Here is a 57,671-nt window from a genome sequence, read left to right on the forward strand (position 1 = left end):
GCAGCCTATGAATTATTTATGGAAAAGCGTTTCGGTAAAACAGTCGATCGTCGGAGAGCAAAAAACGGCGATAACGAATACATGGCATGGGATATGACTCTCGGTTGGATCGTCTGGCAGCAACGAGCTGGTATCCGTTTTTCAACAATGTCACAGCAAGAGGTGAAATAATGGAGCCATACAGCCTCACACTCGATGAGGCCTGTCAGTTTCTTAAAATATCCTGATCTACCATCGCCGTCATAGAGCGTATTTTTATTACCTGATTTGCAGGTTCGATTCCCTATTCGGAGATAGCACTCATGCAACACGAACTACAGCCTGATTCACTGGTTGATTTGAAATTCATCATGGCTGATACTGGCTTTGGTAAAACCTTCATCTATGACCGGATTAAGTCAGGCGACCTGCCAAAAGCCAAAGTTATCCACGGGCGAGCAAGATGGTTATATCGTGACCATTGTGAATTCAAAAATAAGCTCTTAAGCCGCGCCAATGGGTAAAATAGCGGGTAAAATATTTCTCACATCTAAAAAACACCATTCCAATCAATCCCCTGCTGCTTCAAGTAGATGTCTGCAGGGGACACCATTTATCATCCCCCTCGCAATAACCCACTTACAATCAGTGAGTTATCTTATAATCCTTAGTATAGTCAACCAGTACTTCGATATGTGAACGCAAATCATCATGCATTCGTGAACTTAACTGGAAACCTCCCCCATTCGATGTCAAAATGACTACCCCAATAAGTTGCCAATAATCAGGCTAATCAATACGGGTCAGTCTTGCTGGTCAGTGATCATAAAAATGTCACCTCATATTATACACAGCAAATAATTGTGTCGATTAAACATGCTACCTTCAGCATAACCGTTCCTGAAAAATTATTATATTCAGTAATCTGAATAAATTACTGGCCTGCTATTTTTCTTAGCAACCATATTTAGCAGCAAGCCAGCAAATCTGAATGATTACAGATGCTGGCCTGCTGAATCTCCCTTCTGGAAATCGTCAGAATCTAGTGATTACTTACTTTGTTCTGGTTTCTCTTCATTCTTATTGTGCACTTCCACTTTGGGTAATTTATTAAAAACCAGATTTTCTTTTTCAACCAGAGTCATGACTTCTTTGGTGATATCAGCTGACTCGTTATGCGCAAGCACAACACCTGAAGACAATACGGCAATATTTTTAGGATTGTCTTTTCTCCATGTGCCTATGGCATTATCTATCGCACGGGATAACACCATTTTTGCGCTATTTTCCTCAATAACATATTGTCGTTCCAGTTTTTGTCTGGCATCAAGAAGCAGCGCCTCTTTATTCGCGTTATCTGCGAATGCTTTTTGCGCATCCTCATATCCTTTTTCAAGAATACTCTTAACCTCATTCAGATGCTTTCTGGCCATGTCTCCGGCGGTAGACTGATTATAAATAGCATCGATATTAACAACTGCAATTTCTTTTGACTTTTTCATATAAAAAACACCAGTAAGTACAATCAGCAACAGCAGCACTACTGCATTAACAACAGAAAATTTCATTACAGAACTCATTATGACAACCCTGAGGTGGCAGGAGGTCCCCTCCTGCCACTGTGTGATTAGAATATATATTTAATACCCAGCATTGCCTGGGCATCACTGTACCCTTTATCGCCAGCCTGAACACCAACATTGCCCCAGACATTCAGGTTATCTGACAATTTACCCTGAACACCCGTTTTGACTTCAGCAATATTTGTAGCTCCGTCCTGACTGAGTGCCGTATTATCCATTTTGACACCCCAGCTCCGTGTATTATGGATCCAGTTAACTTCCACAAATGGCTCAAACTGATGCGCCTTATTATCATCAGACGCACTCTTACCTTTCAGGTAAGTTCTGACGCCCAGACGACTCTGGATATTACCGTCTCCGCTGAGCTGAACTTTCGTGCCATTCTTCTCCGTATGCTCACTGGCTCTTACATTCATCCACGTGATCTGGGACTGCGGCTGAATATACCAGTCATAGTGGCTACCCTGGCTACCGATAAATTCGCCGGCTTTAAAGGTATAACCCGCTTCCACTGAACCGGTAAATCCACGGGATTTCCAGGACTCCGCAGCCAGTTTTTCACCATTAACGGTATTATTAAACCATCCGTACTGGATCCAGGTATCGACATAAGCCCCGTTGTCATTACCGTCATTCTGCTGCCACGTTCCGTATAAACCGGTGCTGTATCCATTGATCGCACCTTTAGATTTATATCCCGAAAGCGAGGATGTCGTGGAATTCTTCTCATTTCCATAACCGGCCATAATCCCCAGTTGCAGACGGTCCTGACCGTCAGTCCATTGCGCAATGCTGCCACCCAGTTGCACAACATAACGGTTACTTTGCGTATTCAGCTGTGAACTGCTGTCCTTCCAGCGATTATGACCGCCGATATGACGCATCCACATACTTGTTGCTTTCTTCTCACCAGTAAACACATCGGTATAGTAAGTTTCCCCCTCACGATCGTGCATTCTGATGTTGAACAGCGTGTTGGCTGCCGCTATGTTCGCAATATAAGAGCCCGCTTCCGGACGATAGACCTTCTGTACAGGTTTATCCGGCGTGGGGTGTGGCTGCGGTTGTGGCTGCGGCTGCGGTTGTGGTTGTGGTTCTGGCGGCAATTCAGAACGCAGATACCAGTTACCGTCAGTACCACCCGCATTACCTTTATGCAGGAAATATTCCCATGCCCCTGCCACCGCACGGTTCTGCAGTCTGAAGTTACCGTCAGACTGCCCACCGACATGCACAATCTCAATGCCGTCAGCGGTCTGAGCCCCCTGGCCCCGGACATTATTCACCACCACGCCGGTATCACCGGAGGTGTTACCCGTGACAATCAGTTTGTCAGTGGCAGAAGTATCATCCCCCAGCACGGTATTGATAATTAACGTACCGCCACCAGTGTAATCGCCATTTACGGTCAGGGTATTTCCTGTCTTACCACCGGCCAGACGAATGACGCCAGTATTGGTCAGTGAGCCAACGGTAAAATTGCTCGCCTCTGCCGTTTCATAACCTGAGAGAGCATTTAGTGATGCCAGTGTTCCCTGGTTATTAACCTGACCCGAAACGGACCCCAGCCCACTCAGTGTGCCGCCATTAAGAACATGAATGTTTTTGGAGCCTGACAACGTCGCACCAGCGGCACGGGTGACTGAATCATCACCGACAATCAGAACGCCATTCTCAACCGTGGTATCACCGGTATAAGTCAGCTCATGATTAATAATCAGATTACCCGCCCCCTGTTTCACCAGAGCGCCGGAGCCAGTAATATCATTCTTCAGTAACCAGTTTCCACTGGCGGTAAGCCAGGTGACACCATCACTGTCAATCAGCCCGGTGCCCAGGTGTTTTTCATCTGAAGCCCGCAGAGCAGCATCTTTCTGCACACGGAATTCACCGCTGAAATTACTGTTATCCCCGGAAAGCGTCAGATCAGTGGTGTTCAATATACCCACTGAACCTTCTCCGGAAAGCGATTTACTCAGGTTACTGCTGACTCCGCTACCGTCGGCGATATCAATCGCCAGGCGATCACTAAGGCTTTCAAAGCTGATGGAACCCTGGCTTCCCAGCCCCTGTGCGCCGTTCATTTCAACCAGCGCCCCCTGGGTAAGGCTGGCATTACCGGTAAACCCGATATTGGTGCCATGTACCGTCAGGTCGCTGCCCGTGACAGCCAGCGTTCCCTCACCGGACAGCACGTTGTTTTCAATGACGCCACCATTATCATCGCCCGGCTGACGCTGCGTGCCGCTGACCGTTAGCACACTACCGCTATCAAGCTGAATGTGCGATCCCGTTTCTGTCTGCAGTACACCGACAGTCTGGCTGTATCCGTTTGTTCTGAAGACGGCATTGCTGGCGACGTTCAGATTACCTGTTGCGCCAAGAACATTGTCATTTGCCATCTGTAATGTGCCGCTGCGCACCAGCGTATCCCCGGTATAGTTATTACCGCCGTTAGACAGTGTGACAACCTGCCCCGCAGCTTCGATGGCCAGATCCCCTGCCCCCGTTAACTGTGCGCCAAGATCTGTCTGCAGTCCTTGGGCATTCGCTCTCGGTGTCAGCACCAGCGCTTTATCACCGGTTCCCTGTAAATCCAGCGACTTCAGCCCATAGCCTATGTACAGTCCGTCACCTTTAATCCCGTCGGAGCTTCCCAGCAGCTTATAGTCATAATTTCCCTGAGCTACAACTTCACCGCCCTGAGTGACATCAAACGTCTGACTGTGAGAAATAGCCTGCCCGTTTTCATCCACCAGTTGCAGTTGCCCGCCAGTACCGGTGACGGTACCCGCTGCATTCACCAGTGTGACCAGGGTCTGCGCATCATCCTGCTCCAGCAAATTCTTACGGGTATCAACAGCCGGAATATCATTAATCACTTCATCTGGCATGGTGACCTGAATTGTGCCTTTCCCCCGAATATCCAGCGTACCTGCAGCAGAGGTTTCAATACTGTTGCTGGCAATGGTATCGCCCGGCATAACGGAACCAAAAATCAGCGTTCCGCCATTGAACCCAAGACCGCCAATCTGCTGAACACCGGAGCCAACCGTTGTGATATTCCCGCTTTCAGACATCAGCATTGCATGGGTTAACCCGCTCGTATTCAGCCCTTCCAGAGCAAAGCTACTGGTACCCAGCTTCAGAGTTCCGGCAAATTGATCCCCGACGTTATGGCTGAATTCAAAAGCAGATGTGTCGGCATCAAGACGGGCAGACAGTGTTCCTTTGCCTGTTAACAGTGGATCAAAGGTAAAGTTGCCTGCAACTGCAGGAATAATGGCCAGTTCGCTGCCCGATTCAATATCGACGGACCCCGGGCCGGTCCCCCCATCGGTCAGCACAAGAGCTTCCTTCAGAGTGACAAGTGAACTGTTCTTCAGCCCGACATGTTCAAAATTCTGTAGTTTTACAACAGAATCCAGCGTATGAATGGCGTTATCAAAAATCAGGGAATCAGAATCTCCCTGCCCGCCATCCAGCAGGTTCCAGGTTGCCCCTTCGCCTTTAATGGTGAAGGTGTTCTTCCCGGTACCGGCAGTAACCTGATCAACATGAGCCTTACCATTGAGTGTTACATTATTATTGCCATTTCCTGCAGTCACTTCTCCTGTCAGTGTGCTGCCATCATCAAATAAAAATGTATTGTTACCCTCTTTTGCACTGACGGTTCCGGTAATACTGCCTTTATTGGTGAATGTGTTATCACCGCCGTTCAGAGCCACAACCCCCTGAATTTCAGCACCGCTGTCATTCAGTACGGTGGTATTCACTGCGTCATCAAACGCCATTGCAGTCCCGGTGGCGGACGCAGCTTTAATCTGACCTTTATTGGTAAAGGACTGTGCTTTTGAAGCATCCACTACGGCATGACTCAGAGAAGCAGAGATGAGATTACCGCTCTGAACCACTTCACTGGCCGCATTGTTAATCACCAGAGCGGAACCGCCATCGGCCTGTGTAACATTGACACTTGCACCACTCTTCACGACAGCACCATCTTTAGTGTTGGCAAAAATACCCGTGCCGCCCGTGCCTTTCAGATTAATGACTAATCCAGCGGAGTCAGACATATCCAGGTTATTATCGGTTTCACTTCCGTCAGCTTTCTGGAACGCCAGTGCAATTCCACTGCCGTCTACATTAATAGTGCCGCTGTTGGTCTTGGCCAGAGAAGCAGAAGTCCGCACACCAATGCCATCAGCCACATTAATTTCAGTCGTATTGGTTAACTGAATGCCTTCAATTTCTGCACGGTTCTCAATCCCGTGACCGACCGCACCTGCAGCATTAACATTGATTTTCGCACCATCAATAACCAGCCCCACAGCCCCTGTATCCAGCAGGATGCCATGCGCATTTTTCTGACCTTCGATCGTTCCCAGGCCACTCCCTGCCAGGTTCAGTGACGCGCCCGCCCCCAGCTTAATGGCAGCCTCACCATCCACAGCGACGATATCCCCTCCCGTGCTGGTAATCTGAGCGTGTTCACCTTCAACAAATAATGCAACGCCATTGACCGCTATACGGCTTCCTGTATTTTCAAAACGACCATTATCAACCCAGACGCCGATATTATCTGTACCGGTAGTGAAATCAATGTTGCCGCTGTTAATCAACAGTCCCTGATTACGCGTAATAAAGCCCTTGGCATTATTCAGCGGCGAAGAGATATCTGCCTCATTGGTAATAACCGAGCCAGTATTCGTTTGTGTAATACTGCCATCCAGAGCGTATTCATTTCCGTCAACTTCCGCGACAACAGCGCCATCCCCTACAAGGTTAACTGATGCCCCCTGTTTCAGCGTCGCTGTCGCACCACCAGTTACATATAATCCCTGAGCCTGAGCCCCCAGGATCTGGAAATCACTGCCAGCATCAGCCAGGACATTGCTCCCTTTCCCTGTGGCCCAGATACCACGGCTGCCTGTCCCGGAGGTTTTCATCAGCAGAGAGCCGGCCTGTTTTGCCCCATCTTCAATACGGAAAAGTACAGAACGTTCCCCACTAGCATCCAGCAGAGTTCCCGCTGCAATATTCGTCTTAATGGTTGCACCATCTCCGATAATACGAAAAGCAATCTGATCGGTAATACCAGAGCCGTCAGCAGCAAAGTTCGGTACTGCCGAACCATCAAGGTTAACAGTCCCTTTATTGCTGGCCTCAACGCCAATCGCCCCCTGTCCCTGCAAAGATATAGTACCCGCGGTCATATTAACCGTTGTTGTTGTACCAGATGCTTTTATACCCGTTGTACGGTTAGCATTATCTCCCCCCTTGAGAACGAGATTTCCCGAGTTATTAATCGTTGTAACATCTTGTGTGGCATTAGCAATTAGTCCCACACCACCATCCTGAACTGTAATATTTCCGCTGTTGGTACCAACAGCCCCCTCCTCAACCCGGACGCCCACTGTATTCTTTCCAGTAAAGATGATATTACCGGTATTATTTAGAGTGGCCCCATTACGGGCGATATACCCGGTCACTTTATCCTGGGTGGAACTTAACTGAGCCCCCGCCGTTAATAGTGTGGTCTTGTCCTTCGGATTAATGAGTTTGCCGGAAATATCATAGCCATTGCCATCCGCAATACCGGCTATCGCACTGGCATTATCCATATTGATAATGGCATTACTTTCAATTGTGCCCTGCGCTCCCCCTTCAATTAAAGTCGCTGTAGCCCCCTCACCCGTCAGGTTGATGGTCATTCCTCCAGACGTTACTGTCGAGGCCACACCGCCATCCGATTTTCCCGTGGCAATAAGTGCATAAGAGTTCTTACCAGACGCCGTAAGTGCAGAAGAAGCATCTGCAGTTCCCTGGAATGTCGCACCGCTGGCAATACGGAATAATGTTGAGTTTTCAGTGGACACATCCATAACACCGCTTCCGGTATTATGAATGGCAGAGTCCTTTCCATAGACATAAAAGCCTATCTGATCGCTGCTGCCAAATAGCACTGCACCATTGCCTGACAGGGTCAGACTGCCGCCATCTTTAGCAAAAACCCCCACAGCCCCCGTACCGGCAAGACTGATTTTTCCGGATACATTAACATTGCTTCCGGCACCTTCCACCCAGGCACCATAGTTACGGAAACCACTACTGATACCCTTGCCGCCAACATTTATCGTACCGTCAGATTTCAACTGTCCTGCATTGATTACCTGTAGCCCGGTGCTGTTCAGACCATTAACATTGATAATCCCGGAGTTTTTCATCCCGGAGCTATTATTTGCCAGCATGCCAACATTCAGTGCAGGTGCATCACTGTCATGACCGTCAATAGTGATATTCCCTTTATTTACCACATCAACAGTCCCGGCATCCTTTGCCAGGATTCCGTAGTTCCCCTGAGCCCCCCTGCCCAAAAAAATAGTACCTTCATTAACGACTTTGTTTGCACCATTTTGTACTTCAATCGCAACAGAACCCACAGCCGAATGAGTCGCAGTTTTATCCTCCGCAATACCTACATTGATGCTCCCGAAGGCCGAGTTAATAAAAGAGCCTCCAGCTCCAACATTTACACCTCGTGTTTTGCCATTATTATCATTAGTTGATGCATCGGCAGTAATATTTATTGTGCCTTTATTTGTTGCCATGCCCCCATTACTAACAACAATTGCGGTGTTAATCCCCTCTGGAGCGAAAGCATTTTTAAATGGGCGAATATTAATAACACCATTATTAATGGCTGAAGAACCATTACTACCGGCAACCATCCCCTCTGCCTGGAGAGCATATTTATCATTATTATCCCAAACAAAAAGTGTACCATCGTTAACAATGGTACTGTCTTGATAGGCAATCATTTCAGTACCAATGGCATCAATGACCCCTTCATTAACACCGGTCCCACCATTAGTTGCAACGATCCCTCCTCCATTCCCATAGGCAGGAAGAACTCCAGTTAATTTACCCGTTTTACCTAATATTGCTCGTGCGTTATTGGTTGCATGGAGAACAGCAAGCAGCCCTACATTTTCTTTGTAAGGAGTTGAGTCTATGCGTCCCCCAGCGGTCATATCCACATTGTAATTATGCTTAGTGACAATAAGGGCCTTATTAAATTCAGCATCATACTGCTTATAAGATAGCGTTTTGTCCTCTAGTGACTTTATCAAATATTGATTATATTGCTTTAAATCATCAAGAGAGTTAATATGGTGTACTTTTCCCGCCCAATCAGTAATTGTTCCAGCATATTTCATTGAGTCAATGATTTTTTGAGTAACGCCGCCCCCCTGCATGGTTGCACCAGGCTGAAAATAAAAATCATTGACCGAGTTCCATACAACAGAGGAACCTTCTCCATCAGCTACAGCAAGCTGTGTATTTTTAAAAAAATTACCGATTGCTGGTGAACCCACATCCAAAATAGCTGTACCGCCATTATTGGCTGTTACAAAACGTGTCGCATTGAAAAAATCCGCAGTGCCACTAAAACCAGGAATGGTTTCATTTCCCCCAGTCCCCGCATCGCGTTGTGAGAAAGAGTCAGTATCAAACACTTGAAGTGTTTGAGAAGCGCCAGTAACCTCATCCTTCACTGTAATGGTTTTTGTTTTTTCTCCGGTATTGACGTAAATCAATCCGGATAAATTATCTCCAGTGGTGTAGCCATTTAAAATTGCCTGTTCTACAGTCATCCAGATAAGACCTGACCCACCAGACTGGACGACATTTGGACCAGTGATGTATTCGGTTTTACCACTTACTGTTGCAGCCCCAACACCCGAGTTATTCGTACCCGGACGCCAGTCTGGTGACAATATGACATCTGCCATTGCGTTATTGCAATTAATTGCAATAGCGCCCCCCAGAACCATTGCTGATAAAGCAATTCCTAGGCGAGTTGATTTACATTTTTTTCTACAACTCGTCAATTCTGAAACAACATCCCATTTTTGGGTTGTATGGTTCCAAATGACTTTATATATTTTATTCATAACACTAATACTCTTGAACGTACATTATAATTGAATATTTTCACTAATAAGGGAACGCGGAATATTTATAAATTGATGTAAACGTTTTACCCCGAGTTTATCCATAGCTCTACGACGATGCGTCCACACAGTCTTACTGGATATACCCAAGGTGTTCGAGATCCATGCAATATCTTTTCCTTCCTTGGTATATATAAAGATACTTTTCTCCCTCGGGGATAATTGTCGTTCTAAAAAAGAAACTTTATGATTCGCGCGAATATTTTTTTTGCACCTCCAGCCATTGATAAATTTATCTATATAGAAACAAAATTGCTCTGCTGTTAATTTCCACGGTATGAAAGGTATGCCTTTATTACTAACTACACCATTATCCCCCCATGCCAGGCACGGAATATTGACAGGCTGGCTTTTTAGCCATTGGTGAATGAAATACAGTGAGCGTATACAGGTAGTAGAATCATTATCAGGGAATACAGGTAACAACAACGATTGCTCATCCCGAAAGCAAGATGTGCCAAAATCACGAATCAGAGAAGAATAGTCGTCCACAGCGATGACTTTCACGTACGAAAAACCCCGCCAACACATACTCTTAATTGCTTGAATTATAAAAATATTTTTTGTCGTCGTAATCAAAACCATGCAATCAATTTCCTGTTATCCCCTTTCCCAATTTCCTTTTGCTTTGCACACCGGGGGGAGACAAACCTTGAGGCACAGGTTTACAAAATGACCCATTTTGACAACATCAATTTAATTAACTATAAATAGCACAAAACGCAGGTAAAAAACCTACGTATTTATTTTAATTCAGAATATAATTTTGATTGGTATTTACATTTTGGCTTTATACGCCAGAGATTAAAAAGAAGACAAATCTACCTCTTTATGTGTAGATTGACGCCACACATTGATCTAAATCAGTAATTTTAATGTTTTTTATAGAAAAAAATGTTTTTCTATACGAGAATTTCTAAACAAAGATTGGGTTTACATTTTGGGTCAAAATGTTGCTTTTTTGCGTCACCTCTCCCCCACATTTTTTCAAATCGCATTGAATTAGAAGCAGTATAAATTACCGTATGCCTGATATTACGATGCCCGAGATAGTCCTGAATAAGACGGGTATCCACACCATTATCTGCTAGTGAATAACCACATGCATGGCGTAACATATGTGGATGAACTTTAATATTTAAACCTGCATTTTTACCCGCAGCAGAAACTATGTTATAAAATCGTTGTCTCGATAATGGTTTTCCTGTTCGGGAAACAAATAACCACGGGTTATCATTGAAATGTTTAACATTTATTGAATTCCTTTCATTCAGCCAGTTTGTTATTGCAATCACCTCTTCCTTTTGAAGTGGATGGACTGTACTGAATCCATTTTTTATCCGTTGAATATATATTTTTTCTGTAGTTAGTTCTAAATCCGACAACTGCAGAGATAAGAGCTCACTAACACGCAGACCATGAAAATAAGCCAATAAAATCATGCAAACATCGCGTGAAGAGCAACTCTTTTGTTTTACAGATTGAAGTAGTAAATTAATTTCATGATGCGTTAAAAATTTTCTGTTTTGCATAAATCACCTCTATTTATATAAAATAGCCATGTCAACTATGATGAAAGAATTAAACTTAGTCAATAATATAATTCATATAGTTGCTGTATGATTATAGATTAATTTATTAAAATTCACCTAATCTAATTAATCGCTTGTAAACGCATACAAACAACCTTCGTTATGTAACTATCGTTCAAAACCCTCCTGTAAATATACAGAGTCCTATAAGATGATTATAAAAAAGTCCTACACCCCGAAATAGCATTCCCTCATAAAATTAAGCTCAACATCGGCATATTTAAAAAGTATCCAATGCAATTACTATTTTATCTAAAATTAACATTGTATCTTGTATATATTACATCCATGAATGTATGAATTTTTTTATTTAAAAATTAATGCACTATAACAAAAAACATCACCGAGTGTTAAAACTAACACAATAATTAACCAAAATAATATGACTGTTTATTTTTCATCCGTAAACAAAAAGGTACAAATATTTTCACCACAAAAAAACCACCAGCATGGCATTGAATTATTATTCACAATACGCAACTTTTTGTGCTTATTTATGCTCACTGGTTAACTAATAATAATCTATACCCACTGAGCAACTATCTCTCTGGCGGGGTATTGATGAATATCCATTTAGTGGCATAATTTAAACCCCAGCTCATTATTTGCTTATAAAAAACAAGCAATAATACCAGGCTCTGGTATTTATAGTTTATTTTTTAACTTAATTAGTATAACCGATAGTATTATGCGCAAATTTATTACTCATAGTGAATGGTTGTTATTTTTTGAAGCCATCAACGGTTCAAAAAATGAAATTAGAGATAAAGCCATGTTACAAATGGCATATGTACATGGCCTTAGGGTAAGCGAGCTTATTGCACTAAAGATTAGCGACATTGACTTTTCAGAGTCAGCAATATATATCAAGCGTTTAAAAAATGGATTATCCACAGTACATCCCCTGCAAAAAGAAACTGTTCTGTTATTAAAAAAATGGCTAGCACTACGTGATAACATAGTAAAAAAACCTTTTGAAGACTCTTTATTTCTTTCTTGTCAAGGAAATAAAATCTCGAGACAATATGTGTATAAGATGTGTAAGAAATATAGTCACAATATGAATATTAACATTCATCCTCACATGCTTAGGCATGGTTGTGGGTATGCTTTAGCTAATCAAGGGTTAGACACCAGACTAATACAAGATTATTTAGGGCACAGAAATATACATCATACGGTATTATATACAGCCAGTAATGCAGCAAGATTTAAACGAGTATGGGAGGGTGATGTGTTAGATATAAAGAAGATATAACCCCTGTTCTAAAGGCCTCAATTCATTGAGGCCTTTAGCCCCTCATTTTTATGACATACAACTGATAATCATAATGGATCCTCAATATTAATCAAAATGAGAAACAAATCACCTTTTTATTAAAAAATTAATTTTTTTAAAGTCACAAACCAACACACATAATATTTAATAAAAATGCCACCAGCAAATATATTGCCACTTATCTTTTCTCTGGTAATCATAGTTTACTATGAATTATCGCTCTCCAATATTCGACGCCAAGAAGATGTGGTTATTTTATTTATCATTTTCGTAACTATTGACAAAACAATTCCCATATAAAAATCGCAATTTATAAAGCCAACATACACTTATAGTGCATAATAAGGTTATTTAGGAACCAGATGATTTAATGTATTATAAGGTATAACATTCATATTGACTTACCTGTTCTCTTAACCAGGTAATAAACGCTTCAATTTTTGGCCACTGCCTGCCCGGTAATGTGGTGATGTAATAATGCTGATGGCATTTCACCGTCATATCGCCAAACGGTGCAACGAGCTCACCACTGGCAAGCCTTTTTTGTACCAGGCGTTTTCTTCCCATCGCCACCCCAACATGATTCATTGCGGCGATAACAGCTAAATCAGAACGATCAAAGCCAATTCCTGAAGATGTCGGCAAATTAACCGCATAATGTTGCGCCCAACTATGCCATTCATCCGTTCCGGAGTCGTTGCTCCATGCCTGTCTGTCATGGAGCAACGTACAGTGACGCAGGTTAATTACAGTATTGGTTAAAGCATGTCTTTGAGCGTATTCCGGACTACATACTGGCAGGATTTCTTCATCCATCAGAAAGTGATGAGTCAGTTGCGCTGACGGCGCGTCATCAAAGTAGATCGCCAAATCGATTCCGGCACGTTGCAAATTGACATTGTCATTACCAGTGAGCACGGTGAGCGAAATAGACGGATAGCGGCGTGTAAAGTCACCTAATGCAGGCACCAACCAGCATTGGGCGATAGAGGGTCGGGAGTACAGAGTTAACGTTCCCGATAACTCCTGATTTTTGATATCAAGAATTTCCTGGTTCAGGGTATCCAGCGACGATTTTAGCGCCCAATAAACGCGTTTCCCTTCGTGCGTTAATTCCACTTTGCGATGGGAACGGACAAACAACTGAATACCCAATTCTTCTTCCAGCTGATTGATACGGTGACTTACCGCACTGGGGCTCAGCGACAACTCCTCTGCCGCCAGGGCGAAGGACTGATGCCTGGCAGCCACTTCAAAAGTATGCATTTTTGATAGTTGCCAGCCGTTAAGCAGTCGATTTCTTATTTCACGAAGGGGTTCCATAATCACCTCATTTTTATTTTAAGTGTAAAAAAATAGCGGCAAAATTTCAGCTGTAAGGTGAGCTAAAGTGAACCATATCTCAATTCACCTTCATTTTTAGATGTAAATCACTCCTTTGCTGCAATTTATCTCATGTGAAAGGCAAATTTTATCGTTTGTCAGCCTGCGTTGTTTTTTTGTCCAATATCATCAGGTTAATCACAGGGGAAGGTGAGATATGCACTCTCAAATCTGGGTTGTGAGCACGCTGCTTATCAGCATCGTGTTAATTGTACTGACCATCGTGAAGTTCAAATTCCACCCGTTTCTGGCGCTGTTGCTGGCCAGCTTCTTCGTGGGAACGATGATGGGTATGGGACCACTGGATATGGTAAATGCTATTGAAAGTGGAATTGGCGGAACGCTGGGTTTCCTCGCTGCGGTTATCGGCCTTGGCACGATACTGGGAAAAATGATGGAAGTATCCGGTGCCGCAGAAAGAATTGGTCTGACACTTCAGCGCTGCCGCTGGCTTTCGGCTGATGTCATTATGGTGCTGGTTGGCCTGATTTGCGGCATCACGCTGTTTGTTGAAGTGGGCGTCGTACTATTGATTCCTCTGGCTTTTTCAATTGCCAAAAAAACCAATACCTCATTGTTAAAGCTGGCCATTCCGCTGTGTACCGCATTGATGGCAGTGCACTGCGTGGTTCCTCCACATCCGGCTGCTTTATATGTTGCCAATAAGCTGGGCGCAGATATCGGTTCGGTGATCGTCTACGGTTTGCTGGTTGGGCTGATGGCATCACTGATCGGTGGCCCGCTTTTCCTTAAATTTCTGGGTCAACGACTGCCCTTTAAGCCTGTACCCACAGAGTTTGCCGATCTCAAAGTTCGCGATGAAAAAACACTACCGTCATTAGGCGCAACGTTATTCACCGTACTGCTGCCCATTGCGCTGATGTTGGTGAAAACGATTGCCGAATTGAATATGGCGCGTGAGAGTGGTTTGTATACCTTGCTTGAGTTTATTGGCAACCCTATCACTGCCATGTTTATCGCCGTATTTGTCGCCTATTATGTGTTGGGTATACGTCAACATATGAGCATGGGGACGATGCTCACACATACGGAAAATGGCTTCGGTTCTATTGCTAATATTTTGCTGATTATCGGGGCCGGAGGCGCATTCAACGCCATTTTAAAAAGCAGCAGTCTCGCTGATACGCTGGCAGTTATTCTCTCTAATATGCATATGCACCCGATTCTTCTGGCCTGGTTAGTGGCTCTTATTCTGCATGCTGCAGTGGGCTCCGCTACAGTGGCAATGATGGGGGCAACGGCAATTGTTGCACCCATGCTGCCGCTGTATCCCGACATCAGCCCGGAAATTATTGCGATTGCTATCGGTTCAGGTGCGATTGGCTGCACGATCGTTACGGACTCGCTTTTCTGGCTGGTGAAGCAATATTGCGGCGCTACGCTCAATGAAACATTTAAATACTATACGACAGCGACATTTATCGCTTCAGTCGTCGCTCTGGCGGGCACATTCCTGCTGTCATTTATCATCTAAGCGCAAAGAGACGTACTATGGAAAACGCTAAAATGAACTCGCTCATCGCCCAGTATCCGTTGGTAAAGGATCTGGTTGCTCTTAAAGAAACCACCTGGTTTAATCCTGGCACGACCTCATTGGCTGAAGGTTTACCTTATGTTGGCCTGACCGAACAGGATGTTCAGGACGCCCATGCGCGCTTATCTCGTTTTGCACCCTATCTGGCAAAAGCATTTCCTGAAACTGCTGCTACTGGGGGGATTATTGAATCAGAACTGGTTGCCATTCCGACTATGCAAAAACGGCTGGAAAAGGAATATCAACAACCGATCAGCGGGCAACTGTTACTGAAAAAAGATAGCCATTTGCCTATTTCCGGCTCCATAAAAGCACGCGGCGGGATTTATGAAGTCCTGGCACATGCAGAAAAACTGGCTCTGGAAGCGGGGTTGCTGACGCCTGAAGATGACTACAGCAAACTGCTTTCCCCGGAGTTTAAACAGTTCTTTAGTCAATACAGCATTGCTGTGGGCTCAACCGGAAATCTGGGGTTATCAATCGGCATAATGAGCGCCCGCATTGGCTTTAAGGTGACAGTGCATATGTCTGCTGATGCCCGGGCATGGAAAAAAGCGAAACTGCGCAGCCATGGCGTTACGGTCGTGGAATATGAGCAAGATTATGGTGTTGCCGTCGAGGAAGGACGTAAAGCAGCGCAGTCTGACCCGAACTGTTTCTTTATTGATGACGAGAATTCCCGCACATTGTTCCTTGGGTATTCCGTCGCTGGCCAGCGTCTTAAAGCGCAATTTGCCGAGCAAGGTCGTATCGTCGATGCTGATAACCCTCTGTTTGTCTATCTGCCGTGTGGTGTTGGCGGTGGTCCTGGTGGCGTCGCATTCGGGCTTAAACTGGCATTTGGCGATCATGTTCACTGCTTTTTTGCCGAACCAACGCACTCCCCTTGTATGCTGTTAGGCGTCCATACAGGATTACACGATCAGATTTCTGTTCAGGATATTGGTATCGACAACCTTACCGCAGCGGATGGCCTTGCAGTTGGTCGCGCATCAGGCTTTGTCGGGCGGGCAATGGAGCGTCTACTGGATGGCTTCTATACCCTTAGCGATCAAACCATGTATGACATGCTTGGCTGGCTGGCGCAGGAAGAAGGTATTCGTCTTGAACCTTCGGCACTGGCGGGTATGGCCGGGCCTCAGCGCGTGTGCGCATCAGTAAGTTACCAACAGATGCACGGTTTCAGCGCAGAACAACTGCATAATGCCACTCATCTGGTGTGGGCGACGGGAGGTGGAATGGTGCCGGAAGAAGAGATGGAGCAATATCTGGCAAAAGGCCGCTAATTAATTTTCAATGCAGCATCGCCATCCTTTCCCTGGGTGAGCGATGCTGCCGATGGCGCAGGCTTAAGATTCTACCGTCTTACCTGCTATAGCTCTCTCTTTTTACCATCACCCAACACCTTTCGCTGTAAACGGCGGTTTCGCAAACCAAACCAAAACTGTAAGTAAGATAAAAGCAATAGCCGCCATACGGAAAATCTCATTTGCAGAAATTGAAAGTGACTGCTGAGTTATTTCATTATTAATTTCATTAAGAACCCCTGAAAGCGAACCATAATATTTATCCATAATTTGTGACGATGAATTAAACACGGGGTTAAATTGATCGATGGTTGCTGTCAACTGACTATGGTGTAATGATTCTCGTCGTCCCCACAGCGTCATTGTCAACGACGTACCAACTGATCCTGACAAGGTACGAAAAAAATTACTCATACTCGAGGCATTGGCAAATTTATTATCTGGCAAGCCTGAAAACGAAATCGTTGTTAAGGGTAAAAAGAAACAGGCGACGGCGAATCCCTGAAAAAACTGTGGCAAAATGATGCCTGTAAAATCAATCGTTGGCATAAATGTCACAGAACGCCAGTAATAGCAAACCGCATACATTAAAAAACTAAATGTCACCAACAACCGCATATCAATTTTGTTGCCATAACGTCCTATCAAAGGTGATATTAATAGCGGCATGATGCCGATGGGCGCATAGGCAAGTCCGGCCCATATCGCATTATACCCCATCGTTTCCTGGAGTAACTGCGGCATAAGGACTATCGCCCCAGAGTAAAATAAATATGCGCATGTGATACTCACAATACCAATGGTGAAATTACGGGACTTAAACAAACTGAGATCAAGAATCGGATTCTCTGAGGTCGACTCCCAAATGACTAAAGAAATCAGAGAAATAACTGACACTACTGTTAGTATTATTATTGTACTCGAGTTGAACCAATCCAGATCGCGCCCTTTATCAAGCATAATTTGCAAGCCACCAACACCGAGCACTAACAGGGTCAGTCCTGGCAGATTCATTTTGACCGGTGAAGTCTCAGTTTCTCTTCCTTTAAGTAAGGTTAAGCATAATGTCAGGACGATAATCCCCATAGGGACATTGATTAAAAATATCCAACCCCAGCTAAAGTTATCACAAATATAACCGCCCAATATCGGCCCACATATCGGAGCGATAATCACGGTCATAGACCATAATGCCAGAGCAAATGTTCTTTTTTCTGGCGGATAATTCCTTAATAATAAACTCTGTGACAGTGGAATTAACGGCCCCGCCATTAACCCCTGAACGACTCTAAAAAATATCAGCACATCAAGATTGGTCGATAGGCTACACATTAATGAAGATAGCGAAAAAAAGGTTACTGAAAGTAAAAATAATCTTAATTCGCCTATTCTTTGTGCCAACCTGCCGGTAACAGGGATCGCAATGGCATTTGCTACACCAAACGAAGTGATAACCCAGGTGCCTTCGTCTGTTGATGCTCCCAGAAAGCCAGATATTGTCGGTATTGCGACGTTAGAAATAGTGGAATCCAACATTTGCATAAACGTCGCTAATGACAATGCAATAGTGACGCACCATAACGTCCCACCGGTTAATGGTGCCGGAGTTGATTTAGTGATTGCCATTAAAGTTGTCCATTATGCGAAATAATGTTGCTAATTTCTTTTTCTATCGGACTGGTATCGATAACTAAAGCCTTACTGGTATAAGCAGGCATGGACGTCACGGTTGAAGCCAGATCGGGCATATCGGCAATGTCTTCGTTCCTGGTATCAATAGTTGCAGTCATCGATAAACCAATACGCAAGGGATGTTCCATGAGTTCTTTTGGATCAAGAGAAACCTCAACCGGTACACGCTGAACGATTTTGATCCAATTCCCTGTCGCATTTTGTGCAGGTAATAAGGAGAACGCATTGCCGGTTCCCATATTGATCCCTGTCACCCGACCATGAAACACAACATTTTCACCATAAAGATCGCTGATAATATTGACCGATTGACCAATCCGTACATCCGTGAGTTGTGTTTCTTTAAAGTTAGCATTAACCCACATTTGACGTGCCGGTACGACAGCCATTAACGATTGTCCGGGACTCACTGTTTCGCCGACCTGAACACTTCGCTGGGCAATATAGCCGGTAACCGGACTCTTAATATCCGTACGTTTAAGCGCCAACCAGGCTTCTTTGGTTGCATCCGCCGCTTCAACGACTTGTGGCTGACGGTTTAATGGTGTGTTCATTACTAAAGCTTTATTCGCTTTATAAGCCTGAATAGCAGCATTCAATGCCGCTTTGCTACTTATTAACGTATCTTTGGTATGCTCCAGCGTTTCTTTTGAAATAACCCCCTGCTTCGCTAAAGGTACACGACGGTTATAATCTTCTAAAGATTGTTGATACTGAATACGTGCTGAAGCGACTTCGGCACTGTATTGTTTATCCTGTAAGTACAGTTTATTCGTTTGCCGAACAATATTGGCCAGATTATTTTTAGCTTTATTGAGTGCGATAGTGGCATCAGTCTTATCCAGTGAGACTAAAATGTCACCCTGTCGAACGTAGTTCGTATCTTTATGATTAACGACAGTGACGCTGCCTGAAACTTGTGCAGAAATTGGATCTGCATTCCCCGTGACATAGGCGTCATCTGTACTAATCATGTCTTCTAATTCCATTGACCAATAGGCATAGGCACCTGAAAACGCAATAAATAAAACTACCGTCAATAAAGAAAAGTATTTTCTTCTGTTAGAATGTTTTTTATTTGAATTAATCTGTTCCACTATTATCTCTCATTTCGCATAGATGAAATTTATGAATTGAATGAAAAGAGTATTCATTCTTCATATCAAACACAGTGCATGTGTTGCACATTGTCCCAGGAACGTTGGAGGCCTAATTTAAATGAGGTGCAAAAAAAACAACAGAGGACTAAACCGTGGCTTTTGCAATACAATTCTTACGCCTGTAGGATTAGTGAGAAGACTTATAGTGCTAATGTGAAACTATAAATCATCGGTACAATCCCTGATTTTATTGTTGACATTTCATTTATGCCGACTATTTATATGGTATACTTGTCGAATTATCTTAAAGGAAGCTCAAATTTTCTTATTTTTATTGAGAAAATGAGATGATGCCTTATGTCTGTATTACTACAGGGAGAAGGGAGATGCTTCATTGCAAAGGGAATAATCTATGAACGCAATAATTATTGATGACCATCCTCTTGCTATCGCAGCAATTCGTAATTTATTGATCAAAAACGATATTGAAATCTTAGCGGAGTTGACTGAAGGGGGAAGTGCCGTTCAGCGGGTGGAAACACTTAAACCTGATATCGTCATCATTGATGTCGATATCCCCGGAGTTAACGGTATCCAGGTGTTAGAAACGCTGAGGAAGCGCCAATATAGCGGAATTATTATTATCGTCTCCGCTAAAAATGACCATTTTTACGGGAAACATTGTGCTGATGCTGGCGCTAATGGTTTCGTGAGTAAAAAAGAAGGCATGAACAATATCATTGCGGCTATTGAAGCTGCAAAAAATGGCTACTGCTATTTCCCCTTCTCTCTCAACCGGTTTGTTGGAAGTTTAACGTCCGACCAGCAAAAACTCGACTCCTTATCGAAACAAGAAATTAGTGTCATGCGATATATTCTTGATGGCAAGGATAATAATGACATTGCGGAAAAAATGTTCATCAGCAACAAAACTGTCAGCACTTATAAAAGTCGCCTGATGGAAAAATTAGAATGTAAATCACTGATGGATCTTTACACATTCGCACAACGTAACAAAATCGGCTAACCACATGAAGTTTTTACCCTATATTATTCTTCTCTGTTGTGGTCTTTGGTCGACCATAAGTTTCGCAGACGAAGATTACATCGAATATCGTGGCATCAGTAGTAACAACCGTGTCACGCTTGATCCACTACGTCTGAGCAACAAGGAATTACGTTGGTTAGCGAGCAAAAAAAATCTTGTGATTGCAGTACACAAGTCCCAAACGGCTACTTTGTTGCATACCGATTCGCAGCAACGGGTTCGTGGTATTAATGCTGATTATTTAAATCTTTTAAAAAGAGCGTTAAATATCAAATTAACACTCCGGGAATACGCAGATCATCAAAAAGCAATGGACGCGCTTACAGAAGGGGAAGTCGATATAGTGTTATCACATTTAGTTGCTTCGCCGCCTCTTAATGATGACATTGCTGCAACCAAACCGCTGATAATTACCTTTCCGGCGCTGGTCACCACCCTTCACGATTCAATGAGACCGCTTACCTCATCAAAACCAGTAAATATTGCTCGGGTAGCAAATTACCCTCCAGATGAGGTAATTCATCAATCATTTCCAAAAGCAACAATTATCTCTTTTACAAATTTATATCAGGCATTAGCATCCGTCTCAGCCGGACAGAATGATTACTTTATTGGTAGTAACATTATTACCAGCAGTATGATTTCCCGCTATTTCACTCACTCCTTAAATGTAGTGAAATATTATAACTCGCCGCGTCAATATAACTTTTTCTTAACCAGAAAAGATTCAGTCGTTCTTAATGAAGTACTCAATCGATTTGTTGATGCTTTAACAAATGAAGTTCGCTATGAAGTATCACAAAATTGGCTTGATACAGGAAACCTGGCCTTTCTGAACAAACCATTAGAACTCACTGAACATGAAAAACAGTGGATTAAGCAGCATCCCGATTTAAAGGTGCTGGAAAATCCTTACTCGCCACCCTATTCTATGACAGATGAAACTGGCTCAGTTCGGGGCGTGATGGGTGATATTCTTAATATTATTACCTTGCAAACAGGTTTAAATTTTTCTCCGATCACCGTTTCACACAATATTCATGCGGGGACACAGCTTAACCCCGGTGGATGGGATATATTGCCCGCCGCTATTTATAGTGAAGATAGAGAAAATAATGTTTTATTTGCTGAAGCCTTCATAACAACGCCTTACGTTTTTGTCATGCAAAAAGCGCCTGACAGTGAACAAACATTAAAAAAAGGAATGAAAGTTGCCATTCCCTATTATTATGAGCTTCATTCGCAATTAAAAGAGATGTATCCGGAGGTAGAGTGGATAAAAGTCGATAACGCCAGCGCTGCATTTCACAAGGTCAAGGAAGGCGAACTTGATGCTCTGGTCGCGACACAGTTAAATTCACGTTACATGATCGACCATTACTATCCTAATGAACTTTATCATTTTCTTATTCCCGGCGTTCCGAATGCATCGCTTTCGTTCGCTTTTCCTCGCGGAGAACCGGAACTTAAGGATATTATTAATAAAGCACTGAATGCAATTCCCCCAAGCGAAGTTCTGCGCCTGACGGAAAAATGGATTAAAATGCCCAATGTGACCATTGACACATGGGACCTCTATAGCGAGCAATTTTATATTGTCACGACATTATCCGTTTTATTAGTTGGCAGTAGCCTTTTATGGGGATTCTACCTGTTACGCTCAGTTCGTCGTCGTAAAGTCATTCAGGGTGATTTAGAAAACCAAATATCATTCCGAAAAGCACTCTCGGATTCCTTACCGAATCCAACTTATGTTGTAAACTGGCAAGGTAATGTCATTAGTCATAATAGTGCTTTTGAACATTATTTCACTGCGGATTACTACAAAAATGCAATGTTACCATTAGAAAACAGTGACTCACCCTTTAAAGATGTTTTTTCTAATGCGCATGAAGTCACAGCAGAAACGAAAGAAAATCGAACAATATACACACAGGTATTTGAAATTGATAATGGCATCGAGAAAAGATGCATTAATCACTGGCATACATTATGCAATCTGCCAGCCAGCGATCATGCTGTTTATATTTGTGGTTGGCAAGATATTACCGAGACGCGTGATTTAATTCACGCTCTCGAAGTAGAGAGAAATAAAGCGATCAATGCAACTGTCGCAAAAAGTCAGTTTCTGGCAACAATGAGTCACGAAATAAGAACACCAATAAGCTCCATTATGGGCTTCCTGGAACTTCTGTCGGGTTCTGGTCTTAGCAAGGAACAACGGGTGGAGGCGATTTCACTTGCCTACGCCACCGGACAATCACTCCTCGGCTTAATTGGTGAAATCCTTGATGTCGACAAAATTGAGTCGGGTAACTATCAACTTCAACCACAATGGGTCGATATCCCTACTTTAGTCCAGAACACTTGTCACTCTTTCGGTGCGATTGCTGCAAGCAAATCGATCGCATTAAGTTGCAGCAGTACGTTTCCTGAACATTACCTGGTTAAGATCGACCCTCAGGCGTTTAAGCAGGTCTTATCTAATTTACTGAGCAATGCTCTCAAATTTACCACCGAGGGGGCAGTAAAAATTACGACCTCCCTGGTTAACATTGATGACAACCACGCTGTAATCAAAATGACGATTATGGATTCTGGAAGTGGATTATCACAGGAAGAACAACAACAACTGTTTAAACGCTATAGCCAAACAAGTGCAGGTCGTCAGCAAACAGGTTCTGGTTTAGGCTTAATGATCTGCAAAGAATTAATTAAAAACATGCAGGGCGATTTGTCATTAGAAAGTCATCCAGGCATAGGAACGACATTTACGATCACAATCCCGGTAGAAATTACCCAACAAGTGGCGACTGTCGAGGCAAAAGCAGAACAACCCATGACACTCCCTGAAAAGTTGAGCATATTAATCGCGGATGATCATCCGACCAACAGGCTATTACTCAAACGCCAGCTAAACCTATTAGGATATGATGTTGATGAAGCAACTGATGGTGTGCAAGCGCTACACAAAGTCAGTATGCAACATTATGACCTGCTTATTACTGACGTTAATATGCCGAATATGGATGGTTTTGAGTTGACTCGCAAACTCCGTGAGCAAAATTCTTCCTTACCCATCTGGGGGCTTACAGCCAACGCACAGGCTAACGAACGTGAAAAAGGGTTAAATTGCGGCATGAACTTATGTTTGTTCAAACCGTTGACCCTGGATGTACTGAAAACACATTTAAGTCAGTTACACCAGGTTGCGCCTATTGCACCTCAGTATCGCCACCTTGATATCGAGGCCCTGAAAAATAATACGGCGAACGATCTACAACTGATGCAGGAGATTCTCATGACTTTCCAGCATGAAACGCATAAAGATCTACCCGCTGCGTTTCATGCACTAGAAGCTGGCGACAACAGAACTTTCCATCAGTGTATTCATCGCATCCACGGTGCGGCTAACATCCTGAATTTGCAAAAGTTGATTAATATTAGCCATCAGTTAGAAATAACACCTGTTTCAGATGACAGTAAGCCTGAAATTCTTCAGCTGCTGAACTCTGTTAAAGAACACATTGCAGAGCTGGACCAGGAGATAGCTGTTTTCTGTCAACGAAATGACTAAATAGCGGCTCCCACAATATTCAAATGTGGGAGCTATTTACCAGCACATCTTACATTTATGATGAGAACTCCTGGCGAATTTGTTCCCCATGCTGGTCGAGCGTTGCCGCTCCCGGCATAACATGCGGGTCCGCGCAGCCGCTGATTTTTATCGGATTACCTGGCATCATTATTCCTCCGGCTTCAATCAACATATTTCTCGCCTGAGTTTGTGGCAAATTAATGGCCTCAGCCACACTTAATAACGGCGCGACGGGCACACCAACTTCATGTATTTTGGCTAACCAAACTTCAGCTGCCTGCGTTTTTAACGTTCGCTCAATATATTGTTTAAGAATAGCCTGGTTTTGTACGCGTAAAATATTGCTGATAAATCGGGGATCATCAACCAGCTCCGTCAGATCCAGTGCCTGGCATAACGCAGAAAAAAGCTTGTCATTACCACAACAAATAGTAATCGGCTTATCCTGAGTATCAAAAACATCAAAAGGTGCCATGTAGGGATGGCGATTTCCCAGACGTTGTGGTGACTTCCCTGTCGCAATATATGCCATCAGACCATGCTCCAGAAAACTCAGCGTGGCATCAAACATCGCTATATCGACATGCGCCCCTCTCTGGCTCTTTTCGCGGCCATAAAGTGCACTCACTATTCCACTGAATAAATAGACACCGCCACATAAATCCGCAAGAGAGGTACCCACGCGCACTGGCGGAGCATCAGGGTACCCTGTTTCCATCATTATCCCGCTCATTGCCTGAATGATGGTATCGTAGGCTGGAGCATCTTTTAGCGGGCCGGTATGCCCAAAACCTGACGATGAAGCATAGATGAGACGCGGGTTGATTTCTTGTAGCGTTTCCCATGAAAACCCCAGTTTTTCCATTGTACCTGGGCGAAAATTCTCAGCTAATACATCAGCTTGTTTAAGCATATTTATAAATATACTTTTATCGTGATCATTCTTTAAATCAAGAACCACACTCTCTTTGCCATGATTAATAAAACTGTAATAGAGTGACTGTCCATCCACATAGGGACCAAATGTGCGGGTATCATCACCATGACCCGGCGGCTCAACTTTAATTACCCTTGCGCCCATATTACAAAGAAGTTGAGTTCCGAAAGGTCCATTAAGGACATGTGTCATATCGATAACTAATAAGCCTTCAAACGGCCCTTTGCATTCATTATTTGTCATTTGCTTATGCCTTGAAAAAAGCCGAAGGTGAAAAGACACTTCGGCATTTATGTAAAATCAATAACATGATTAATTATGAAACCAGTCGACTGACATAAATCCACAAAGGAGCCGTGACGACAAAGCCCAGTACGCTCACAGCCAGTGACGCTGTACCAGTGCGGGTGTAGACATTAAACCGGCTGGCAATAATGATTCCGGAGAATGCCGGCGGTAAGGCGCCTGCCAGTACCATCATCTGCAAATGTTCGCTGTTCAAATGACATGCCATACCAACGAGAAGCAGCGCCAGTGGCATCAGAATTAGCTTCAGGAAGGTGTTATAAGCAATTTCGGCACTGAACTCGAATTTATGTGCAGCCAGAGTCAACCCCGCAGCGAATACCGCTACCCCTGAGTTAGCCTTCGCAATCAGATTAAAGGTTGGGTCCCATGCTGCCGGAATTTTTACCCCAACCAACACCAGGATCGTTGCCAGAACAGGTGCCCATACTACTGGCTCCTTTGCCGCAGAAATTAATGCGCTCAGATTACTATTCTTCTTACCATCCGCTCCTGAGGAGGGATTCAGCAAATACAGACCAATAGGAATAGTAATTGCGTTAACGATAATTGAAATAATTGCTACCACTAAACCTGTTGATACGGAATCACCATAAATAGGATCGAGAACTGCAAATCCCAGGAATCCAATGGTAGGTGAACCTGCAATTAATGCACATACTGCTGCTTCTGCATGAGTACGTTTAAAAAATTTGTAGCAACCGAACCAGGAGAAAAAGAAACATCCGACAATAACCACAAGTGATACAAGGGTCAGACGAGTGTCCGCAAAAATCATTTCCCTGTTTGCCCGGGTAATAGATACAAATAGAGCCGCAGGAAGAGCGTAGTTTAATACCAGTTTATTAAATGCCCGGGCTTGATCTTCTGAAAAAGTTTCTCGTCTGCCGCTAAAATAACCCAACAGCATGATTACGATAATAGGCAATAAATCGCCAATAAAAAATGTTAGCATAATAGTATTTCCGATAAGGGTCCCCTCACCATCGCATAATGAGTTGGCAAGAGGAGACGATGTCAGTATTTAATTACCAGCGACTTGTTTTGGGTTAAGTTTGGTAATATGGCCACTTTCAGTTCCTGCTGCAGGGTCGATGACCACATTAATAATGGTCGGTTTGCGCGACTGAATACCGGTGGTTAAAGCATGACGAAGTTCATCTGTCGTAGTGACGTTATAGCCAACGCCACGAAACGCATCCATTAATTTGTCATACCTTGCATGGTGCAATAGATCTGTTGGTGATGGTGCACCAGCGCCACTGAGATCAACACCGTCTCCTCTGTAGATGCCGCCATTATTAAAAATAACGATCGTCACCGGCAGGTTATATCGACAAATCGTTTCAATCTCCATCCCACTGAAACCAAAAGCACTATCACCTTCAATGGCGACAACCGGAGAACCAGAGGTCACGCTAGCACCGATGGCATAGCCCATACCGATGCCCATGACACCCCAGGTACCACAATCCAGACGGCGACGTGGTTTATACATATCAATAATATTTCGTGCATTATCCAGGGTATTTGCACCTTCATTAACTAAATAAATATCCTGGTTCTCGCGCAATACATCGCGCACAGCACTTAATGCATTAAAGTAATTTAATGGTTGAGTATCTGTACTTAATTTTTCATGCATTTTTTGTGCATTTTGCTGCTTGTGGATATTTAAAATATCGCGCCATACCAGTGGAGTCGTAAATGTGTTTTGTTTCAGTTCTGCCAGCATACCTTGCATACTGGATGCAATATCGCCAACGACTGGCACAGCAATGGGGCGGTTGCTGTCAATTTCCTGCGGTTCAATATCCAGTTGAATAAACTGTGTATCTGCCGCCCATCCTTTTTTACCGTGTGCCAGTAACCAATTCAGTCGTGCACCAACAAGCATGACAACGTCAGCATTTGCCAGGGCAAACGAACGCGCAGTTGCCGCAGAAAGTGGATGTGTATCTTCGAGGATCCCTTTCGCCATAGACATTGGCAGGAATGGAATCTGGGCACTTTCAATAAATTCACGAAGCTGTTCATCCGCTTGTGAATACGCCGCGCCTTTGCCAAGGATAACTAATGGTCGTTCAGCTTTTGCTAAAAGCGAAATTGCGCTAGCGACTGACTTCGGGCATGGCAATAATGCTGGCGACGGATTTTCAACTTTTACAATCGTGGTTAACGCTTCGTCTTTTTCCATCGTCGCGGCCAGGACATTTGCAGGCAAATCAAGATAAACTCCGCCAGGGCGACCCGATACTGAGACCCGGATAGCGCGTGCCAATGCAATGCCAAGATCCTGCGGCTGATTAACGCGAAATGCTGCTTTGGCATACGGTTTTGCCGCATTCATTTGGTCCAGCTCTTCATAATCACCTTGCTGTAGGTCGACGATCGCGCGGTCGCTGGAGCCGCTAATCATGATCATCGGAAAACCATTTACCGTTGCGTTGGCCAATGCGGTCAAACCATTGAGGAATCCTGGCGCAGACACTGTCAGGCAGATCCCTGGTTTTTGGGTAAGAAAACCGCTTGCCGCAGCGGCATAGCCTGCCGACTGCTCATGACGAAAACCAATATAACGAATGCCTTCCGCCTGGGCATGGCGTGCCATATCCGTCACAGGAATACCTACAACACCATAAATAGTGTCAATATTATTCTGTTTTAATGCTTCAACGATGATATGCATACCATCTGTCATTTGAAGTTGATCTGACATGATTAATAACCTCGAAATTTTTATAAATTGGGAGCCAGAAGCCCCCGTTAATATCAGATGGCGTGGTTTTGCTTCATTGCAGCAATTTCATCGTCGCTATAACCCAGCTCCTGCAATACAGCAGCGGTATGTTCACCTAATAGCGGCGCAGCTTTAATATCCGGCGTAAAGGCAGAGAATTTCATTGGACAACCAACTGTCAGATATTTTCCACGCAACGGTTGTTCCACTTCAACAACACTGCCACTTTGGCGCAAAGAGGGATCAAGTGAAATTTCTTTCATACTTAAAACCGGTGCACAAGGAATATCAAACTGAGTCAAATAGGCCACCGCTTCATGTTTATCAATAGTGACAGTGTATTTTTCGATTTCAGCAAAAATATCGAAAATATGTGGCTGTCGGGCATGGGCTGTACTGTATGCCGGATCGGTAATCCAATCTGGTTTGCCGATGGCTTTACAGGTGTTTTCCCAGTTTTGCTCCTGAATAGTGAAATAAATATAGGCGTTAGGATCGGTTTCCCAGCCTTTACATTTCAGGATCCAGCCAGGCTGACCGCCACCACCCGCATTACCTCCGCGGGGAACTGCATCACCAAATGTGCCATTCGGATACTGCGGGTATTCTTCCAGATAACCCAATTTATCGAGACGCTGCTGGTCGCGTAATTTCACGCGGCAAAGGTTCAATACGGCATCCTGCATTGACATGGTGACTCGTTGCCCACGCCCCGTTTTTTCGCGATGCAGCAAAGCAGCAAGTAAACCGATCAGTAAATGCATTCCGGTGTTGCTGTCACCCAACGCTGCAGCGCTTACCAGCGGCGGACCGTCCCAAAAACCCGTAGTGGATGCCGCGCCACCCGCTGCCTGAGCAACGTTTTCATAGGCTTTTACATTCACATAAGGCGAACACTCATCAAACCCTTTGATCGAACCAAAAATCAGACGTGGATTGATTTCTTGAATATGCTCCCAGGTGAAGCCCATGTGATCAATGGCCCCTGGATGAAAGTTCTCGACTAAGATATCAGCTTCGCGGATCAGCTTTTCCATTACCTCTTTGCCTTCCGCTGTTTTGGTATTTAATTCAATAGAACGTTTGTTACTGTTAAGCATGGTGAAGTAAAGCGCATCGATATCAGGAATATCTCGCAGCTGGTGACGCGTTACGTCACCAACGCCGGGACGTTCAATTTTAATGACGTCAGCGCCAAACCAGGCCAGCATTTGAGTACAAGATGGGCCAGATTGCACACCGGTGAAATCGAGAACTTTAATTCCTTGAAGTGGAGTTGACATAGCAATACCTATTAGTTAATTAAATATGTGTTAATTTAGCGTTTATTTAAGACATAACGCCTCTATAAATAATCCGCAAAATATCGTCGTAGCTGCACTCGATATTTTTAAATTCCTGTATCAAGTACTGAAAATCATTTCATCGCTACTTCCAATTCCTTTCTGCATGGTAAGTAGTGAGGACGAAAAGAAGAATATGATAAATATTGGTTCGCGGTAATCAGAGAGAGCCGCGACATTTGTGATGTTATTCTTACAACTGTAAGAAGCGCCGGTGATTTACAAGTAAGGGTATGATTACGCTTTTTAAAGCGTACCATAAAACATAACATAATAAATGATTTGTGATGACACGGGATTATTGCGGTTTACTTTGAGGAAGATAAAATGCGAGTTTATAGAACCGCGAGCGCCAAATAATTTTATGACCACAACCTGTCGTATTGTGGTCATAAAAAATTGTCGGCTGGAGGGAGTTAAATCCTTTACCTCAATATACTGCCTGTCAGCGTTAGTTCACAAACAGTGCTTCGCTATCGACGATGATTCCATCTTCCGCACCTTTAAGCGCCAGGTTTGCCTCGTAGTATTGCTTTTTATCAAGCAGTTTCTGCGCATCAGCAAGTGCATTACGAGTCTGTTTGAGCGGCATCAGATATTGGTTTTCCATTACGCCAACACCGGCCAGGCGCAGCTCTTCCATTGCGCCCTTTTTATCCCCTTTCGCCATTTTTTCGTTGGCAATTTTTATCGCGGCTTCTTTTTCGGGTGTAGCTACATAACTCTCAGAAATTCCGACAGATGCATTAATGACAATATATTGGTCATCATTGACATTGGTCTTTTTACCTGGCTTAGCGAACTTTGCCCATTCGGTACTGTCATCTGACAACAAAGCTGAAGCTTCATTGGTCAGTTCTTTTGCCTTTTCCGGATCGCCATGAAACAGAGCCAGGCGCGCTACCTGCACGTCACGCATCGCATATAAACCTTGTTCAGAGATACGCTCTGCTGCTGCCGTTTTCTGGGTTTGCTGAACTTGCTGAGTTTGCTGTTGTGCCGCTACCGGTGCATTATCAGCCGCCCATACAGTTGAAGATGCCAGAATTGCTGTGACCATCGTAGCCATAATTAAACGTTTCATACTTACCTCATTCTTTAACAGTTTTAGAAAACGCCGCCATCATATTGGGTGAGCATGAAATGAGAAATCAGAGAGCAACGGTCATTTTGAAAGGGTTATCTTACAGCTGTAGTTATTATCGCAAGAAGTATTTTAGTCTTACAATTGTAGGAATATGCTTCCTGTCGCAGAGAACTATTCTTATATACCACAAAGAGATGTCATTTATTATATCGATGTAAATACTGATTAATTAAATGTAAATACAGCCATAACATCGTAAGTTCTCAGTGAACCATATTCAGGATAACTTTCTATGAAAGTAAACTTAATGCTTTTTAGCTTATTTTTATTGGTCTCTATTATGGCATGCAATGTTTTTGCATTTTCCATTTCCGGTGGTGGAAGTGAGACGAGCTATAAAGAGACAGAGAAAACGTCAGTGATGACGACAACTCATTCTACAAAACTTCAGCCATCACAGGCGATTTTGTTTAAGTTGAGAGAAGATGCGCCACCATTAAATCTCACAGAAGACATTACGCCCCCTTTTTCGACAAAGGCGAATTATCTTATTCATCCTGTGCGATAGCGTCTGTCACATGGCAGGTGAACAATCATGTCTGTTGATGATGTGAGCACCTGCCCAAATGAACCATCCTGACCCACTACCGCCTGCCATACCCCACCATAAAGCGAATCATCAAGCCACAAGCCGGGGCAAGAAACATAAATATCCCCGTCACCAGTTCATTACCGCTAGTTAACCACATGGTGAAGTAATAAATGAGTGCAGCGAGGATCACCATGCCGAAGAAAGAAGAGACCGCCGATACCACGTTCAGGACCTGACCAATGTAGCCGCTTACGCAGACAATACACAGGGCGAGAAACATCCATAAATAAATCATAGCTCAACCTCCTGCCGCGCTAAAAAACCTGTAACTTCAGTCACTTTAATAGTAAGACAATCCTTAACCTCTGGCAATTTTTGCTAAGCATCAATGAAAACAGCACCTTAAATGCAACACTATTGCGTGGGGAAAACTTTTTACTTTGCACGATTAATAATCAGTAGCTGAAAGCAGTCAGCCAGTGATAAAGTAGAGCCACCGCATTCATGCTCCTCGTGGTTATGTCCTGACTAGTCTTTACACTCTTTACAGGAACCATTGTCGTACATGATGGCCCAACCAATTGAGTGTACCGCTGTCGACATGGAATCTTCTGCGATACAACAATTCGTATCTACAGAAGGTAACTATGTTTCCACAATGCAAATTTTCCCGCGAGTTTCTACATCCTCGCTACTGGCTCACATGGTTTGGGCTTGGTGTACTCTGGCTTTGGGTACAGCTTCCTTATCCTGTTCTCTGCTTTCTCGGCACGCGTATTGGCGCAATGGCGCGACCATTCCTGAAACGGCGTGAATCTATCGCCCGTAAAAACCTGGAACTTTGTTTCCCACAGCATTCTGCGGAAGAACGCGAGAAGATGATTGCCGAAAACTTTCGTTCACTCGGCATGGCGCTGGTAGAAACCGGCATGGCGTGGTTCTGGCCCGACAGTCGCGTACGTAAATGGTTTGATGTTGAAGGGTTGGATAACCTTAAACGCGCACAAATGCAAAATCGCGGCGTAATGGTTGTCGGCGTCCATTTTATGTCGCTGGAGCTGGGCGGCCGCGTGATGGGACTGTGTCAACCAATGATGGCTACCTATCGTCCACATAATAATCAGCTGATGGAATGGGTGCAGACCCGTGGGCGCATGCGCTCTAACAAAGCGATGATCGGCAGAAATAATCTGCGCGGCATTGTTGGTGCACTGAAGAAAGGTGAAGCGGTATGGTTTGCTCCCGATCAGGATTATGGTCGTAAAGGCAGCTCCTTCGCGCCGTTCTTTGCGGTGGAAAATGTCGCCACAACCAATGGTACGTATGTCCTTTCACGTCTCTCTGGCGCAGCCATGTTAACCGTAACGATGGTAAGAAAAGCGGATTACAGCGGATATCGTTTGTACATCACCCCAGAGATGGAAGGCTACCCGGCAGATGAAAATCAAGCCGCTGCCTATATGAACAAGATTATCGAAAAAGAGATCATGCGCGCACCGGAGCAGTACCTCTGGATCCACCGTCGCTTTAAAACGCGCCCGGTGGGTGAATCGTCGCTATACATTTAACAAACTGCTCTTACTCTTTCCCTCCTCAAATCAGCCATAATAACCTCATGGTTTTTATGGCTTTTTTCTTAAGGTTTTTTCCTTCGCTGAATCTCTAATTATTACCGTCAGAAATTAAACTGTCGCCGATATGAGACACCTGTAAGTTACTAAAAGTAAATAAGAAAATGCCTCTTGTCTCGTTTCAGTTTTAGGCGTACATTAGCGCCGTCTGGAGCAGTTTAGCTCAGAATTCTGGGGTGATGCCCACGGTAAAATACAGGACTTTTAAGGTCGTTTTGCCCGGTGTCAACTCACTGTATCAGGTGTAATGAAGTCATTCAGGCGTAACAGTAATTACGCGGAGAGATGTAAAGTGAAATATTTCTTTATGGGCATTTCTTTTATGGTCATCGTTTGGGCCGGTACTTTTGCCCTGATGATCTAAAAGCAAACTGTGCAATGAAAAACAGGAGCCATCAGGCTCCTGTTTGCATTTTTGAGGTCGGTGTTTATTCCGCGTTTTCGTGAATATGTTTGCTGCTGGCGGGTAGTAAACCATCGGCACGGAACATCGCTTTAATCCCACGAATCGCCTGACGAATACGGTCGCGGTTTTCAATCAGTGCAAAGCGAACATGCGTGTCGCCGTAGTCGCCAAAGCCAATCCCCGGAGAGACACAGACCTTCGCTTCGTTCAGCAGCTTCTTGGCAAATTCCAGCGAGCCCATGGCAGCATACGGTTCCGGGATTTTCGCCCAGACATACATCGAAGCCTTCGGCATTTCGACCATCCAGCCCGCTTCATGCAGCCCTTTTACCAGTACATCACGGCGGCGTTTGTACTGTTCAGCAATGTCGCGCACGCACTGTTGATCGCCCTCCAGCGCCGCAATCGCTGCCACCTGCAACGGCGTAAAGGTGCCGTAATCGTGATAGCTTTTAATACGTGCCAGCGCGCTGACCAGCGTTTTGTTGCCAACCATAAAGCCGATACGCCAGCCCGCCATGTTGTAGCTTTTCGACAGCGTAAAGAACTCGACCGCCACATCGCGTGCACCCGGCACCTGCATGATTGACGGCGCTTTCCAGCCATCGTAGACGATATCGGCATAGGCCAGGTCATGGACCACCAGCACATCGTAGCGTTTCGCCAGCGCCACAACCTTTTCGAAGAACTCCAGCTCCACGCATTGCGCGGTTGGATTCGACGGGAAGCCGAGGATCATCATCTTCGGTTTCGGATAACTTTCGCGAATGGCGCGTTCCAGTTCGTTGAAGAAATCGACACCTTCCACCAGCGGCACTGAGCGTACCTGCGCCCCGGCAATCACCGCGCCGTAAATATGAATCGGGTAGCTTGGATTAGGCACCAGTACAGTGTCACCATGATCCAGCGTCGCCAGCATCAGATGCGCCAGTCCCTCTTTCGAACCAATGGTGACGATAGCTTCTGATTCCGGGTCGATTTCAACGTCGTAGCGATCCTGATACCAGTGTGAAATGGCGCGACGTAGCCGCGGAATGCCGCGTGAAGTGGAGTAACCATGCGTGTCCGGGCGCTGGGCCACCGTACATAATTTTTCGACGATGTGCGGCGGAGTCGCACCGTCCGGGTTACCCATACTGAAATCGATAATATCTTCGCCGCGCCGACGCGCAGCCATTTTCAGTTCAGCGGTAATATTAAAAACGTAGGGCGGGAGACGATCAATGCGCGTAAAGCGACGTTCAGGGCGAGTGTCAGCCATAATTTCCTCAGATTAACGTTAGCGCCCGGACCGTCCGAGCGACGCTGCCACGATGGTGGCTGTTTTGAAAATAGCCTGATTAATTTCTGTCTGTCCAGCGTTTTAGAACATTTTTATCAATGGCTTTAAATGAGGAACGCCACTTCAAAAACAGGAAATTTATCTGCGCTAACAAGAAAATTACCACTCATTTTATTAACATTATAATTTCAATAAATTTACCAAGCAGATGTGCATTATCAAGAGATGCATTGCTAATACACCATTTATCTTTCAATCCCCTTTTAAAATTGTGGTTTTTCCTCAAAAACGGCCTGCTGGTCATCAGCCTTCAGGTTACCTATCATAGAGGTTTAATCCTTATTCAGAGTCACCCGTGCACGAAATATTCAACATGCTGCTGGCGGTCTTCGATCGGGCAGCGTTAATGCTTATCTGCCTGTTCTTTCTCATCCGTATCCGCCTGTTTCGCGAACTGTTGCACAAGTCGGCACACTCACCGAAAGAGCTGCTCGCCGTTACCGCCATTTTCTCGTTGTTTGCCCTGTTCAGCACCTGGTCCGGCGTTCCCGTAGAAGGCTCGCTGGTGAACGTTCGTATTATCGCGGTAATGTCAGGCGGGATTCTGTTTGGCCCGTGGGTAGGCATCATTACCGGCGTGATTGCGGGTATTCACCGGTATTTAATTGATATCGGCGGCGTGACGGCGATCCCCTGCTTTATCACCAGCATTCTGGCGGGTTGTATATCGGGCTGGATCAACCTGAAAATCCCCAAAGCACAGCGCTGGCGCGTCGGTATTCTCGGCGGCATGTTGTGTGAAACGTTGACCATGATTCTGGTGATTGTCTGGGCACCAACTACCGCGTTGGGGATCGATATCGTCTCTAAAATCGGCATTCCGATGATCCTCGGCAGCATCTGTATCGGCTTTATTGTGCTGCTGGTGCAAAGCGTTGAGGGCGAAAAAGAGGCCAGCGCCGCGCGGCAGGCCAAGCTGGCGCTGGATATCGCCAACAAAACGCTGCCGCTGTTTCGCCATGTCAATAGCGAGTCATTACGCAAGGTCTGCGAAATTATCCGCGATGATATTCACGCCGATGCGGTGGCGATTACTAATACCGATCATGTGCTGGCCTATGTCGGCGTGGGCGAACACAACTATCAGAATGGCGATGACTTCATTAGCCCGACTACCCGACAGGCGATGAATTACGGAAAAATCATCATTAAAAACAACGATGAAGCCCACCGCACACCAGAGATTCATTCCATGCTGGTGATCCCATTGTGGGAGAAAGGCGTTGTGACCGGAACACTGAAAATTTACTACTGCCACGCGCATCAGATCACTTCCTCATTACAGGAAATGGCGGTCGGTCTGTCGCAAATCATCTCCACGCAACTGGAGGTTTCGCGTGCCGAGCAGTTACGTGAAATGGCAAATAAGGCAGAGCTTCGCGCTCTGCAAAGCAAAATTAATCCCCATTTTCTGTTTAACGCTCTGAACGCTATTTCATCGTCAATCCGTCTGAATCCAGATACCGCTCGCCAGCTGATCTTTAATCTGTCGCGTTATCTGCGCTATAACATTGAATTAAAAGACGATGAGCAAATCGATATCAAAAAAGAGCTGTATCAAATTAAAGACTATATTGCCATTGAGCAGGCCCGCTTTGGCGACAAGCTGACGGTTATCTATGATATTGATGAAGAGGTGAATTGCTGCATTCCCAGCCTGCTGATCCAGCCGTTGGTGGAGAATGCCATTGTCCACGGTATCCAGCCTTGCAAAGGTAAAGGCGTTGTCACCATCAGCGTTGCAGAGTGCGGCAATCGGGTACGCATTGCGGTGCGAGATACCGGGCACGGCATCGATCCAAAGGTGATTGAGCGGGTCGAAGCGAATGAAATGCCGGGCAATAAAATTGGTCTGCTGAATGTCCATCATCGCGTGAAGTTATTGTATGGCGAGGGGCTGCATATCCGCCGCCTGGAACCAGGAACGGAAATTGCGTTTTACATTCCTAACCAACGCACCCCAGTCGCCTCACAGACTACGTTATTGCTTTGAGCCGGAGTGATATTGTGAAAGTCATCATTGTTGAAGACGAATTCCTGGCACAACAGGAACTGAGCTGGCTAATTAAAGAGCACAGCCAGATGGAGATTGTCGGCACCTTTGACGACGGTCTGGACGTGTTGAAGTTTTTGCAGCATAACCGCGTCGACGCCATTTTTCTGGATATCAATATTCCGTCGCTGGATGGTGTGTTGCTGGCGCAAAACATCAGCCAGTTCGCCCATAAACCATTTATTGTGTTTATCACCGCGTGGAAAGAACATGCGGTAGAAGCGTTTGAACTGGAGGCGTTTGACTACATTCTCAAACCGTATCAGGAGTCACGCATTACCGGGATGCTGCAAAAACTGGAAGCGGCCTGGCAACAACAGCAGACCAGCAGCACGCCTGCCGCGACGGTAACGCGTGAGAATGACACCATTAATCTGGTGAAAGATGAGCGAATAATCGTCACGCCAATTAACGATATCTATTACGCCGAAGCGCACGAGAAAATGACCTTTGTCTATACGCGGCGTGAATCCTACGTAATGCCGATGAACATTACCGAATTTTGCAGCAAACTGCCGCCGTCGCATTTTTTCCGCTGCCATCGCTCATTTTGTGTCAATCTGAACAAAATCCGCGAGATCGAACCGTGGTTTAATAACACCTACATTCTGCGGCTGAAAGATCTGGATTTTGAAGTGCCAGTCAGCCGCAGCAAAGTTAAAGAATTCCGCCAGTTAATGCATCTTTAATCGGGAACTTTCATGAAAGCACCAGGCTTGCCCGCCGATCAACAATTTTTCGCCGATCTGTTCAGCGGCCTGGTGCTTAACCCGCAACTACTGGGGCGCGTCTGGTTTGCCAGCCAGCCTGCCTCGTTACCGGTGGGCAGTTTATGTATTGATTTTCCCCGTCTGGATATCGTGCTGCGCGGCGAATACGGCAATCTGCTGGAAGCAAAGCAGCAACGTATGGTTGAAGGAGAAATGCTGTTTATTCCAGCGCGCGCGGCTAATTTACCGATCAACAACAAACCGGTGATGCTGTTAAGCCTGGTGTTCGCACCGACCTGGCTTGGGTTATCGTTTTACGATAGCCGTACCACGTCGTTGTTGCATCCTGCTCGCCAGATCCAACTTCCCAGCCTGCAACGCGGCGAAGGTGAAGCAATGCTTACTGCCCTCACCCATCTTAGCCGTTCGCCGCTGGAGCAGAATATCATTCAGCCACTGGTGTTAAGTTTGCTGCATCTTTGCCGCAACGTGGTGAATATGCCGCCGGGCAATTCGCAGCCGCGCGGCGATTTTCTTTATCACAGCATTTGTAACTGGGTTCAGGATAATTATGCGCAGCCGCTCACCCGTGAGAGCGTGGCGCAGTTTTTTAATATCACGCCCAATCATCTGTCAAAACTGTTTGCGCAGCATGGAACAATGCGTTTTATCGAATATGTGCGTTGGGTGCGAATGGCGAAGGCGAGGATGATTTTGCAGAAATATCATCTGTCGATTCATGAAGTGGCGCAGCGTTGCGGCTTTCCGGACAGCGACTATTTTTGTCGCGTCTTCCGGCGTCAGTTTGGCCTGACGCCGGGAGAGTACAGCGCCCGTTTTCAGGGCTAACGTCAGAAGGTTAATTCCGTTTCCAGCAGCGTCAGGATGCTTTGCGCATCTTGCGCGGCGAACAGCGACTGGCGGAAGTTTTTATTCACCAGTTTACGCGCCAGCTGCGAGAAGACTTTCACATGATTCATCCCTTCGTTAGCGCCCAGTGTCAGCATGATCACCAGTTCGACTTCGCCCATTTCTGACTGCCAGTCAACCGGTTTCACCAGCCGGGCAATGCTGATACTGGAATGACGGATCCACTGAGATTTGGTATGCGGGATCGCTACGCCAAAACCAACGCCAGTAGTAACAATCTCTTCCCGCTGCCAGACATCTTCTTCCAGCTCAAACGGATGTTCAGTACGCCCGTTAACACCAAGGTTGCCGCACAGGAACTGGATCGCCTGCTCTTTATTACTAAAGTCCTGATCAACAAAGATATTCTCCAGCGCCAGCAGTGGGCGAACGTCTTCTTCCGGCGTAAAGGCGGTGAGTAACGCTTCAATTTCCTGCGCACTGCGGCATTCACATGCCTGACGCGCCAGTTCCCGACACGCCTCGCTATCCAGTTGACGAAGCTGGCTTTTCACCGCCGGAATGCGCGGGCTACTCATGCTTAACTCGTCCAGGCCCAGCCCAAGCAGTAGAGGCAGATAACGACTTTCACCGCCTAGTTCACCGCAAATACCTACCCATTTGCCGCGCTGATGCGCAGTGGTAACAATCTGCTGCAACATGCGCAGGAACGATGGCGTAATCGGGTTATACAGCGGCGATACGCGCGGGTTATTACGATCGACCGCATACAGATACTGGGTCATATCGTTAGAACCGATACTGAAGAAATCGACCTCATCGCAGAAGTGGTCGATGATGTAGCACACCGACGGCACTTCCACCATGATACCCAGCGTAATCGTCTCTGCATGACGCAGACCATCGCGTTTAAGCTCAACGATCGCTTTTTGGATCTCACCCTTCACCCATAAGATCTGATCGAGGCTGTGAACCATCGGGATCATCAGCTGGGCGTTGCCGAAACTGGCGGCACGCAAAATAGCCCGCAGTTGAGTGCGGAACAGGCCAGCAAATTCCGGGTAAATTCGTACCGCACGATAGCCGAGGAACGGGTTCTCTTCCTGGGGAATGTTGAGGTAAGGAATGCTTTTATCGCCGCCGATGTCCATTGTGCGGAAGATAATCGGCTTGTCGCCCGCGGCCAGTAGCACCTGCTGGTAGGCTTCAAATTGCTCCTGCTCGTCCGGCGCGCTGTCGCGATCCATATAGAGCATTTCAGTACGGAACAGCCCAACACCTTCCGCGCCGTTGGCAAACGCGCCAGGCGCTTCCAGAGCAGTGCCAATATTCGCCGCAATATCAATGCGCTTGTTATCACGGGAATAGGCCAGCTGCGCGGCGGCCTGCGCCTGTTGTTGCTGACGTTTATCCGCCAGCGTCTGCGCAACCTGATAATAACCGCTCACCGCGTCATCAGGATTAATCGCCAGCACGCCGCACTGGGCGTCAAGCACCGCCGGTTGCCCGGCATAACGGGCAATCGCATCCAGCGGCAGGCCGCTAAGAACCGGGATCGCCGAGGCGCGGGCCAGAATCAGTGTATGCGAGGTGCGCCCGGTTTTCTCCAGAATCATGCCCGCAAGATTTTTTAAATCGAGGCTTAAAAACTGGCTTGGGGTTAAATCTTCAGCCACCAGAATGGTCGGTTTTTCAAGCACCAGATTGTTGCGCGGCTTCAGTTCCGGCCAGGTGATATGCAGCAACTGTTCGCTGATATCGCGAATGTCGCTAACACGCTCGCGCAGATAATCGCTGGCAGAAGCAGATAGTTTGGCGCAAACCTGCTCCATATTGCTGATGATCGCCGCCCCCAGCCCCTGATGCTGTTCTGCCATCAGGCGACGGATATTGCCCGCAAATTCATCATCCTGGATCAGCGACAAATGGGCGCTGAGGATAGTTTTGCTTTCTCCGTCACGCTCACGCAATTGCTGGTTCAGTTGCTCGGCAAGCGTTGCCAGGCTGTGCTCCAGCAGGGTGGAATCTTGCGCACTGGCGGGGATTGCCCGATAACTATCGAGGCTGTCGCTCTGTAACAGGGTCAGCGTACCCACGCCGACGCCGCTTGCCAGCACATTGCCGTACAGTAAATCAGGATTCAGACGGCTTAATGAACGCGGCAGCGGATGCGCCGTCAGTTCTGCCTGTGTTGGCTGGATGCTGTCGCTGTCGATAAAGCGCACCTGGATGTACTCTTCCAGCACGCGCCGCGCCTGCTCTTCATCGCTGCCGCTAATGTTCAGGCTGCAACTGTCATTAAATAAAGTGCCAGTGCCAATCAGCGCCAGCGAGCTTTTGGCATCTGCCTTTGCGTTCTGGCGATGGTTAATAAAAGTGATTTCGCTTTGCCACTGGTTGCACTGTTCTTTAAGTTCCCACGCCGGACGAGCATGCAGACCGTTTGGCAAAGGACAGAGAAATTGAATCGTTAACATAACCGCTCCGGGTTAATCAGGAGATCATCTGAAATCCGTCAGTTGAACAACCGTCTCACGCGTAAGACGTTGAATAAGGGCAGATAAAAGCTGCTGTATCTGCAAAATGTCACGGCAATCGGCAATCGATGCGGCGCAATGTCCGTGGCGGGTGGCAGGCCCCATCACCACTGTGGGTACGCCAGTGCCGGTTAAGTGCACCGCCCCACCGTCCGTGCCACCGTTGCTGAACATATCTGCCTGTAACGGCACGCTAATTTCTGCCGCCACGGTTTCAATCCACGCGGTAAGTTTTGGCGGCGCAATCAGCGATTTATCGCTTAACACCAGCATCGGGCCGTTACCAATCTGACGATGGTTAGCCGCGCCATAATCAAAGTTTTTCGCCCAGCAGGCGGTATCCAGCACAATCGCAACGTCCGGTGAAACCGCACGGGTAGCGGTTTGCCCGCCGCGTAAGCCGACCTCTTCGCTGGAGCTGGCCACCAACCACACTTCCGCAGGCAGTTCGGCATCGTGCAGCTCACGTAGTAAGGTAACTAACAGGTAGCAACCGAGGCGATCATCAAAGGCTTTCCCCATCACTCGCTGGTGAGGGAGAACCTGAAAAGTGGTATCAAAGGTGACGCGATCGCCTGGACGAATTCCCGCCTGCATCACTTCGTCATACGAGCGAGCGCCAATGTCCACGCGCATGGCGCTGACGTCATTCCCCTGCCGGTCGCCGTCAAGCAGGCCAGGTATTTTGCACTCTTCACGGGTGGTGATCCGCACCGGCTGAAGCTGTCGGGCAGCCATGCGCACGTTGCCAACTGGCAGCACATCAATCGCCCCTTCGCGGGAGATGCTGCGCACCATAAATCCCACTTCGTCCATATGCGCACAGATCATCACCTTCGGACCTGTCGATTCATTGAGGCGGATCAGCACCGATCCCAGCCCATCAAATCGCACTTCTTTTTGCAGGCGATCCGCTTCTTCCAGCAGGATCTGCCGTACTTCCTGTTCCGAGGAGGCGATCGCATCTGCCTCGCTCAACGCTTTTAGTAACGATAAATCCATTATGCCTCTCCCGTGAGCAACACTGTTTTCGGCATGGCGTAGAGCACTTCTGCGCCTTGCGGGGTGACCAGCACAACATCTTCGATGCGCACGCCCCCTTGCCCTGGCAAATAAATCCCCGGCTCCACGGTCAGTAACATGCCTGGCTGTAGCGTCGTGGTATCCCGCGGTGAAAAACGCGGCTCTTCATGGACTTCAATGCCGATAGCATGACCGGTGTTATGACCGAAATAGTCGCCATAACCTGCTTCTGTAATGACCCGGCGCGCGGCATCGTCAACCTGCTGGCAGCGCACGCCGGGGCGAATCGCGGAGATTGCTGCGAGCTGTGCCTGCAGGACAATCTGATAGACGTTAAACAGCGGGTGAGATTCGGCGCTCACCCCTTCGCCATTCACCAGCAAGGTGCGCGTCATATCAGAGCAGTACCCCTGATAGAGCGCACCAAAATCAAGAGTGACAAACTCGCCCGCTGCAACAATCTTGTCGCTGGCTTTACCGTGCGGCAGCGCGCCACGCCAGCCGCTGGCGACAATGGTGTCAAAAGAAGCTTTTTCTGCGCCCTGCTGGCGCATAAACCACTCCAGTTCAGCGGCTATCTCGCGCTCGCTCATCCCCGCCTGAATAAAGCGGCGAATATGCTCAGCACCGCGATCGGCAATCCCACAGGCGAGGCGGATTTTCTCCACCTCCTCTGGCGTTTTGATTTGCCGCAGCACATCCGGCGTGGCGCTAACCAGTTTCGCATTGAGTTCAGACTGCCAGCGGTGCGCGGTTTCCCAACTCACCTGCTGGCCCTCAAAACCGAGCGTTTGCAACTGCTCATCGGCAATGATTTGATTGACGATAGTGGTAAGCGTGTTCGTCGCGTCAAGCAAATGCAGCTGGTAGCCTTGCGTGCGGGCTTCTACATCCGCGTAATAGCGCGAATCCACCAGAATGTGCGCACTTTCACGGCTAATCACCACATAGCCTGATCCGGTGGAACTCCCCAGATGCGGCTGTTTGTTCTGCCGTGAGGAGAGAAGCACCGCATCCAGTTGTTGCGCCTTAAGCCAGTCGCGCAGCGAAGCGAGTAATGTCATCTGGATTTTCCTTCTTACAGGCTATCGATTAACAATTTGCCTTTACGGAACATCATCAGACGCAGGAACACCACCATCAGCGCAGTAATGACTGCCCCCAGCGCGATCCCCGCCATGTAGACGCCGAGGTTAGTGACCAGCGGCCATGCCCAGATAGCGGACTCCGGGAACCATTGCACTGCGCCCAGCCAGACTGCAGCGGTTGAGCCGACAATCGCGCCGACCATATAGGACGGAATGGCGGTGATGGGGCTTTCCAGTGCAAACGGAATCGCACCTTCACTGATCCCCATAAACGCCAGGAACATGGCGGTTTTACCCTGCGGATAAAGCTGAGCACTGAACAGACGTTTGCCGGTTAAACGGCGGTCGATAATGGTCGCCAGACCCAGACCAATCGGCGGAATAACGATAGCGATAGAACGTGCGGTGACCGGTAATACGTGGTCCGTGGTAAAGCTGAAGGCAACGAAACCAGCTGCTTTGTTGATCGGGCCACCAAGGTCAATTGCTGTCGCCGCGGCGATCCCCATCGCGTACATCAGCGCGCCCTTCTCACCTGCGGCAGTCAGCACGGTACGGATACCGCCGTTGATCCAGCCGCCAAAGGGGGTGATGACGTAGTACATCGCCAGCATGACAAAAATGGCGGAAAGAATCGGTAGCAAAAATGTGGTTTTGAACGCTAACAGGAAATCCGGTAACTGGATTTTCTGGTTCATCCATTTCACAAGGTAACCAGCAACGATAGAAATAATCAGGGCACCAATGAAGGTGGACGGCACCGGCGAAGAGGTCGCCCATTGCATAGTGCTGGGATCGAAGTTCAGCAGTTGCGTCGGCTGGGTAGACATCAAGCCGCCAATAAAACCAGCCGGGAACGCCAGTTTGCCGCCGATAGAGTTCGCCACAAAAGCGGCAAACATCGGAATGGCGAAACCAAACAACACGCCGCCGAAGGACTGCGACAGCCAGGCAAATTTCAGTAAGGAAAGGTCGAAACCGGAGAATTTCCCGCTATTAAGAGCATCCATGATGCCGATATCAGCAGGAATTTTAAGCCAGCTATAAGCAATCAGCTGGCTGAAAGCGAGGATCACACCGCCCATAATTAAGGTCGGCACCATGCGTGAAATCCCTGACATCACATGCTGCGGGAGTTCACCCCAGAAGCTGCTTTTAGAGGCCTGCGGATTCTTAACTGCCGCTGCCGCACCGGATGCGCCAGGCACAACGGTTGCACTGCGTTTTTTAATGGCCATAACAATTATCCCTGTCGAATATTACTGTTGTTCAGAGGCAATCATCTCTTCGATTTCTTTGATGATGCCCGCAGCGTTTTTAATTGCGTCCTGCAAAGTGATTTCATAAACGTCGCGTGATTCGAAACGTTCGTTATCTTCCGGGGTAACCGCCACGGAGTGGATGATGATGGTCGCTTCGGCGATATCCTGCGCGGTCAGGCGATTCTGGATGCCGTCCGCGCCCTGAGTTTCAATTTTCACTTCATAGCCTGCTTCCACCGCCGCTTCTTCCAGCGCCTGGGCAGCCATAAAGGTGTGAGCCAGACCCATCGGGCAGGCACATAAAGCAATCAGTTTCTTACTCATCGTTAATTCCTCGTTCAGTGATAGTTGACGAGTGAAATTATGAACGTGCAAAACAAATCGCCGTTACCAGACAAATAATGCATTTACTGGAGAATTAATCCCGCTGCACGGAAGTGTGACGCAGGTCGGCCTTGTGAGGGGACACAAAGGAAAATTGAATTAACTGTATGATTTAAAAGATTATCGGGAGAGTTACCTCCCGATGTAACAGGAAGGATTTACAGAATGTGACCTAAGGTCTGGCGTAAATGTGCACCGGAACCGAGAAGACCCGGATTGTCATGGACGATGAGATACACCGGAATATCATGGACATATTCTTTAAAGCGCCCTTTATCTTCAAATGCGGCACGGAAACCGGAGGCTTTGAAGAACTCAAGGAAGCGCGGCACGATACCACCCGCAATAAACACGCCGCCAAATGTCCCGAGATTGAGCGCCAGATTGCCGCCAAAACGGCCCATAATGACGCAAAACAGCGACAACGCGCGGCGGCAATCGGTGCAGCTGTCAGCCAGCGCACGTTCGGTAATATCTTTTGGCTTGAGATTTTCTGGCAGGCGGTTGTCGGCTTTCACAATCGCGCGATACAAATTCACCAGCCCAGGACCAGAAAGCACGCGCTCTGCCGAAACATGACCAATTTCTGCACGCAGTATTTCGAGGATAATGCCCTCTTCTTCACTATTCGGCGCAAAATCAACGTGACCGCCTTCGCCTGGCAAGCTTACCCAACGCTTATCTACATGGACCAGATGCGCAACCCCAAGCCCCGTTCCGGCACCGTAAACCGCAATAGGCTTACCTTCGACCGGTTCTGCGCCACCAAACTGAATCAGATGCTCTTTTTTCAGCATCGGGATCGCCATCGATACAGCGGTAAAATCGTTAATAATTTCCAGATGGCTAAAACCGAGATTCTTTTTCATTTCGGCAATTGAGAACGCCCAGGTATGGTTGGTCATTGCCACCCAGTCACCGGTAATTGGGCAAGCGATGGCAATACAGCCGTCTTTCACCTCGACCTTATGTTCTTCAAGATAAACGCGAATGACCGCTTCGAGGCTGGGGTAATCAAGCCCTGAATAGGTCTTAGCCTGCGAGATTTCACCACTGGCAATATCACACAGAGCAAGACGTGCGTTGGTGCCGCCCACATCACCGACTAATGCATACTTTGTCATTCTTCAACTGCTCCGCTAAAGTCAAAATAATTCTTTCTCACACTGTAAATACCTGGGGGCATAACAACAACGCCGGAAAGGCAGGCTCCCTGTAAATATCGATCTGGGTCACACAATTACTTTATCGTTTCAGCACCAATTGCAGCGATGCCTTTTTGCAAGCTGGGCAAACTAAGTATCTGACCCCGCATAAGGAATAGAATATGCTCCATCCGCGAGCCAGAACCATGTTGTTATTATCGCTCCCCGCCGTGGCAATTGGGATTGCGTCCAGTCTTATTCTGATTGTGGTGATGAAAATCGCCTCGGTATTACAGAATTTGCTCTGGCAACGACTGCCGGGAACTCTGGGGATAGCCCAGGATTCACCTTTCTGGATCATCGCCATATTAACGCTAACAGGTATTGCGGTGGGGTTGGTTATCCGTTTCAGCCAGGGGCATGCCGGACCAGACCCCGCCTGTGAACCGCTGATCGGCGCACCAGTTCCGCCCTCTGCGCTACCAGGACTTATCGTAGCATTAATTCTCGGTCTTGCTGGCGGCGTCAGCCTGGGGCCGGAACATCCGATCATGACCGTCAATATCGCCCTTGCGGTTGCCATTGGCGCTCGTCTGTTACCGCGCGTCAACCGAATGGAGTGGACTATTTTAGCCTCTGCCGGCACCATCGGCGCGCTGTTTGGCACACCTGTTGCGGCGGCGTTGATATTTTCGCAAACCTTAAATGGCAGTAGTGAAGTTCCGCTATGGGATCGTCTTTTTGCGCCATTAATGGCGGCAGCAGCTGGTGCACTTACTACCGGATTATTTTTCCATCCCCATTTTTCACTGCCCATTGCGCATTACGGACAGATGGAAATGACCGATATTCTCAGCGGTGCAATTGTCGCGGCGATTGCCATCGCAGCAGGGATGGTCGCCGTATGGTGCTTACCACGGTTGCACGCGATGATGCATCAAATGAAAAATCCGGTGCTCGTGCTGGGTATTGGCGGATTTATTCTCGGTATTCTGGGGGTTATGGGTGGACCAGTTTCGCTGTTTAAAGGGCTGGATGAGATGCAGCAGATGGTGGCAAATCAGGCTTTCAGCACCAGCGATTACTTTTTGCTGGCGGTGATTAAACTTGCCGCCCTGGTCGTTGCTGCCGCCAGTGGCTTTCGCGGTGGACGAATCTTCCCGGCAGTGTTTGTCGGCGTGGCATTAGGGTTGATGCTGCATGAGCACGTTCCCCCCGTTCCAGCGGCAATAACCGTTTCCTGCGCTATTCTCGGCATCGTGCTGGTGGTAACACGCGATGGCTGGTTAAGTCTTTTTATGGCGGCAGTCGTTGTACCCAATACCACATTGCTACCGCTGCTCTGTATCGTCATGCTTCCGGCATGGCTGTTATTAGCAGGTAAGCCGATGATGATGGTCAATCGTCCGAAGCAACAGCCACCCCACGATAACGTTTAGCAAAAAATGCTCTCCTTTATGATTTAAGAGTTATGGCGATGATACGGGGCTTTACCTCCCCGTAATATTGCGTTAACAGGCCGCTGACGGCTTCGATCGTGAAGGAGAATAACAATGTTCAGGTCACTGTTTCTGGCGGCCGCCCTGATGGCATTTACCCCGCTTGCGGCAAACGCAGGTGAAATCACCCTACTGCCATCAATCAAATTACAAATTGGCGATCGCGATCATTACGGTAATTACTGGGACGGTGGTCACTGGCGCGACCGTGACTACTGGCATCGCAATTATGAATGGCGTAAGAACCGCTGGTGGCGTCATGATAATGGCTACCATCGTGGCTGGGATAAGCGTAAAGCGTATGAGCGTGGCTATCGTGAAGGCTGGCGCGATCGTGACGATCATCGCGGAAAAGGCCGCGGACATGGACATCGCCATTAAACGCGTCCGTCAATGGAGCACAATGCCTGATGCGACGCTAGCGCGTCTTATCAGGCCTACAAACCGTCTCTTTAACGCGTAGGGCGGATAAGGCGTTTTACGCCGCATCCGCCAATGGTGCCAGATGCGACACCAGCTGAACTACAATCCCAGTGCCGTTCCCACCAGTAACCAGATATTCAGCGCCACTACCAACACCACAATCACCCAGCCAGTCTGTTTTACGCGTTTGCTGTTCACCAGATCGCCCATCAACTTACTGTCACTGGTAAAAATCAGCAGTGGAACCAGCGCCAGAGCGATACCAAAACTTAACAGCACCTGACTCATAACCAGAATCCGTGTCGGATCTAATCCCATCAGAATGACAATAAATGACGGCAACATAGTGACTGTACGACGCACCCACAGCGGGATATGAAAGCGAATGAAGCCCTGCATCACCACCTGCCCCGCCAGTGTCCCCACCACCGTTGAGGACAGTCCGGCAGCAACCAGACTTAATCCAAAGACCGTTGCCGCAGCATGGCTTAACAGCGGTTGCAGCGTCAGATAAGCCTCATCAAGATCGGCAACACCAGTATGACCAGAAAAGTGGAACGCCGCCGCAGCTGTAGCCATCATCGCCAGATTGACAAAACCGGCAATAGTCATGGCGATAGCCACATCCCATTTGGTGGCGGAATAACGTTGTTGACGAGAACCGCCATGTAAATGTTGAGTGAGCGAAGAGTGCAAATAAATCACATGCGGCATAATCGTCGCTCCTAACACGCCTGCTGCCAGGAAGACCGCCTCCGAAGTAGGTAAACTCGGGATCACCATTCCTTTACCCAGCTGTGCCAGGTTAGGCTGGGAGAAAATCAACTCGACAATGTAAGCCGCGGCAACAAACAACAGTAACCCGCCAATCACTTTCTCCAGTGGTTTTTGCCCGCGACGTTGCAGCATTAAAATCAGGAAAGTCGCGATCCCCGTCAGCACCGCGCCCTGCAACAACGAAACACCAAGAATGAGTTTAAAACCGATCGCCGCACCAATAAATTCCGCCAGGTCGGTTGCCATCGCAATAATTTCTGCCTGAACCCAATAGAACCACACTACGGGACGCGGATAGTGATCGCGAATCTGCTCCGCCAGGTTTTTACCGGTGGCAATCCCTAGTTTGGCAGAGAGGATCTGAATCAGCATCGCCATCAGGTTGGCCCAAACGACAACCCACAGTAGCTGATAGCCGAAGCTGGCACCCGCCTGAATATTGGTCGCAAAGTTACCGGGATCGATATAACCAATCGCCGCAATGAACGCAGGTCCCATTAATGCGAGCCTCATCTTGCGCGCCGCCCGTCCGCTGCTACTCTCAACGCGATAGTTCGTCATCCTGTGCCTCTAAAACATAGCCTTTGCTATGTTTCATGCTATGCCAAACGAGAATGATTATCAAATTCATTTAAATGGGTTGTGGTGATTTCTCTGATAGACCAGGATTATGACTACGAAAAGATTGATGACTTGAATGTTATGGTTATGTTTAATGTTAGCACATTTACATAACTTTCAGCTTCCATACACAACATAGCAGAAATGTATGACAGCTCACTATTTTTGAAGCTGGTCACAGGACGTCATTATAGTGTGTGTCAGATCTCGTTTTCCTTAACCATGTTACATAGAATGTGCACGGAAATTTAACCTGCCTCATATTTGGAGCAAATATGGACCGCGTCCTTCATTTTGTACTGGCACTTGCCGTTGTTGCGATTCTCGCACTGCTGGTAAGCAGCGACCGCAAAAAAATTCGTATCCGTTATGTTATTCAACTGCTTGTTATCGAAGTGTTACTGGCGTGGTTCTTCCTGAACTCCGACGTTGGTTTAGGCTTCGTGAAAGGCTTCTCCGAAATGTTCGAAAAACTGCTCGGATTTGCCAACGAAGGGACTAACTTCGTCTTTGGTAGCATGAATGATCAAGGCCTGGCATTCTTCTTCCTGAAAGTGCTGTGTCCAATCGTCTTTATCTCTGCACTGATCGGTATTCTCCAGCACATTCGCGTGTTGCCGGTGATTATCCGCGCAATTGGTTTCCTGCTCTCCAAAGTCAACGGCATGGGCAAACTGGAATCCTTTAACGCCGTCAGCTCCCTGATTCTGGGTCAGTCTGAAAACTTTATTGCCTATAAAGATATCCTTGGCAAAATCTCCCGTAACCGTATGTACACCATGGCAGCAACGGCGATGTCCACCGTGTCGATGTCCATCGTTGGTGCATACATGACCATGCTGGAACCGAAATACGTCGTTGCAGCGCTGGTACTGAACATGTTCAGCACCTTTATCGTGCTGTCGCTGATCAACCCTTACCGTGTTGATGCCAGCGAAGAGAACATTCAGATGTCCAACCTACACGAAGGTCAGAGCTTCTTCGAAATGCTGGGTGAATACATTCTGGCAGGTTTCAAAGTTGCCATTATCGTTGCCGCAATGCTGATCGGCTTTATCGCCCTGATCGCCGCGCTGAACGCACTGTTTGCTACCGTGACTGGCTGGTTTGGCTACAGCATCTCCTTCCAGGGCATCCTGGGCTACATCTTCTATCCGATTGCATGGGTGATGGGTGTTCCTTCCAGTGAAGCACTGCAAGTGGGCAGTATCATGGCGACCAAACTGGTTTCCAACGAGTTCGTTGCGATGATGGATCTGCAGAAAATTGCTTCCACGCTCTCTCCGCGTGCTGAAGGCATCATCTCTGTGTTCCTGGTTTCCTTCGCTAACTTCTCTTCTATCGGGATTATCGCCGGTGCGGTTAAAGGCCTGAATGAAGAGCAAGGTAACGTGGTTTCTCGCTTCGGTCTGAAGCTGGTTTACGGCTCTACCCTGGTGAGTGTGCTGTCTGCGTCAATCGCAGCACTGGTGCTGTAAGACCATACATAAAAAAGCCGGGGATCATTCCCCGGCTTTTTTACGCCTGTTAATCAGCTAATGGCTGCGGGCGACCAATCAAATACCCTTGCAGATATTGCACCCCGAGCTTATGCAATAGCGCCTGCTGCTGTTGCGTCTCGACAAACTCCGCGACCACACTCAATGACTTCGCTTTCGCCAGATCGGTAATTGATCTCACAATCATCGCATCCAGCGTATTCGTGACGATATCTTTCACAAAGACGCCATCAATTTTGATGATATCAGCCTGCAAACGCTTTAACCGTTCGTAGTTGGCATAACCGGTGCCAAAGTCATCAATCGCAATCCGGAAACCAAACTTATGCAGTTGCTCGATGTTGTACATGCTGCTTTCTGCGTTAGAAAACGCCTGCTCCTCGGTGATCTCAAGAATGACCGCCTGCGGGGAGATGTTATAACGCTTAAACAGACGAATAATCCGCCCGGCAATATTCTTTTGCAGCAGCGTGAGCGGCATTAAATTGACTGAAAAGCGCGGGCCTTTTTTGTCGCAAGGATGTGTTGCCAGCCACTTCAACAGGGATTCCAGCACTTGCAAATCAAAACGCGCGCTAAGGTTAAACTGAGCAATAAGGGGCAGAAACTTATCCGGGGTCATAATGCCACCGTCATATTTCAGTCGCGCGAGGATCTCATCATAACCTTCACCCTCTTTGTTGCGAATTGGCTGGGCGTAGAGCAGCAAATCACCCTGATCTAACGCCGTGCGAATGGTATTCAGCAATAGCACCTGTTTAGTGGTCTGCCCGGAAACCATCTCCTCTCTGCTATCCAGCGCCAGCACATGGTGATGTGCGCAGGATTGCTCCGCCAGCCAGCTTAACTGCCCCAACAAGGGTTGCAGGGTTTCCTGATTTCCATCAAAACGCCCCCAGGCAGCACCATAGCCCATATCCAGCCCGGTATTGTTCCAGTGAATTTGCCGACTATTCAGGATGTTAACCATATGCTGGAGTCGCCCTTCCGTTTCCGGCCCACTCAGCACTAACAGCAGTTCACTACCCGGCAATTGATACAACTTTTCATTTTCCTGCATCAACGGCAGCAGCGTACGGTAAATTGATCGGATACAGTGAACGCGCATCATTAAGCCGTAATGACGACTCATAAACTCAAGATTATCAATGCGCAGGCAGCAAAAACTCTTGCCCGCCTCTTGCTCCGGCGCTTGTTCTAACGCACGAAAGTTGGGTAGGAGCGTTAACGGATCGGTCAGCGCCTGCAAATGCCAGCGGCGATTAAGCCATTCACTGCGATGATAAATGCGCACCATATAGAGCAGGCAAACGCTAAAGGAAATCAGCACCGCGAGAATAAATGCCAGCGAATATTCGGTTTCCACCCCTTGCAAAAAGTTCTGGTTGTAATTCAGAAGGCAAAGCGTTGAAACAGCCCAGGTGAGATTTAAAAACGGATAGCGGAGCTTACCGACCCCGAGGGTAAAGATAATGAAGAAAACGGGCACCAGGTAACCGGCAATAAAGTCATTTTCATACGGTGTGCACAGCAGAAGTAGCAGCACGCTTAACGCTGCCAGCCAGCTTAAGGTAAATGCGCGTTTCTCTTTGCCCAACGACGGAGCGATATCCCTGCGCCACAATATCTGCGCAAAGTGGGGACTTACAATCATGCGAGTGAGATAGTAGAAAAGCATGTTGTAAATCAGCACAGCGGTGAAAAGGCTTAGCAAATCAACGACCGTGAAAATGGCATCCGCATCGCCGAAAAAGGTGGATATCTTTAGCGGGAAATCAAAGAAGCTCCCCACAAGATACATGCTGCATTTGATGCCGATCGGCGTCACCAAACCAAGCCAGAACAGACGTTGCCAGACATATCGGCTGGTCAATCCATAACGCCAACGCGTCCCCAGCTGCCAGCGTAATATTGCGCAGGCACACAACACGACAAACGTCTGGCTGCCGAGCATGACCGCAGTCTGTAAAAAAGAGAGATGAAAGTTCCACAGATTGGTGCAAAACATCCCGCATAAAACGGGAACGACACCGCGCCAGCCAAAGATAAACAAGATTGACAGCATTACGCACAGTGGCATCCACGCCAGAAAGATATAACTGGAATGGATAATGGCAAGTGGCGAAATAAAACGGGATAGCTGAATAAGTACCACGGTGAGCGTAAACGCTAGTGTGAATATCTTGATATTTTTTATCAGGTTATGCTCCACAAACATGAGTACACTACTCTCACTGATCGGGGTTTTCAGGCACACAAATAATAAGTTTATTCGCATCGCGAAGCAAACAGGGGCCAGCCTGTTGCCGATTTTTCATCCAATGATGCTTTCACCAGGCGGCACTAACCCGGACGTAGACTGTATTACAAAAGCGGCAAAAAGCAGAGACAAAAAACCCCCGCTTTGCAGCGAGGGTTGGAAATTTGGTGGAGCTAAGCGGGATCGAACCGCTGACCTCTTGCATGCCATGCAAGCGCTCTCCCAGCTGAGCTATAGCCCCACGATGCGTTTACGTACCAAATTTGCTGGGTGCAAAATTTGGTGGAGCTAAGCGGGATCGAACCGCTGACCTCTTGCATGCCATGCAAGCGCTCTCCCAGCTGAGCTATAGCCCCGTCACGTAAAGCTTGTCGAGTTGACGGGCGGCATCATATGAATTCCGCCCGAATGTGTCAACGGCAAAATGCAGCGTGTAGTTTCAATCGCTGAAAAATCAGGCAAATGAACAATTTTGGAAAACCGCTCGCATTCAGTAGTTATTCATGTCACGGTTTCCTGTAAAGTGGTGTTATAAAATGAACTACTAATAGACCCACATACATTCAGGGAATTGTTATGTTCAAGGAGAGGATGACACCAGATGAACTTGCCAGATTGACCGGCTATAGCCGCCAGACCATCAATAAATGGGTACGCAAGGAAGGCTGGACAACGTCACCAAAACCAGGCGTCCAGGGTGGCAAAGCCCGACTGGTTCACGTCAATGAACAGGTTCGTGAATATATTCGCAATGCTGAACGTCCAGAAGGTCAGGGAGAAGCGCCTGCCCTGTCTGGTGATGCGCCGCTTGAAGTGTTGCTGGTGACACTGGCGAAAGAGATGACGCCAGTTGAACAAAAACAGTTTACATCCTTGCTTCTGCGGGAAGGGATTATCGGATTGTTACAACGCTTAGGGATTCGCGATAGCAAATAATATGAAAAGATTACGCAATAAAATGACCACCGAAGAACTGGCTGAATGCCTCGGTGTGGCTAAACAAACTGTTAACCGTTGGATCAGAGAAAAAGGCTGGAAAACGGAAAAATTTCCTGGCGTGAAAGGCGGTCGTGCCAGACTTATTCTGGTCGATACGCAAGTTTGTGAGTTTATTCAGAACACGCCAGCCTTCCATAACACGCCGATGCTTCTGGAAGCCGAAGAACCCCTTGCCGAATACGCACCGGGTATTCGCACCCCTGCTTATCGGCAAATCATCAGCGCAATAGACAACATGACTCATAGCGAGCAGGAAAAAGTTGCGCAATTTTTGTCACGCGAAGGAATTCGTCATTTCCTTGCTCGTCTCGACATAGATGAATCAGCATAAATTAAAAACGGCAGGGGTATCTCTCCTGCCGTTTATCTTTTTACACGCTAATTACTGCTGGTTTTCGCGTTCAGCAATAAAAGCCAGCGCTTTGTTGATACGCTCGATACTGCGGGTCTTACCGATTGCGTGAACAGTAACATCCAGCGCCGGAGACTGCCCCGCACCGGTTACGGCGACACGCAGCGGCATACCAACTTTACCCATACCCACTTCCAGCTCATCCGCCGTCGCCTGAATAGCGTGATGAACGTTTTCAGCGGTCCAGTCAGTAATCGCAGTCAGTTTGTCACGAACCACTTCCAGCGGCTGACGCGCTACTGGGCGCAGATGTTTTTTCGCGGCGTCGGCATCGAACTCAGCAAAATCTTCGTAGAAATAGCGGCAGCTCTGTGCCATCTCTTTCAGCGTCTTGCAGCGTTCACCCAGCAGTTTCACTAGATCAGCCAGCTGCGGGCCGTTACGGGTATCGATATTTTCCTGCTCAATGTGCCACTGTAAGTGAGTAGCAACATACTCCGGCGGCAGCGCGTTAATGTAGTGATGGTTCAGCCACAGCAGCTTGTCGGTGTTGAACGCACTGGCAGATTTGCTGACGGCATTCAGAGTGAAGTATTTGATCATCTCTTCACGAGTGAAGATTTCCTGATCGCCGTGGGACCAGCCCAGACGCACCAGATAGTTCAGCAGTGCTTCTGGCAGATAACCGTCATCACGATACTGCATTACGCTGACCGCCCCGTGACGTTTGGACAGTTTTTTACCGTCATCGCCGTTGATCATAGAAACGTGTGCGTAAACCGGTACCGGCGCTTTCAGAGCCTTAAGAATGTTGATCTGGCGCGGTGTGTTGTTGATATGGTCTTCGCCACGGATAACGTGGGTGATTTCCATATCCCAGTCATCGACAACCACACAGAAGTTATAGGTTGGGGAACCATCGGTACGGCGAATGATCAGATCATCCAGTTCCTGGTTGCTGAACTCGATCGGACCACGGATCTGATCGTCAAAAACAACAGAACCTTCCTGCGGGTTAGCAAAACGTACAACGCACGGTTCATCATCAGCATGATGATCATGGCTGTGGCGGCAGCGACCGTCATAACGCGGCTTCTCACCTTTCGCCATTTGCTCTTCGCGCAGCGCTTCCAGGCGCTCTTTAGAACAATAGCATTTATAAGCTGTGCCCTCTTCCAGCATCTGATCGATCACCGCGTTGTAGCGATCAAAACGTTTGGTCTGGTAGTACGGACCTTCATCCCACTCCAGGCTCAGCCAGTTCATGCCATCCATAATGGCTTCGATAGCTTCCGGCGTGGAACGCTCAAGATCGGTGTCTTCAATACGCAGCACGAACTCACCGCCGTGGTTACGTGCAAAAAGCCAGGAGTAAAGAGCAGTACGCGCGCCGCCAACGTGCAGATAGCCTGTTGGGCTTGGCGCGAAGCGAGTTTTGATTTTCATGAAATGGCCTTACGTTTAGAAAGATGCCGACAACCGGCAAATCCTGGAAAAATTGAGTGGGCGATATTCTATCACTCCCGCCTGATTCCTCAATGTAGTTCGGGTTGCAACCTTACGCATTATTGTTTTCGTTGACAAATTGCGCAACACGGTCTGTTTTGCGATCATCTTGCTTAAATTTACGACGAACGAACAATTTCTTTAGAAAATGCGTTGACTCATTTTGAACTCTCCCTATAATGCGACTCCACACAGCGGGGGTGATTAGCTCAGCTGGGAGAGCACCTCCCTTACAAGGAGGGGGTCGGCGGTTCGATCCCGTCATCACCCACCAACTACTTTATGTAGTCTCCGCCGTGTAGCAAGAAATTGAGAAGTGGGTGATTAGCTCAGCTGGGAGAGCACCTCCCTTACAAGGAGGGGGTCGGCGGTTCGATCCCGTCATCACCCACCACTTTCTCGCCAGCTAAATTTCTTGTAACAATGTGAAGTACCGAAGTGGGTGATTAGCTCAGCCGGGAGAGCACCTCCCTTACAAGGAGGGGGTCGGCGGTTCGATCCCGTCATCACCCACCACTTCGGGTCGTTAGCTCAGTTGGTAGAGCAGTTGACTTTTAATCAATTGGTCGCAGGTTCGAATCCTGCACGACCCACCAATGTAAAAAAGCGCCCTAAAGGCGCTTTTTTGCTATATGCGGTTTGTAAGATTGATTTTTCTTCTCAAGTTCCTTGTTCTTCTGCCGATATTACCTCGTACAGTGACGAGGACTGAACAATGGCCACTATCTCTCCAACTTCAATTCCTTCCATACAAACACAGAGTAGTAACAGGGCATCAGAAGGTAGCGATGTTGCTTCACAAATTGCGCGGATAAGTCAGCAAATCATCAAACTCACTCAACAAATTAAAGAGATTGCAGACACTAGCGGCAGTGCTGAAGACAAGCAAAAACAGGCCGAATTGATTCAGCAGCAAATCACCCTACTGGAAACACAACTGGCGCAGTTGCAAAGACAGCAGGCAGAAAAAGCGCAGGAGAAAGAGCAGCGTTTGTCTCTGAATGCATCCCTTCCAAATCCTGTTGAAAAAACGACTCAGATCGATATCTATATCTGATACAGCGGATCCCCTTCCCGCCCAGCCATTAGAGCACGGCCCTGGCCTCGTACCACGTCCCATAACGCTTGTGCGGCGGTGGAAAGTGAACGGTTCTTCCTGCGCACCAGCATCAACTGGCGTTCCACCACCGGCGTAATGCGCTTTACCACCAGCGGGCTACCTTCAGGTAACGGCAGCGCCAGTGCGGGAAGAATACTAATGCCGATGCCTGCGGCTACCATCGGGAACAGCGTCGCCGGATGTCCAATCTCCTGCACAATATTCGCCTGAATACCATTGCGCGCCAGCGCTGCGTCAATCAGCGGTCGGCTGCCTGACGCGTAATCCTGCAACACCAATTTCGCTCCCTGTAATGCCTGCCAGGGTACATAATCTTCCGCGGCCAAAGCGCTATCGCGATGGCAAAGCAAGAAGAAAGGCTCGGAAAGAATCGCTTCACATTGCAGATCGCCCACTGGGCCTGGATCGATGACGATGCCAAAATCGACATCTCCCTGGCGAATACTTTCCATCACCCACTGCTGCGGACGATCGTGCAGGATAAACTGAATATCTGGATAGCGGCGATGGATTTCAGCAATGCATTGCGGAATAAGATGCGCGGAAATGGTCTGGCTGGCAGCGACCCGAACTTTTCCGCTCAGTTGTTGCCCCATACGCCCGGTATCGCGCAACGTGCTGTTAAGTTCATCCAGCAGTCGCTCAAGACGCAAAGCCAACTGCTGCCCTGCATCTGTAAGCACCACTTCACGCGTGGTTCTGTCCAGCAGGCGAACACCAGTATGATTTTCCAGCTCCTTCACACTGTGACTTACTGCCGACTGACTCAGGCCGATACGCTCTCCTGCACGACTAAAACTTTTCTCCTGCGCTACTGTGACGAAAACCTTTAATTGTTTTAAAGAATAATTCATCTGTTTTATTCATGAATGGATGCAATAAATCAATTTTATTTCTCAAACTGGAAGAAGCACAATAGAACCATCGATCATCTGGAGTCTTTATGAAACTTTTTCGTATCCTCGATCCTTTCACCTTAACCCTGATCACGGTGGTGTTGCTGGCCTCTTTCTTTCCGGCCAGAG

The 57,671-nt window shown here is 47.2% G+C and carries 43 protein-coding genes, 6 tRNA genes and 1 pseudogene (1 of these 50 running past the window's edge); 24 read left to right on the forward strand and 26 right to left on the reverse strand.

The features are described from left to right. Positions 1-171 (forward strand): annotated as a pseudogene (locus ACJHYR_RS07365) (DNA-binding protein); the annotation flags it as partial. A gap of 131 nt (positions 172-302) precedes the next feature. Continuing rightward, positions 303-503 carry a response regulator inhibitor TorI gene (torI, locus tag ACJHYR_RS07370; RefSeq protein ID WP_001163428.1) on the forward strand — a complete coding sequence of 67 codons (201 nt, stop codon included), beginning with the start codon at positions 303-305 and terminating at the stop codon, positions 501-503. A 525-nt stretch (positions 504-1,028) separates the two neighbouring features. Here torI and ACJHYR_RS07375 read toward each other — a convergent pair. The 4 genes from ACJHYR_RS07375 to ipuA form a co-directional block, all read right to left on the reverse strand. Next, entirely contained in the window at positions 1,029-1,547 is a 519-nt protein-coding gene (locus ACJHYR_RS07375) for an OmpH family outer membrane protein (protein ID WP_032213276.1), read from the reverse strand. Between the two features lie 59 nt (positions 1,548-1,606). Beyond that, complete coding sequence (locus ACJHYR_RS07380) at positions 1,607-9,520, reverse strand: phase-variable autotransporter adhesin UpaE (RefSeq protein WP_332214200.1); 7,914 nt, start codon at positions 9,518-9,520, stop codon at positions 1,607-1,609. Positions 9,521-9,544: 24 nt separating this feature from the next. Then, positions 9,545-10,165, reverse strand: coding sequence for a helix-turn-helix transcriptional regulator (locus tag ACJHYR_RS07385; protein WP_000243047.1), 621 nt, complete (start codon positions 10,163-10,165; stop codon positions 9,545-9,547). Between the two features lie 317 nt (positions 10,166-10,482). Beyond that, positions 10,483-11,112 (reverse strand): tyrosine-type DNA invertase IpuA, encoded by a 630-nt coding sequence (ipuA, locus tag ACJHYR_RS07390; RefSeq protein WP_001181151.1) that lies wholly within the window; start codon positions 11,110-11,112, stop codon positions 10,483-10,485. 748 nt (positions 11,113-11,860) lie between these two features. On the opposite strand from ipuA, the gene ipuB reads away from it, so the two are divergent. Continuing rightward, complete coding sequence (gene ipuB / locus ACJHYR_RS07395) at positions 11,861-12,430, forward strand: tyrosine-type DNA invertase IpuB (protein ID WP_001224626.1); 570 nt, start codon at positions 11,861-11,863, stop codon at positions 12,428-12,430. Positions 12,431-12,826: 396 nt separating this feature from the next. Here the strand turns inward: ipuB and dsdC are convergent, their stop codons facing one another. Then, positions 12,827-13,774, reverse strand: a complete 948-nt coding sequence (gene dsdC / locus ACJHYR_RS07400; RefSeq protein WP_001314916.1) for a DNA-binding transcriptional regulator DsdC — start codon at positions 13,772-13,774, stop codon at positions 12,827-12,829. A gap of 217 nt (positions 13,775-13,991) precedes the next feature. On the opposite strand from dsdC, the gene dsdX reads away from it, so the two are divergent. Together dsdX and dsdA are read left to right on the forward strand one after the other, a co-directional pair. After that, entirely contained in the window at positions 13,992-15,329 is a 1,338-nt protein-coding gene (gene dsdX / locus ACJHYR_RS07405) for a D-serine transporter DsdX (protein WP_000556041.1), read from the forward strand. A 17-nt stretch (positions 15,330-15,346) separates the two neighbouring features. Then, positions 15,347-16,675: a D-serine ammonia-lyase gene (gene dsdA, locus ACJHYR_RS07410; protein WP_072837572.1), complete on the forward strand. Its 1,329-nt coding sequence runs from the start codon at positions 15,347-15,349 to the stop codon at positions 16,673-16,675. Between the two features lie 108 nt (positions 16,676-16,783). Here dsdA and emrY read toward each other — a convergent pair whose 3' ends face one another. Both emrY and emrK read right to left on the reverse strand, forming a co-directional pair. Continuing rightward, positions 16,784-18,322, reverse strand: a complete 1,539-nt coding sequence (gene emrY / locus ACJHYR_RS07415) for a multidrug efflux MFS transporter permease subunit EmrY (protein ID WP_001018714.1) — start codon at positions 18,320-18,322, stop codon at positions 16,784-16,786. Further along, positions 18,322-19,485: a multidrug efflux MFS transporter periplasmic adaptor subunit EmrK gene (gene emrK, locus ACJHYR_RS07420; protein WP_059327766.1), complete on the reverse strand. Its 1,164-nt coding sequence runs from the start codon at positions 19,483-19,485 to the stop codon at positions 18,322-18,324. The genes emrY and emrK overlap by 1 nt, the downstream gene beginning before the upstream one ends. 415 nt (positions 19,486-19,900) lie before the next feature. Between emrK and evgA the strand changes: the two genes are divergently transcribed. Together evgA and evgS are read left to right on the forward strand one after the other, a co-directional pair. Beyond that, positions 19,901-20,515: an acid-sensing system DNA-binding response regulator EvgA gene (evgA, locus tag ACJHYR_RS07425; RefSeq protein ID WP_000991370.1), complete on the forward strand. Its 615-nt coding sequence runs from the start codon at positions 19,901-19,903 to the stop codon at positions 20,513-20,515. 4 nt (positions 20,516-20,519) lie between these two features. Continuing rightward, positions 20,520-24,113, forward strand: a complete 3,594-nt coding sequence (gene evgS / locus ACJHYR_RS07430) for an acid-sensing system histidine kinase EvgS (RefSeq protein WP_001306243.1) — start codon at positions 20,520-20,522, stop codon at positions 24,111-24,113. A gap of 55 nt (positions 24,114-24,168) precedes the next feature. Here evgS and yfdE read toward each other — a convergent pair whose 3' ends face one another. The 5 genes from yfdE to ACJHYR_RS07455 all read right to left on the reverse strand — a co-directional run bounded on the left by yfdE (position 24,169) and on the right by ACJHYR_RS07455 (position 30,544). After that, entirely contained in the window at positions 24,169-25,314 is a 1,146-nt protein-coding gene (gene yfdE / locus ACJHYR_RS07435; RefSeq protein WP_001306244.1) for a CoA:oxalate CoA-transferase, read from the reverse strand. Between the two features lie 73 nt (positions 25,315-25,387). Beyond that, entirely contained in the window at positions 25,388-26,332 is a 945-nt protein-coding gene (gene yfdV, locus ACJHYR_RS07440) for a transporter YfdV (protein ID WP_000955028.1), read from the reverse strand. Positions 26,333-26,401: 69 nt separating this feature from the next. After that, entirely contained in the window at positions 26,402-28,096 is a 1,695-nt protein-coding gene (gene oxc / locus ACJHYR_RS07445) for an oxalyl-CoA decarboxylase (RefSeq protein ID WP_001283480.1), read from the reverse strand. 53 nt (positions 28,097-28,149) lie between these two features. After that, entirely contained in the window at positions 28,150-29,400 is a 1,251-nt protein-coding gene (gene frc, locus ACJHYR_RS07450) for a formyl-CoA transferase (RefSeq protein WP_000106757.1), read from the reverse strand. 511 nt (positions 29,401-29,911) lie between these two features. Continuing rightward, complete coding sequence (locus tag ACJHYR_RS07455; protein ID WP_000825608.1) at positions 29,912-30,544, reverse strand: YfdX family protein; 633 nt, start codon at positions 30,542-30,544, stop codon at positions 29,912-29,914. A gap of 295 nt (positions 30,545-30,839) precedes the next feature. On the opposite strand from ACJHYR_RS07455, the gene ypdI reads away from it, so the two are divergent. Continuing rightward, entirely contained in the window at positions 30,840-31,115 is a 276-nt protein-coding gene (gene ypdI / locus ACJHYR_RS07460; protein ID WP_000867669.1) for a colanic acid biosynthesis lipoprotein YpdI, read from the forward strand. A 76-nt stretch (positions 31,116-31,191) separates the two neighbouring features. Here ypdI and ACJHYR_RS07465 read toward each other — a convergent pair whose 3' ends face one another. Continuing rightward, on the reverse strand, positions 31,192-31,434 hold the full coding sequence (locus ACJHYR_RS07465) for a YfdY family protein (RefSeq protein ID WP_000639884.1): 243 nt from the start codon (positions 31,432-31,434) through the stop codon (positions 31,192-31,194). Positions 31,435-31,786: 352 nt separating this feature from the next. Here ACJHYR_RS07465 and lpxP point away from each other — a divergent pair, with 352 nt between their 5' ends. Both lpxP and ypdK read left to right on the forward strand, forming a co-directional pair. Beyond that, positions 31,787-32,707: a kdo(2)-lipid IV(A) palmitoleoyltransferase gene (lpxP, locus tag ACJHYR_RS07470; protein WP_000484405.1), complete on the forward strand. Its 921-nt coding sequence runs from the start codon at positions 31,787-31,789 to the stop codon at positions 32,705-32,707. A 355-nt stretch (positions 32,708-33,062) separates the two neighbouring features. Continuing rightward, positions 33,063-33,134: a membrane protein YpdK gene (gene ypdK / locus ACJHYR_RS07475; RefSeq protein WP_010723117.1), complete on the forward strand. Its 72-nt coding sequence runs from the start codon at positions 33,063-33,065 to the stop codon at positions 33,132-33,134. 64 nt (positions 33,135-33,198) lie between these two features. Here ypdK and alaC read toward each other — a convergent pair whose 3' ends face one another. Next, entirely contained in the window at positions 33,199-34,437 is a 1,239-nt protein-coding gene (gene alaC / locus ACJHYR_RS07480) for an alanine transaminase (protein ID WP_000785909.1), read from the reverse strand. A 376-nt stretch (positions 34,438-34,813) separates the two neighbouring features. Here alaC and ypdA point away from each other — a divergent pair, with 376 nt between their 5' ends. Genes ypdA through ACJHYR_RS07495 form a run of 3 tightly spaced genes read left to right on the forward strand, consistent with a single transcriptional unit; the run spans position 34,814 to position 38,130 of the window. Then, positions 34,814-36,511: a two-component system sensor histidine kinase YpdA gene (gene ypdA, locus ACJHYR_RS07485; protein WP_059327765.1), complete on the forward strand. Its 1,698-nt coding sequence runs from the start codon at positions 34,814-34,816 to the stop codon at positions 36,509-36,511. A 14-nt stretch (positions 36,512-36,525) separates the two neighbouring features. Beyond that, positions 36,526-37,260 (forward strand): two-component system response regulator YpdB, encoded by a 735-nt coding sequence (gene ypdB / locus ACJHYR_RS07490; protein ID WP_001295458.1) that lies wholly within the window; start codon positions 36,526-36,528, stop codon positions 37,258-37,260. Positions 37,261-37,272: 12 nt separating this feature from the next. After that, a complete protein-coding gene (locus tag ACJHYR_RS07495) occupies positions 37,273-38,130 on the forward strand; it encodes an AraC family transcriptional regulator (RefSeq protein ID WP_000646844.1) in 858 nt (285 codons plus the stop codon). Between the two features lie 2 nt (positions 38,131-38,132). Here the strand turns inward: ACJHYR_RS07495 and ptsP are convergent, their stop codons facing one another. From ptsP to glk, 6 genes are all read right to left on the reverse strand, one after another. After that, positions 38,133-40,628 carry a phosphoenolpyruvate--protein phosphotransferase gene (ptsP, locus tag ACJHYR_RS07500; RefSeq protein ID WP_000955830.1) on the reverse strand — a complete coding sequence of 832 codons (2,496 nt, stop codon included), beginning with the start codon at positions 40,626-40,628 and terminating at the stop codon, positions 38,133-38,135. Positions 40,629-40,652: 24 nt separating this feature from the next. Continuing rightward, positions 40,653-41,690, reverse strand: coding sequence for an aminopeptidase (gene ypdE / locus ACJHYR_RS07505; protein WP_072837570.1), 1,038 nt, complete (start codon positions 41,688-41,690; stop codon positions 40,653-40,655). Next, complete coding sequence (ypdF, locus tag ACJHYR_RS07510; RefSeq protein WP_072837569.1) at positions 41,690-42,775, reverse strand: aminopeptidase; 1,086 nt, start codon at positions 42,773-42,775, stop codon at positions 41,690-41,692. The genes ypdE and ypdF overlap by 1 nt, the downstream gene beginning before the upstream one ends. A gap of 14 nt (positions 42,776-42,789) precedes the next feature. Continuing rightward, complete coding sequence (locus ACJHYR_RS07515) at positions 42,790-44,037, reverse strand: PTS fructose transporter subunit IIC (RefSeq protein WP_000985322.1); 1,248 nt, start codon at positions 44,035-44,037, stop codon at positions 42,790-42,792. A 21-nt stretch (positions 44,038-44,058) separates the two neighbouring features. Next, a complete protein-coding gene (locus ACJHYR_RS07520; protein WP_000038456.1) occupies positions 44,059-44,385 on the reverse strand; it encodes a PTS fructose transporter subunit IIB in 327 nt (108 codons plus the stop codon). Between the two features lie 218 nt (positions 44,386-44,603). Next, positions 44,604-45,569 (reverse strand): glucokinase, encoded by a 966-nt coding sequence (gene glk / locus ACJHYR_RS07525; RefSeq protein WP_000170355.1) that lies wholly within the window; start codon positions 45,567-45,569, stop codon positions 44,604-44,606. Between the two features lie 203 nt (positions 45,570-45,772). Here glk and ACJHYR_RS07530 point away from each other — a divergent pair, with 203 nt between their 5' ends. Next, positions 45,773-47,029: an ion channel protein gene (locus ACJHYR_RS07530; protein WP_000903124.1), complete on the forward strand. Its 1,257-nt coding sequence runs from the start codon at positions 45,773-45,775 to the stop codon at positions 47,027-47,029. A gap of 114 nt (positions 47,030-47,143) precedes the next feature. Beyond that, complete coding sequence (gene ypeC / locus ACJHYR_RS07535) at positions 47,144-47,470, forward strand: DUF2502 domain-containing protein YpeC (protein ID WP_000490072.1); 327 nt, start codon at positions 47,144-47,146, stop codon at positions 47,468-47,470. 141 nt (positions 47,471-47,611) lie between these two features. Here the strand turns inward: ypeC and ACJHYR_RS07540 are convergent, their stop codons facing one another. Then, entirely contained in the window at positions 47,612-48,850 is a 1,239-nt protein-coding gene (locus tag ACJHYR_RS07540) for an Nramp family divalent metal transporter (protein WP_000186369.1), read from the reverse strand. Between the two features lie 335 nt (positions 48,851-49,185). Here ACJHYR_RS07540 and nupC point away from each other — a divergent pair, with 335 nt between their 5' ends. Next, the gene (nupC, locus tag ACJHYR_RS07545; RefSeq protein ID WP_000376337.1) at positions 49,186-50,388 is read left to right on the forward strand and encodes a nucleoside permease NupC; all 1,203 of its coding nucleotides are present in this window, start codon (positions 49,186-49,188) and stop codon (positions 50,386-50,388) included. Between the two features lie 49 nt (positions 50,389-50,437). On the opposite strand, the gene ACJHYR_RS07550 is transcribed toward nupC, so the two are convergent. The 3 genes from ACJHYR_RS07550 to ACJHYR_RS07560 all read right to left on the reverse strand — a co-directional run bounded on the left by ACJHYR_RS07550 (position 50,438) and on the right by ACJHYR_RS07560 (position 53,025). Continuing rightward, positions 50,438-52,627 (reverse strand): sensor domain-containing phosphodiesterase, encoded by a 2,190-nt coding sequence (locus tag ACJHYR_RS07550; protein WP_001306249.1) that lies wholly within the window; start codon positions 52,625-52,627, stop codon positions 50,438-50,440. A 207-nt stretch (positions 52,628-52,834) separates the two neighbouring features. Continuing rightward, positions 52,835-52,910: transfer RNA gene (locus ACJHYR_RS07555), tRNA-Ala, on the reverse strand. A gap of 39 nt (positions 52,911-52,949) precedes the next feature. After that, positions 52,950-53,025: transfer RNA gene (locus ACJHYR_RS07560), tRNA-Ala, on the reverse strand. Positions 53,026-53,245: 220 nt separating this feature from the next. Between ACJHYR_RS07560 and ACJHYR_RS07565 the strand changes: the two genes are divergently transcribed. Together ACJHYR_RS07565 and ACJHYR_RS07570 are read left to right on the forward strand one after the other, a co-directional pair. Next, the gene (locus ACJHYR_RS07565; RefSeq protein ID WP_000472021.1) at positions 53,246-53,605 is read left to right on the forward strand and encodes a YfeC-like transcriptional regulator; all 360 of its coding nucleotides are present in this window, start codon (positions 53,246-53,248) and stop codon (positions 53,603-53,605) included. Between the two features lies 1 nt (position 53,606). Further along, the gene (locus ACJHYR_RS07570) at positions 53,607-53,999 is read left to right on the forward strand and encodes a MerR family transcriptional regulator (protein WP_000826497.1); all 393 of its coding nucleotides are present in this window, start codon (positions 53,607-53,609) and stop codon (positions 53,997-53,999) included. Positions 54,000-54,050: 51 nt separating this feature from the next. Here ACJHYR_RS07570 and gltX read toward each other — a convergent pair whose 3' ends face one another. After that, complete coding sequence (gene gltX, locus ACJHYR_RS07575; RefSeq protein WP_000695649.1) at positions 54,051-55,466, reverse strand: glutamate--tRNA ligase; 1,416 nt, start codon at positions 55,464-55,466, stop codon at positions 54,051-54,053. A gap of 258 nt (positions 55,467-55,724) precedes the next feature. Here gltX and ACJHYR_RS07580 point away from each other — a divergent pair. The 5 genes from ACJHYR_RS07580 to ACJHYR_RS07600 all read left to right on the forward strand — a co-directional run bounded on the left by ACJHYR_RS07580 (position 55,725) and on the right by ACJHYR_RS07600 (position 56,583). Beyond that, positions 55,725-55,800, forward strand: a tRNA-Val gene (locus ACJHYR_RS07580). Positions 55,801-55,844: 44 nt separating this feature from the next. Continuing rightward, positions 55,845-55,920, forward strand: a tRNA-Val gene (locus ACJHYR_RS07585). A gap of 46 nt (positions 55,921-55,966) precedes the next feature. Next, positions 55,967-56,042: transfer RNA gene (locus ACJHYR_RS07590), tRNA-Val, on the forward strand. 4 nt (positions 56,043-56,046) lie between these two features. Further along, positions 56,047-56,122: transfer RNA gene (locus ACJHYR_RS07595), tRNA-Lys, on the forward strand. Between the two features lie 119 nt (positions 56,123-56,241). Further along, the gene (locus ACJHYR_RS07600) at positions 56,242-56,583 is read left to right on the forward strand and encodes a FlxA-like family protein (protein ID WP_000201400.1); all 342 of its coding nucleotides are present in this window, start codon (positions 56,242-56,244) and stop codon (positions 56,581-56,583) included. Here ACJHYR_RS07600 and ACJHYR_RS07605 read toward each other — a convergent pair. Beyond that, complete coding sequence (locus ACJHYR_RS07605; RefSeq protein ID WP_072837403.1) at positions 56,574-57,500, reverse strand: LysR family transcriptional regulator; 927 nt, start codon at positions 57,498-57,500, stop codon at positions 56,574-56,576. The genes ACJHYR_RS07600 and ACJHYR_RS07605 overlap by 10 nt on opposite strands. Before the next feature lie 89 nt (positions 57,501-57,589). Here ACJHYR_RS07605 and ACJHYR_RS07610 point away from each other — a divergent pair, with 89 nt between their 5' ends. Continuing rightward, positions 57,590-57,671, forward strand: the start of a protein-coding gene (locus ACJHYR_RS07610) for a bile acid:sodium symporter family protein (protein WP_000765603.1). The gene runs 917 nt beyond the window's last position; the window shows 82 of its 999 coding nt (coding positions 1-82); the start codon lies at positions 57,590-57,592; the stop codon falls past the right edge of the window.

The organism is Escherichia sp. WS1450, assembly GCF_046487395.1.
GTDB classification, from domain to species: Bacteria; Pseudomonadota; Gammaproteobacteria; order Enterobacterales; family Enterobacteriaceae; genus Escherichia; species Escherichia coli.

Coding starts and splice junctions, on each gene's coding strand:
- torI (WP_001163428.1), top strand. CDS start 303: ATGCAACACGAACTACAGCCTGATTCACTGGTTGATTTGAAATTCATC.
- ACJHYR_RS07375 (WP_032213276.1), bottom strand. CDS start 1,547: ATGAAATTTTCTGTTGTTAATGCAGTAGTGCTGCTGTTGCTGATTGTA.
- ACJHYR_RS07380 (WP_332214200.1), bottom strand. CDS start 9,520: ATGAATAAAATATATAAAGTCATTTGGAACCATACAACCCAAAAATGG.
- ACJHYR_RS07385 (WP_000243047.1), bottom strand. CDS start 10,165: ATGGTTTTGATTACGACGACAAAAAATATTTTTATAATTCAAGCAATT.
- ipuA (WP_001181151.1), bottom strand. CDS start 11,112: ATGCAAAACAGAAAATTTTTAACGCATCATGAAATTAATTTACTACTT.
- ipuB (WP_001224626.1), top strand. CDS start 11,861: ATGCGCAAATTTATTACTCATAGTGAATGGTTGTTATTTTTTGAAGCC.
- dsdC (WP_001314916.1), bottom strand. CDS start 13,774: ATGGAACCCCTTCGTGAAATAAGAAATCGACTGCTTAACGGCTGGCAA.
- dsdX (WP_000556041.1), top strand. CDS start 13,992: ATGCACTCTCAAATCTGGGTTGTGAGCACGCTGCTTATCAGCATCGTG.
- dsdA (WP_072837572.1), top strand. CDS start 15,347: ATGGAAAACGCTAAAATGAACTCGCTCATCGCCCAGTATCCGTTGGTA.
- emrY (WP_001018714.1), bottom strand. CDS start 18,322: ATGGCAATCACTAAATCAACTCCGGCACCATTAACCGGTGGGACGTTA.
- evgA (WP_000991370.1), top strand. CDS start 19,901: ATGAACGCAATAATTATTGATGACCATCCTCTTGCTATCGCAGCAATT.
- evgS (WP_001306243.1), top strand. CDS start 20,520: ATGAAGTTTTTACCCTATATTATTCTTCTCTGTTGTGGTCTTTGGTCG.
- yfdE (WP_001306244.1), bottom strand. CDS start 25,314: ATGACAAATAATGAATGCAAAGGGCCGTTTGAAGGCTTATTAGTTATC.
- yfdV (WP_000955028.1), bottom strand. CDS start 26,332: ATGCTAACATTTTTTATTGGCGATTTATTGCCTATTATCGTAATCATG.
- oxc (WP_001283480.1), bottom strand. CDS start 28,096: ATGTCAGATCAACTTCAAATGACAGATGGTATGCATATCATCGTTGAA.
- frc (WP_000106757.1), bottom strand. CDS start 29,400: ATGTCAACTCCACTTCAAGGAATTAAAGTTCTCGATTTCACCGGTGTG.
- ACJHYR_RS07455 (WP_000825608.1), bottom strand. CDS start 30,544: ATGAAACGTTTAATTATGGCTACGATGGTCACAGCAATTCTGGCATCT.
- ypdI (WP_000867669.1), top strand. CDS start 30,840: ATGAAAGTAAACTTAATGCTTTTTAGCTTATTTTTATTGGTCTCTATT.
- ACJHYR_RS07465 (WP_000639884.1), bottom strand. CDS start 31,434: ATGATTTATTTATGGATGTTTCTCGCCCTGTGTATTGTCTGCGTAAGC.
- lpxP (WP_000484405.1), top strand. CDS start 31,787: ATGTTTCCACAATGCAAATTTTCCCGCGAGTTTCTACATCCTCGCTAC.
- alaC (WP_000785909.1), bottom strand. CDS start 34,437: ATGGCTGACACTCGCCCTGAACGTCGCTTTACGCGCATTGATCGTCTC.
- ACJHYR_RS07495 (WP_000646844.1), top strand. CDS start 37,273: ATGAAAGCACCAGGCTTGCCCGCCGATCAACAATTTTTCGCCGATCTG.
- ptsP (WP_000955830.1), bottom strand. CDS start 40,628: ATGTTAACGATTCAATTTCTCTGTCCTTTGCCAAACGGTCTGCATGCT.
- ypdE (WP_072837570.1), bottom strand. CDS start 41,690: ATGGATTTATCGTTACTAAAAGCGTTGAGCGAGGCAGATGCGATCGCC.
- ypdF (WP_072837569.1), bottom strand. CDS start 42,775: ATGACATTACTCGCTTCGCTGCGCGACTGGCTTAAGGCGCAACAACTG.
- ACJHYR_RS07515 (WP_000985322.1), bottom strand. CDS start 44,037: ATGGCCATTAAAAAACGCAGTGCAACCGTTGTGCCTGGCGCATCCGGT.
- ACJHYR_RS07520 (WP_000038456.1), bottom strand. CDS start 44,385: ATGAGTAAGAAACTGATTGCTTTATGTGCCTGCCCGATGGGTCTGGCT.
- glk (WP_000170355.1), bottom strand. CDS start 45,569: ATGACAAAGTATGCATTAGTCGGTGATGTGGGCGGCACCAACGCACGT.
- ACJHYR_RS07530 (WP_000903124.1), top strand. CDS start 45,773: ATGCTCCATCCGCGAGCCAGAACCATGTTGTTATTATCGCTCCCCGCC.
- ypeC (WP_000490072.1), top strand. CDS start 47,144: ATGTTCAGGTCACTGTTTCTGGCGGCCGCCCTGATGGCATTTACCCCG.
- ACJHYR_RS07540 (WP_000186369.1), bottom strand. CDS start 48,850: ATGACGAACTATCGCGTTGAGAGTAGCAGCGGACGGGCGGCGCGCAAG.
- nupC (WP_000376337.1), top strand. CDS start 49,186: ATGGACCGCGTCCTTCATTTTGTACTGGCACTTGCCGTTGTTGCGATT.
- ACJHYR_RS07550 (WP_001306249.1), bottom strand. CDS start 52,627: ATGTTTGTGGAGCATAACCTGATAAAAAATATCAAGATATTCACACTA.
- ACJHYR_RS07565 (WP_000472021.1), top strand. CDS start 53,246: ATGTTCAAGGAGAGGATGACACCAGATGAACTTGCCAGATTGACCGGC.
- ACJHYR_RS07570 (WP_000826497.1), top strand. CDS start 53,607: ATGAAAAGATTACGCAATAAAATGACCACCGAAGAACTGGCTGAATGC.
- gltX (WP_000695649.1), bottom strand. CDS start 55,466: ATGAAAATCAAAACTCGCTTCGCGCCAAGCCCAACAGGCTATCTGCAC.
- ACJHYR_RS07600 (WP_000201400.1), top strand. CDS start 56,242: ATGGCCACTATCTCTCCAACTTCAATTCCTTCCATACAAACACAGAGT.
- ACJHYR_RS07605 (WP_072837403.1), bottom strand. CDS start 57,500: ATGAATTATTCTTTAAAACAATTAAAGGTTTTCGTCACAGTAGCGCAG.